This is a genomic window from Aeoliella straminimaris (genome assembly GCF_024054565.1).
Lineage (GTDB): Bacteria > Planctomycetota > Planctomycetia > Pirellulales > Lacipirellulaceae > Aeoliella > Aeoliella straminimaris.
Genome location: NZ_JAMXLR010000055.1, coordinates 115,118 through 172,788, shown reverse-complemented (window position 1 = coordinate 172,788; position 57,671 = coordinate 115,118). Strand labels below are relative to the sequence as shown.

Sequence of the window (57,671 nt, the reverse complement as noted above, 5' to 3'; positions counted from 1 at the left end):
CCTCCCCCACCGCCACCCAACGTGCCGGAACTCGACCCCGAAACCCCCGGCTTTCAGAACCTGACGCTCAAGGAGCAACTCGAGCTGCACCGCAGTAAGCCATCGTGCAAGGACTGCCACAGCAAGTTCGATCCGTTCGGAGTGGTGTTCGAAAACTACGACGCCGTGGGGCGGTTCCAGACCATGGCCAAGGGCCGGCCCGTCGATGCTCGTACCGAGCTGCCCGATGGAGAAACCATCGATGGCGTTGACCAGCTGAAGACGTACCTGCTTGGCAAACGCGGCGCGGACGTCACCCGGTCGGTGGTGAGCCATCTCTACGCGTACGCAACCGGCCGTGATGTGACGTTTGCCGATCAGCCCCAGATCGATTCCATTACATCCCAAGTTATAGAAGACGATTACCGCATTCAAACCGCGGTGCTCGGCGTGATTCGCAGCCCCGCGTTCTGGCAAGAGTCGCTCACCGGCGATCTCGCCCAATTATCCGAGGCGGTCCCCTCACCAAAGGAAAAACGATGAGTGGCAGATCTCAGAACTCCCGATCACTGAAACTCAGCCGCCGCACTTGGTTGCGCGGTGCGGGTGTGGCGTGCGCGCTGCCTTACCTCGAAGCGATGGGCGCCGCGCTGCCAGCCGCCAAGTCCGCGCCCAAGCGGTTGTGCTACGTCTACTTTCCCAATGGAGCCAGTTTGCCACCCGAGTCGAATCCGGCCCACAGCGAGTGGAGCTGGTTTCCGATGGGCGAAGGGACCGACTACCAGTTCACGAAGGTGCTCCAGCCGCTCGAAGGACTGCGCTCGAACCTTTCGGTGCTTGGCGGACTTAGCCACCCCAACAGCCGCCAGTTGCTGGGGCACCTGGCGGGCGATACCTGGCTCACGGCGGGCGACCTCCGTGGTTCGGCCTACAACAACCAGATCTCCGCCGACCAGGTCGCCGCCCGGCACCTGGGCCGCGGCACCCGCTATCCGTCGTTGGTGCTCTCGACCGACGGCGGCATAGGCTATAAGTCGCGCGTGGCGACCCTCTCCTTTGGCGACGGCGGCCGACCCATTCCGGCCGAGAACCGCCAACGCGAAATCTTCGAACGCTATTTCTCGGGCGGAGCCGGAGCGACCACCAACGAGCGTCGACAGAGTCTTGCGCGGAAGAAGAAGATCGTCGACCTGGTCATGGAAGACACCGCCAGTCTACAGCGGCAACTCGGCCAGCACGATCGCAGCCGGATGGACGAGTACCTCACATCGCTCAGTTCGGTGGAAGAACAGATCCAGCGAAACGAACAGTGGCTCGACGTGCCCCTGCCCGAGGTGGACTCGGGCAAGATCGACTTCGACTGCAATCCGGCGGTCGACCCGACCGCGTACCTGCGGACGATGTTCGATCTGATGGTTATCGCCATCCAGACCGACATGACACGCGTGCTCACTTACATGATGGCTCGCGAGGATGGCATGGGCTTTGGCGAGAATTTCCCCAAGCTGGCCCTGAATATCAAGAAAGGTCACCATGCCATCAGCCACGACCAGGCCGACGGGCACTGGTCGGAATGGGGCAGCTACGACCGTTGGCTGGCCGAGCAGTTCGCCTACTTCCTCACCCGGCTTGAATCCCTCTCCGACGATCACGGGTCGCTGCTCGACAACACCCTGGTGCTGTACGGCAGTGCGTGCAGCACGACGCACAACGCGGTGAACTACCCGCTGGTGCTGGCGGGTGGTTCGGCCATGGGCGTCCGCCACGGGCGTTACATCAAGCAGCACGAAGAAACGCCCATGGCCAACCTGTTGGTCAGCATGCTCAACACCGTGGGCGTGCCGACCGAGCAATTCGGCGACAGCACCGGGCCGTTCACGACGCCGGGCGAACCACTGTTCACGGTTCCAGGCTGATGCGGTTCGTTGGGATCGGTGGTGTTCTGCTACAATCCGCGTACGTCCGCGTCCGATTCCAGCGGTCGTCGGTTTTCAATCTGGCTCTGTAGCAATGGCTGGCCATGCGCGCTCTATTCACTTTTGTCTCGCTCGCCAGCTTGCTGGTGGGCATTTCTGCTCACGCCGCGGAGCTGCCCAACGCGACCGGCCAGCAGTTTACGCTCGAGAACAAAGCCGCCAAGTTGTTTGTGCCCGCTGGGTACCAGATGCCAGAGGACGGTGGTGTTGATCTGCTGATTCATTTTCATGGCGATCCACCGACCGTGTGGAAGAATGCCGAGTATGCCAAGCTGAACGTGGTGATTCTCACGGTCAACTACAACGGGCTGTCGCGGGCGTACTCGGTGCCGGCCTCCAATCCGAAGCTCTTCCCCGCCCTGCTGGATGAGTCGCTCGCGGTGCTCAAGCGCCAGGAGGGATTCCCTGCCGACACTCATTGGCGGCGGGTAGGTGTGTCGTCGTTCAGTGCCGGCTATGGCGCGGTCCGCGAAATCTTGCAGCAGCCCGGCGGCGCCGAACGCATCGATTGCCTGCTGGCGGCCGATTCGCTGTACGCCTCGACGGCCGAGGATAGCACGCCCGAGGATGCACAGATGGCGCCTTTCATCGCCTATGCCAAGCAAGCCGCAGCGGGCGACAAGACCTTTGTGTTCAGCTACTCCCGCGTACCAACCGACGGGTACGAGACCACCAAGGAATGCATCGATGAGATTCTGGCGAAGGTTGATCTGCAACTCGAGCCGACCGATCGCCAGGGACTCGGCGAGCTCGTGTTCAATGAAACGGCCAGCCGCGGCAAGCTGCACGTCTGGGGCACGCCCGGCGACGATGGCCAAGCCCACATGGCCCATCTCCGCTACGTCGGCGAGTTCTTCAAGCAACTGCCACTGGCGAAACGCGAAAAGGACGAGCGGTAGTAGCTACCGTCGCCAGACGGTGGAGGCCACCCTGCAACACTATTGGTCGTTTCGAAGTGGCTCGTGCGCCTGGGGCTTCCTGTTGGCCCTGCCGGTGAGTCGATGGAACACCCGCTCTGCGGCCTTGCTGCCGTACAAGGCGAAGACGAGAAACACCGTGGTGGACGCGGTGAGAAAGAACACCCCGGCAAAATCCATTGCGTCTTGGCTGGGCTGAAGTTCGATGGCAGCCCAAATCTGCACGAGTGCCACGATGCCGGCCAGGCAGCGGAGTATTGGCTGTTTCATGGCGTCTAGCCTCTTGGTCGGTTTTTGCGAAGTATAGACGCAGGTCGCTTGGACGTGAATCCGACTAAAACGAGCACCAGCAAGGGCTCCTCAAACGCTGCATGAGATACGTTCCCACACCCCAGAGTAAGCGAATCAGGCCAGCCGCGGCAATAACGACTGTGATGGCCGCAAGTCTTGCCCTGTCAGTAGCAGTGAGCAGACCTCAGACCAGTAGTTTGACTGTAGCGGAGTGCAAGGCGAACACCGTTGGCTGCACGCACGCAGAACGCGGCGCTTTGGCTCGTCTCTCGCGGATGCTTGCCCCAGGCTATCGTGTTTTGCCCTTGCGGGACTGGTATTTGGCCGGTTCGCCTGTTCCGGTTGATCGACGCAAATCGGTGTTAGCGGGGCGCCGTCGATTCGTGCTACCGGCCGCCACTTTTGGATGGTTGGGGAACGATTCGCTGCGCGTTTCTGGTGGCATGGCGGCCGGGTGACAGATATCTTGCGTGTAAGAAAGTTGCCGTAGATATCCCGCGGGGGTGTGATCAAATTGAGGTGCCGCGCGTACTGCGGGTTGGGATCGAAGGTCCGCGAACCAACGGAGCCGACGCCGCTAGTGGCGAGTGAGTGGGTGTCGTCGGATGGTCAGGGGGGTTTTGGTCCCATTGGGGAGTTTGGCTACACCTCGCTGAAAGGCTGGGGACTACTCTTGGGGGATTTCCCCCTCAGTGGTTGTTTGAGACTGTAAAACAAGGGGTTTCACCACTTGGGGGGGCCCAGAACCACACGAGTTTTGGGCCCATAAATGTCACTGGGGGAATGTTGTGGCAAAACTTGGTTGGGGAACAATCGCCCCCGCGTGAGAGGATGGGAGGTATGGGCAAGCATCGCTGCCGGGTTAGGGGTAGCGGTAATGAATTCGGTCTATGGAAATGGCGCGCACCGTCCTCAGTGGACCCCACTTGGGAGGGGGTAATCGCACTCGGCGTTGACCGGTTTCGCAGGTTCCCTATACTCCGCCCGCCGTGTGGCCGAAGGTGCGTTTCATGAGGAGACTGCGTTTCCAGAGGAGAGTTGCGCGATGTCCCAAGGATGGGTCGATATTCACTGCCACCTGGTGCCCGGCATCGACGACGGGGCCAAGGACCAGAACGATACGCTCGCCATGGCGCGGTTGGCCGTGGCCGAGGGTACCGAGACGGTAATCTGCACACCGCACCAACTGGGCGCTTTCCGCCACAACCGCGGCGACCAGATCCGCCGCCGGGTGCAAGCGGTGCAGGAGCTGCTGAATGCCCATCGCATTCCGCTAGTGGTGATGCCGGGGGCCGACGTACGAATCGAAGACGACATGCCGCAATTGCTGGCCTCGGGCGAGGTGCTGACGCTGGGCGACCTGCGGCGGCACGTGCTGTTGGAACTGCCGCACGAGCTTTACATGCCACTGGAGCCGGTGCTCGACGCGTTGCGCGCGCAGCACCTGGTGGGCATACTTTCGCACCCCGAGCGAAACCGCGGCATCATGCGCACGCCGGAGATCATCGAACCACTGGTCGAAGCCGGTTGCCTGATGCAAGTGACGTGCGGCAGCCTGGCCGGTTCGTTTGGCCCCCAGTGCCAGCAGATTGCCGAACGATTCGTCTCGCGGGGACTGGTGCATTTCCTGGCGACCGACGGTCACGGGCCGAAGTCGCGGCGGCCACTATTCGGTCAGGCAGTGCAGCGGTCCACGGAGCTGGTGGGCGAAGCGGCCACGATGAAAATGTGTCGAGACAATCCTTGCCTGGTGGCCGAAGGTCGCGACGTCGCGGCTGGGCCAATCGCCGTCGCGGCACCGCGGCGTGGCTGGCGGTTTTGGAAGAGGGCCAGTTGATGCAGCACATCTCGCGACGGACCTTTGGCAAGCGGGTACTGGCCGCCGGTGCTGTAGCGCTGGGATGCGGGAGTGGCGTGACGGCATCTGCCTCGGCGGTGCCGAACTGGATTGACCAACGGCAGGTGGGACCGTTCATCTGCCAGTCGGCGTTTCCATTGGTGGGCCACGAAAGTCTGTTGACCGAGCTGGCCCCACTAGAGCGGGAGCTGATCCGCATCTTCTCGTTGCGGCCTTGCAATACGCCGATTTACCTGCACTTGATGGCCAACAAGCGGCAGCACATGGCGTACATCCGCGAGCGGTTTCCCGAGGTGCCCTACCGGCAAGCGTTGTTCATCAAGCAGAACAATCGTGCCAGCGTATTTGCGTACAAGAACCCCGAACTCGACATCGACGTGCGGCACGAGTGCACCCATGCCTTGCTGCACGCCGACCTGCCGATGGTACCGCTGTGGTTGGACGAGGGACTAGCCGAGTATTTTGAACCGGCCAAAGAGATGCGGGCGCGGCACAACCCGCACCTGAGGAAGGTGAAGTGGGACATGCAGCGGAACAAGCTGAAGAGTATCGCCGAGTTGGAGAAGGAAGAGGAGTTGGAGGATATGACCGCGACCGACTATCGGTTCAGTTGGGCGTGGGTGCACTACATGCTGCATGGCCCCGTCGAGGCTCACCGAGAATTGTGGATGTACATGAATGAGATTCGCAGCCGGACGATGCCGCGGCCCTTGTCGCAGCGTTTGGCCGAAGCAATCCCCGACTTGCCGCGTCGATTCCAACAGCACTTCGAGCAATTGTGACCCAGTTGGAACAGCTTTACAGCGGTGCAAGCATGAATTGTTTCTACAATGCTCAAGCCTTAACATTTTCGCCGAACGGGCTGGAGATGCGAACGACAGCTAGTCGATAGCCTTGAACACTGAGTGGCCGCGGTACGCGGGGGCAGCCTGTTCATGCGCCGCCACTTGAGTCACGAACCAAGCCACAGGGAAGTGGTGTTCTAGGAATTTTACGACCCCTCCCCTCAATGACGGACTAGGTGAACGAAACATGCGAACTCGAAATCTTGGCCGTTTGGCCGCTGCTATCGCCTGCCTCGGAATGATCATGCCTACGGCCGCCATGTCGGCCGAACCGGCCGCCCCTCAGGTTCCCAGTCTAGACGTAGCGCTGGGCCAGGGCGGAGTGTTTCGCGGACAGGTTGTTAACGCCCAGGGCGTGGCCCAAGCCCACAAGCAGGTCGCGCTGATGTATCAAGGTCGCGAAGTGGTTCGCACCGTAACCGACGAGCGAGGCGTGTTTGCCGCCCAGGGCCTGCGTGGCGGACAGTATCAACTGGTCACCGAAGGCCAGGCCGCGCCGTTCCGTCTGTGGTCGGCGAACGCCGCTCCTCCAACGGCCCGCCCCTCGGCACTGATCATCGCCGACCAGGGCATCGTCAACGGCCAGTTCGGCACCCTGGGTTACGGCGGCGGCGTCCTGAATTGGATGCAGGCTCACCCGCTGATTGTCGCCGGTGCCGTGGTAACGGCCATCGCCGTGCCGGTTGCTATCACCGCCTCGGACGACGACTCGAGCAGCTAACCGCTCGTTGCCAGCAAGTAAAAACGGTTTCAACCCCACAGGATGCAAGCTCGCATCGTGTGGGGTTGGCCTTTTGGCGAAGTGCAAAAACCGCTAACATTCCGCCGCGCGCGACGATCGATGCGCGCTCGAACCACCACTCGTCGGGGGCTTGGGAGAAGTTAGCGATGCGTAATTCCCGTTTGAGAAACATGATTGTGCGAGTTGTCACCGCCGCCACGATGGTGGCTTCACAGGGTGCCCTGGCCCAAACTCCGGCGGATGAAAACACGCAAGCTCCCGCCGTACCATCGGTCGACGTGATCCTGTCCAGCGGCGGTGTGCTGCACGGCTACGTGGTCAATGGATCGGGCGTTCCTGTGGGCAATGTCGACGTGACGCTGACCTCGCCTGCCGGGGAGGTCGTCGCCGCCAAGTCGGACGAGAAAGGTCGGTTCGGATTCCGCGGCCTGCAGGGCGCTGGGTATCAGCTCGAAACCGAACACGGTGTCGTCGTGTGCCGGGCGTGGACCGCCAAGGCGGCGCCGCCGAAGTCGGCCGCCACACTGCTGCTGGTGCACGACGCCGAGCTGGCTCGCGGCCAGTGGTCGGCCCCTCCCGGAGTCAACAGCGGAGTCAGCCGACTGAAGCGGGCGATGACTAACCCGTTCTTCGTGGCCACCGTTGTGGGTGCCGCCGTGGCGATTCCGGTGGCGATCCACAATGCCAACAAGGACGACTCGAGCAGCTAGTCGGACTTCCTCGCCGTTCCGCTACAGCTTACCACGCATGGTGAAGTAACCCGCCGCTGGCGCGTGACACGACTCGACTTTCGTGGCATGGCTTGCCGATCGCTATAGTAGGCGCAATCTGAATATCGCGCCCAATGGCACGGCGACGCGAGGGACTCCGCGGCCGCCACGATCTGCGGAGGGAAACCGACATGGCGGCGATTGGTTGGTTGGGGTACGCGCGGCTGGCGCATTTCTCGAAACCCAAGCACGAGCGGCAACTGTACCGCGCAATTAAGCGGCACAAGATGCACCGCATCGTGGAGGTCGGCATTGGTTCGGCCGAGCGGGCGATCGGATTGATCACTACAGCCCAGCGCTTTGGTGGCGAAGGCGCGGTCTCCTATACGGGGCTCGACTGGTTCGAGGAGCGTGAGGCTCCCGCGGCGCCATTGCCGTTGATCCACGCCCACCGCCAGTTACAGCTGACTGGCGCTCGTATTCGGCTGGTTCCCGGCTATCCGCCAGCGACGCTGCCGCAGATTGCCAACACGCTGCAGCGGACCGATCTGATCCTCATATCGGCCGCCGTGGATGACGCTTCGCTCGATCGGGCGTGGTTCTACTTCCCACGGATGTGCCACTCGGAGACGCTCGTTCTGCGCGAAATTCGCGAGAACCAAGAACTGAGCCGCTACGAACCGATTGCCGTGGCGGAACTCGAACGGCGCGCGGCCCAGCGAGAATCGCGAAAGGCGGCTTAGTCGTCCAGCATCGCATCGCCGGTGGGCCGCGAGTCGTCGCGAATACGCCACCAGGCCGCCAGGGCGCTGCCGATCACGGAATGGGCCACGGCCGACAGGGCACAGGGTGCAGCGGCGATGGAGATGCCGGTCTCCGGATTGGTGAAATGCTGCTTGGCCAGCACCGCGCCGAGGCCCGAGTTTTGCATGCCGACTTCGATGGAGACGGTGCGGCAAATAGTGGGGTCGTACCGAAACAAGCGAGCGAGCCCGTAGCCCAGCGAAAAGCCGCCCAGGTGCAGCAGGCCCACCGCTGCACACAGCTCGAAAGCGTTGTTCAGCAGTAGCGACTTGTTGGCGCCGATAATATTGGCACAGATCAGGGCGATGGCCACCACGCTCACCAATGGCGAGAACGTGGTCACTTGCTCCACCGTGCGAGGCACCAGGTGATGCAGCGCAAGTCCGGCCAACACCGGCAGCAGCACCACTTGCACCGTGGATTTGAGCAATCCCATCACGTCGACTGGCAGCCGGTCACCCACGAGCCATTCGGTGAGTAGCGGTGTGAGCAGGATTGCGGCGAACGTTGAACAGGTGGTCATCAGCACCGATAGGGCCAAATTGCCTCGCGCCAGGTAGGTCACCACGTTCGAGGCGGTTCCACCAGGGCAGCAGGAAACCAGGATCAGCCCCACGGCCAATTCATCCGGCAGGTCCAAAAGCGTAGCGATCGACCATCCCAACAGTGGCATAATCGAGAACTGTGCCATCACCCCCAGCAGGATGGGGCGTGGCATGAGCAGCACGCGCGCAAAGTCGTCCGCGCTGAGGGTGACCCCCATGCCGAGCATGATGATGCCCAGGGCGGGGACATTGTACGGGGCGAACCAGGCAAACAGGGGGGGATGCCAAAGAGCGGCTACGGCAAAGGCCACCACCCAGACGGGAAATAGGTTGGTGAGCAGGTTGAGCAGGCGAACCAGTCCGGCCACAGGAGGTCTTTCAGTTGTTTTCCCCGGAGAAGAACCGCCAGGATAGCCAGAACCGGCGGGGCCGTCCACGCCATGCAAGCAGAAGTCGGGGCCGCGACAAAATCGCATCTGCACAATTTGAGGTTCCAAGCGTAAGATAGGTAGACTAAAGCTCCCAGGTCTCTCTTGGTGTCCCGCAGGAGTGGGGGATCGGAGTAGCCGCCCCCCCGCCGCGAAGATCATGGCCGATAGCCAAATCGACCCGAATCAAGAGACCATCGAAGCTCCCTCGCCGATTCTGCTGACTGGCAGCACCGATCGGCTGCGAGAAGCCGCGCGCAAGCTGGTGAACGTGGTGGAGGGGTCGACTCCCCACCTCAGCACCGAGACCCGCGATGTGTTGCGGGTACGTTTGTTCGCTGCGAGCGTGTTGTTCTTCATCGGTTTCTTCGCCTTCGAGATTCGCTGGTTCTTCGTGACCGAGAATCTCCTCTCGAACTGGCTGTTCTGGGTCCATGGCACCGTTACGCTGGTGATGGCGCTGATGGCCGTGTTGATGTGGAAGGCCAAGGGAATCTCGCTGGCCAAGCTGCGACTGGCGGAATTAATCATCTTCGCCGACCCTGCAATTTACTTCCTCGTGCTCTCGCAGCAGACACTGCACCGCTCGGCGAACCTGAACGACGGGGCTCACCTGCCGGTGATCGTCGCTCCATGGATGATGCTCATCTTCACCTACGCGCTGTTCATACCTAACACCTGGCAGCGGGCGACGGCCGTCCTGGTGCCGATGGGGCTGGCGCCCTTGAGTGTGCTTGTCTGGCAACGGATCTTCTGTCCCGGGTTCCGGGAATGCATGAACACCGAGGAGTATGACAGCTATCTCAGTGAGCAGGTGATCGTGATGACGGTCACCGTACTGATCGCCGCCGTCGGTGTGCACCTGATCAATCAACTCCGCCGCCAGGTGTTCGCCGCCAAGCAACTCGGGCAATACCGGTTGAAACAGAAACTCGGCAGCGGTGGCATGGGCGAGGTCTACCTGGCCGAGCACCAGATGATGAAGCGTCCTTGCGCCATCAAGCTGATTCGCCCCGAGAAGGCGGGCGACTCGCGCATCCTGGCACGCTTTGAACGCGAGGTTCGCATGACCGCCAAACTGTCGCATTGGAATTCCATCGACATCTTCGACTACGGCAATACATCCGATGGCACGTTCTACTACGTGATGGAGTACCTGCCTGGACACAATATTGGCGAACTGGTCGAAAAGGGAGACGGGCTGCCTTCGGCGCGGGTCGTGTACTTGATGAAGCAGGTCTGCGCCGCGCTGTCCGAGGCGCATGGTATTGGATTGGTGCATCGTGACATTAAGCCAGCGAACATCTTCTGCGCGTATCGTGGGGGGGAGTTCGACGTGGCCAAGCTGCTCGACTTTGGCTTGGCGAAGCCCACCGTGCAGACCGAGGACAGCAACCTGACGCAGGAAGGGGCCATCACCGGCTCGCCGCTGTTCATGTCGCCCGAGCAGGCTACCGGCGAAAGCGATGCCGATGCCCGCAGCGACATCTACTCGCTGGGTGCCGTTATGTTCTACATGCTCACGGGCCGGCCGCCGTTTGTGTACGAGCAAGCCATGCGGGTGATCGTGGCCCACGTGTCGGACGATCCGCCGCTGGTCCGAGAGTTTGCCCCCGCGGTGCCGATGGAGCTCGAGGAAGTGGTCATGCGCTGCCTGGAAAAAGACCCCGACGATCGATTTCAGAGCGTGGCATCGCTGCGGGCAGCGCTAGCCGAAGTGCCGCTGGTGGACGACTGGACCACGGACATGGCGGCCGACTGGTGGAACTGTAAGGCCTGCCCGCAACGCAAGGCCCTGGCGGCCGCGGCGGTCGAGGCGGCGGCCGTCTGACGCTGCTGCCGACCGAAAGCCGGAAGTGCCTAGCCCGGGGCGAACCCGCGGCCTAAACTAGTAGTCTTCCTGCGGTGAGCGTTCGCTCACTCCCCATGTTCCTCATTCCCCCCAACCCTCTGCCCCCCTACCTGCAATGCCTCGCACGCTGTTCGAAAAAATCTGGGACAATCACGTTGTACATGCCGAACCGGGGCGGCAGGCCATTCTATACATCGACCTTCAGTTGGTGCATGAAGTGACTAGCCCACAAGCGTTCGAGGGGCTCCGCCTGGCAGGCCGCCAGGTGCGGCGGCCCGAACGCACCGTGGCCACGGCCGACCATAATGTGCCCACCAGCGACCGGAGCCTGCCGATCGTCGACCAGGTGAGCAAGCAGCAGATCGACACGCTGCGGGCCAACTGTGCCGAGTTCGGCATCAAGTACTACGATCTGGGCGACATCCACCAGGGCATTGTTCACGTGATCGGCCCCGAACTCGGGTACACACAGCCCGGCATGACCATCGTCTGTGGCGACAGTCATACCTCGACCCATGGCGCGTTCGGCGCCCTGGCGTTCGGCATCGGCACCAGCGAAGTCGAGCACGTGCTGGCTACGCAAACGCTGCTGCAGTCGAAGCCCAAGACGCTCGAACTGCGTGTCGACGGCAAATTGGGCCCCGGGGTCACCGCCAAGGACATGATCCTCTACCTGATCGGTCAGATCTCCACGCACGGCGGTACCGGCTACTGCATCGAGTATACCGGCGACGTCGTTCGCAATCTGACGATGGAAAACCGCATGACCGTTTGCAATATGTCGATCGAAGCTGGTGCACGGGCCGGTATGATCGCTCCGGATGAGAAGACCTTCGAGTACCTGAAGGGCCGCCCCTTCTGTCCTCAAGGGGAAGCTTGGGATGCTGCGGTGGCCGAGTGGCGCCAACTGCCCACCGATGAGGGAGCTACCTACGACAAGAGCCTGGTGTACGACGGAGCCGACATCGCCCCGCAGGTCACCTGGGGCACCAACCCCGGCCAGGTGGCGAGCGTCACTTCTTCGATTCCCAACCCTAGCGACTTCAGCGATCCCACTGACCAGAAGACCACGGCCATGGCCCTGCACTACATGGGCATCGAGGCGGGCCAGGCGATAACCGACCTGAAGCTCGATCGGGTGTTCATCGGCAGCTGTACCAACGCCCGCATTGAGGACCTGCGTGCGGCGGCCGAAGTGGTGAAGGGTCGCAAGGTCTCGGGCCATGTCAGCGCAATGGTCGTACCCGGTAGCGGCCTGGTGAAGAAGCAAGCCGAGGAAGAGGGCCTCGACCAGGTCTTCCGCGAGGCGGGCTTCGACTGGCGCGAGGCAGGCTGCAGCATGTGCCTGGCAATGAACCCCGACAAGCTCTCGCCCGGCGAGCGTTGTGCCTCGACCTCCAACCGCAACTTCGAGGGGCGCCAGGGCCGTGGTGGCCGCACCCACCTGGTCTCCCCGGCGATGGCCGCCGCCGCCGCGATCGAAGGCCACTTCGTCGACGTTCGCGACTGGGGCTGATCTCCACCTGGCCCATTGCCCGAAACTATTCCGCAATCCAAACTCCGTTTACCCCAATTGCCATGAAACCTTTTACCGTTCACAAAGGCCGTGTCGTCGCGATGGACCGTGCCAACGTCGACACCGATCAAATCATCCCCAAGCAGTTTCTCAAGCGGATTGAGCGGACCGGCTTTGGAGAGTTCCTGTTCTGGGATTGGCGGAAAAAGGAGGACGGCTCGGACGATCCGGATTTCGAGCTCAACCATCCGCATGCCGAAGGATCCAGCGTATTGCTCGCCCGCCGGAATTTCGGTTCCGGCTCCAGTCGCGAGCACGCTCCGTGGGCGCTGGAGGACTACGGCTTTCGCGTGATCGTCGCCCCGAGCTTCGCCGACATCTTCTACAACAACTGCTTCAAAAACGGCATGCTGCCGATCGAGCTCACGGAAGAGGAAGTCGAGGAGTTGTTCAAGCGTCATGGGCAGCACGAGCACTACCATCTTACGGCCCACCTGGAAGACCTGAAGCTGACCGACGATCATGGATTTGAGGCCAAGATCGAAGTCGACTCATTCCGTCGCCACTGCTTGCTGAATGGGCTGGACGACATCGGGCTCACACTCGAGTACGAACACAAGATTGCCGCTTACGAAGCTGACAATGGTTAGATCCAGCACGCCACTGCGAATGTTAGTCGGCCTCACCTTGCCGCTGTGGATAGCAACCACAGCCACCGCACAAGAAGTTGCCGGCACGCCGGAGGTGCAGACCATAGCCGAAGGTCTGGCTCGTCCCTGCAATCTGGCATTGCGGCTTGGTGGCAGCCGTTCGGGGCCGAACCTGATGGTGGCTGAGGGAGACACCGGCCGGGTGTTGGGCCTATCGACCAGGAACCTCGATGGCGGGCTGGTGGAGGTCATTGAGCCAGCGGCTGAAAGTGACAAGTGGGGCGACGCTCATCTGGTGTTTCGCTCGCGCAACCGCGTGCTCATGGCGCAGGCTGCCAAGGATGGCTCGGCCATTCGGGTGGTCGAGTTCGACATCGACGACGACAGTCTACCCATGTCGCGGGACGAGCAATCGCTGCGGTTGGAATACCAACCCGACTCCGGCACGGCCGAGCTGACCGGTCTGACCCGCGAGTCCGACCTGCTGGTGTTGTCCACCGGCAAGCATCAATGGCTGCTGAAGGCCAAGATTCGCAGTGGTCCGCCTGCCGAACTCGAGCCTTTTATCCGTACGCAGGACGTGACCGAGATTGGCTCACCCCGCACTGTAACGTTCAGCCGCAAAGGATACCTGGTGGATGTAGAACAGGGCGAGGAGACGGCAGATGGTGCAACGCTGGTATTTTACCATCCGGTGAACATTGCAGAGGAGCCGCTACTGCAACTGCCGATCGAGCTCTCGGGCGTAGTTTCGCTGGCGTACAGCCCGGAAACTGGCAATTTGTATGCGGCGAGTCGGGCGGCGGATTCGTCCCAGTCCGGAGTGTACCGTCTGGACGCTCACTACGATGCTTCCAGCGGCGACCAGTCGTGCCAGGCAGTTCGCGTGGTCGAAGTCGAGGATCCCACTGCCCTGGTGTTCGACAACTCGGGCGCACTGTTCATTGCCACGGCAGGCGCCGAGGGCGAGTCCAATGGCAACCTGCTACGGGTCGCACCAGGACTGTAGTCGCCGTTTGCCTGTAGCCAAAAACTGAAGAGAACCGCCATGGCGTCCCGACGCGAGAAGATCGAAGCGATGCTGGCCGATGACCCCAGCGACCAATTTCTGCGTTATAGTCTGGCGATGGAGCTCGACAAAGAAGGCGACCATGATCGCAGCCTGGATCAGTTGACCGAACTGATCGAAGGCGACCCGCCTCATGTACCTTCGTTCTTCATGGCGGGCCAGCAGCTCACCCGGATTGGTCGCATCGATAAGGCCCGCGACGTGCTGCGCGTCGGCATTGAAGTCGCCCGCCAGCAAGGCGACGCCCACGCCGCCGGCGAGATGAGCGAGTTCCTGTCTTCGCTGGGGGCGCTCGGAGAGTAGAGGGCATCACCCAGAGTCTGCGAACAGGCAAAGAAACGCCCAGGCAGATTCACGACATGTTCGCCACTTCTTCTTTGATGCGTTCCCAAAGTCCCGGCGCGATATCGTGTGGCAGCTCGCGAAAGTGCTCCTTGAGCACGCGATCCGGATCCTCGCCAAAGTAAACCGCTGCGGCACCGCAACTGATCGACGGCGAACGACTCAGGCCGGCGCTACAGCAGACCAATGTGGGAACTCCCTCACGCAACAATGTCACCACGGTTTGCAGTGCAAGGCGGAATGCCGCGGCTCCGTTCTCCGCAGAATCGACGAGCGGAATACGAATGTAGGTGAAGTCTCGCGGCGGTTGTGCTGGCGGCTCATTCACGGCGAGGTCCACCACTGCCGCGACTTGGTTCGAGAGCTCGGCGCGCCATGGCCGAAGGTCGTGGGCGTTGCCAACCCATAGTTCGTTGGCGAGCACGTCACGCATCCTTGAGTCCTCGTAGGTAGCTACTTCTTGCACGCCTCGGCCACTGCGCAGCTTGCGCAGGAGCTACATCCCCCCTGCCCTTTTGCTTCCTCGGTCCCGCAGCCGGGACCGCAGCCTTCGAGCAGTGTGTTGGTGAACTTTCGGAACTGGACGGTCGCTTCGTAGGTTTCGGCCAGCTCGGCGGTCAGGGCGTCGACATCCGGGGTGACCTCTCCCAGAAAGTAGAAGTACAGCCCCTGCCCGTCCATTAGCAGTTCGACGTCCATCAGGGCCACTGGCAGTCGGCGATCTTCCAACAGCTTGTTGCACTCGGCGAATGCCTCGTCGCGGCGGCGTTCCATCCGCTCGGCTAGCATTTCGTCCTCGACCGTCATCAGCCGCAGGAGTTCTCCGTCTGCTCCAGCCGCATCCTGCCAACCGCTGGGCTCGGCAAGCACCTCGCCCGCCTCGACGCCGCGGACGGTCCGCACCACCACTCGGCGGCCACGGGGGTAGATGGCCCCGTCAGGCGAGCGAAATTGCCCCACGAGGCCCATGGCGCCAACACGAACTAAATGACTCGACATACGGTATCTCGACCCGACCATTGGGTGGTCGGCAGGGAATATAGTGGGTGAACTCTTCATTGTGACCCGCCCCGCACACTGTGGGCAAGGGCAAATGGCTGGCTCCCTTGCTTCGATGCGGCCGGGTGTCGATACTGGCAGGACGCTCTATTTCGCGAAAGGATGGACTGATTACGATGACCCGCACTGCCACCCCTGCCTTGTCCCCGGCCACTTCTCAGTGGCACGAATTTGCCGATCGCGTACTGGCCGGCGAGACACTCTCTGCCGCCGAGGCCGAGAGCATACTCACCGCACCCGATTCCGAGTTGCTCAGCGTGTTGGACGCGGCCTACCGCGTGCGACAGCACTACTTTGGCAACCAGGTGCAGTTGTACCTGCTGATGAATGCCAAAAGCGGCCTGTGCCCCGAGGATTGCCAGTACTGCTCGCAGTCGAAGGTCTCTGAAGCAGAGATTCCCAAGTACAACATCCTGAGTCGCGACAAGCTGATGGACGGTGCCAAGGTGGCTGCCGAGCGTCAGGCCAAAACCTACTGCATCGTCATCTCGGCCCGCGGTCCCAACGAGCGCGAAATGCAGGCGGTCGAGCAGATCGTGCCGGAGATCAAGAGCAAGTACGATCTGAAGATCTGTGCCAGCATGGGGCTGCTTACCTCGCAGCAGGCCGACCGACTCGCGGCCTGCGGCGTCGACCGGGTGAATCACAACCTGAACACCGGCGAGGACTACTACGCCGATATCTGCACCACGCACGGGTACTCCGACCGCGTCGATACTCTGAAGGCCGTTCGTTCGGCCGGCATGGAAATGTGCAGCGGTGGCATCATCGGCATGGGGGAAAAGCCCTCGGACCTGGTGCAAATGGCCATCGAGCTTCGCGAATTGGGCGTCCATTCGATTCCGGTGAACTTCCTCAATGCGATCGAGGGCACCCCGCTCGAGGGCAAGGACACCCTGACCCCGCAGCGGTGCCTGAAGGCCCTGGCGATGTTCCGCCTGGTTTGTCCCGATCGCGAGATCCGCATCGCGGGCGGCCGCGAGATCCATCTTCGCAGCTTGCAGCCGCTGGGGCTGTACGCTGCCAACTCGATCTTCGTCGGCGACTACCTGACCACCCAGGGGCAGACCCCCGACGCCGACTACCAGATGATTCGCGACCTGGGCTTCGAGGTTGTCGAAGCGGCCGAAGCACAGCGCTGCTAGCATCGCTCGCATTTTGCCTCGCTTAGCTATCCGGAAAATCCGTTGCGATTCTCTCAACTCGCATTCGCCTTGCTGCCGATACCCCTTCGATAGCAGGCGAACTGTTGCGGCACATGCTGTCAGATCGCCCGTGAGTTTGGCCCCCCGGCAAGCTACGCAAGGAAGCGATCATGCACCGCCCTACGCTGACGATTATCACTCTCATCGCCGCCCTCGCCGTCGGTCCGATGCAGGCCATGGCCGAGCAACCTTCGCTGAGCAGTCGGCTCTCCAAGCTGCGTCAAAGCTGGTCGGGTGAGGAAGATTCGCAGCAGCCGGTGCAGCAAACGGCCCATGCCGAACCCGCCAAGCGGGGCATCGCTGGCGACCTGTTCCACATGCTCGGCGGTAAACCCAGCGACGCCCAGGCGCCGCGTGTTGCCAGCCGGCCGACCGATGCTCTGCCGCCACCACCGACGCAGCGGGCTGGCAGTGTATTGAGCAAGCCGCAGGAATCTCCTGCTGGCTCCTACGACATCTTCACCGCTCTGGGGGGGAAGACCGGCTCGCAGCCCACGCCGACGCTCGCGCCGCAGCCCACCGAGGCACCTGCCAAGTTGGCTTCGCGCCCCACTGGCACTCCGCGCCGTCGTTCGACCGGCGACGTGGCGCTCGACCTGATTGGCACCACGGCCCCTTCGAGCGACACCTCGGGGGTCGGTCAGCGCCAAGAGCAAGCTCCTTTGGTCACAAAGTCCCTCGACGAGTTGGAGGAGACTCCGGTGACTGGACCCTCCTTCGGCGCGGAGGACAACCTGCTCGAACCTTCGACCAACGCTGGATTCTCCTCGGCCGCCGATGCCGCCGAGTTGGCCGCGTTGCCACAGACCACGCTGCCGGAACCCACGGCGCCGGTGAGCGACATGCCGCAGGCTGCCCCGATCGAGCCAACTCCCACTGCCGAAGTCGAGTCGCCTAGCTTCGAAAAGGCTACCGAGCAGAATGAAACTGCCGACGAAATGACGCTGGCTCCCGCCACCGATCGCTCCGACTCGATGATGCTCGACTGGAGTGCTGCCCCCGAAGCTTCGTTGAAGCAGGAAACCCCTAAGCCCGCTGCTACGAAACCAGTCGAGGCACAGCAGCCAGCCACCGAAGTGACCAGTTCGCCGACGGCCGAGCGCGCGTTCGGCGGCGAGGCCACGGCTACGGTGTCCGACCACGGTGAGCAGGATGTCTGGATTTCCACTCCCGCGAACAACGCATCTTCCTTCTCCGCTGGTTCTGCCAGCGAGAACTTGCTTGTCAGCGAGCAACTGCCGCAAATCATCTCCCGCGTCAGCGGTCCCAAGACCATCCTGATCGGCCGCGAAGCCAAGTATCAGGTCACCATCCAAAACCGCGGCAACGCGGCGGCCAATCAGCTCTCCACCGAGATCGTCGCTCCTGCCTGGGCCGACGTCGTGCACGTGACCGCTTCGGCGGGGGCCGTGCAGCGGCCCACCAATCAGGCGGGTGGAACCACGTTGCGATGGGACGTCAGCAGCCTGCAGGCCGGTCGTAGCCAGACGCTCGACGTGGTGCTGGTACCCAAGACCAGCCAGCCGCTCAGCCTGGGTGTCAGTTGGCACCATGCTCCGGTGGCCGCCACCACCATGGTAGAGGTGCAAGAGCCCAAACTCGCCATGTCCATCAGCGGTCCGAACGAAGTGTTCTTTGGTCGTCCGCAAACCTATCGCCTTTCGATTAACAATCCCGGCACCGGGCCGGCCGAGAACATTGTGGTTCAGTTGATGCCTCCGGGCGGAAGCCAGGCTGTCAGCAGCTACCGCATCGACCGCCTTGGTGCGGGCGAAGCGAAATCGGTGGACATCGAAATCACTGCTCGCGATCCTGGCGAACTCGCCATCAAGGCCGTGGCCGCGGCGGATGGCAACCTGCGAACCGAAACCGCGCAGCAGATCTTCTGTCGCCAGGCCGAATTGAACGTCGACTGGCGTGGTCCCGAGCGTAAGTACGCCGGCACTGAAGCTACGTACTACTTCCGTGTGCGTAACCCCGGCACCGCCTCGGCCGACCAGGTCGTGTTCGATGTAAACCTGCCCGCCGGATTCGAGTTCCGCGCGGCCAGCGATGGTCACCAGTTCGACGCCGCTTCGCAGCGTGTGATCTGGAAAATCGGCACGCTCCGTCCGGGCGACGACTGTTACCTCGAACTCCGCGGCATCGTGAATCAGGCCGGCCAGAACGAGTTCCGTTTCGCCGCGGTGAACAGTCAGGGCGACGTTCGTGACGCTTCGGCTGCTTCCACCAACGTGGTGGCCCTGGCCGACTTGAAGCTCGATGTTACCGATCCCAAGGGTCCTGTGCCCGTTGGATCAAATGTTGTGTACGACATCACCGTCACCAACCGTGGCCGCAGTACCGCCTCAGAGGTGAACATCGTGGGCCTGTTCTCCGAAGGTATCGAACCGGTTTCCGCCGACGGTGCCGAGGCCACCATCGCCGATGGCCGGGTTGGCTTCCACACCATCAGCTCGCTGCCGGCGGGCCAGCAGGTGAAGCTGAAGATTCGTGCCCGGGCCCAGTCGGCCGGCACGCATCTGTTCCGCGCCGAAGTGCTGTGCCGGGACCTCGATATCAAGCTGGCGGCCGAAGAGACCACTCGCTTCTTCGAGGACGAGTCGACCACCGCAGCGGATGGTGCACCGCTGAACTCGGCCTCGCGTGCGGCCCGGTTTGAGTAAACCGTAGTAGCCGGCGTCGCCGGAGTTTTGCCGCAGTAAGGCAGTAATGTCGCAGTGGTGCGGCCAAAACGATTCACTGCGACAAAACTCCTCGCATCACTACCTGCGACAAAACCGCAAGCCCTTTAGCGGCAGGCACTTACGGCGAGCGTCATGCCGGAAGTGCCGCAGGTTGTTGCCCGCAGGTGCGACAAAACCCCATCGGTGCGACAGAACTCTCGATCGCGGCCTGTGCAGTGCGAGGTCTATGAACCGAGCCCTCTGGTTCAAGCCTCTGGCCAAGGGCTTACGGCCCAGAGCCAACAGCCAACTCAAGTTGCCAAAGAGCCACGGCCGTTACAGCACGCCGCACTTCCATTGGACCAGACCGCCGCGCGATTTCAACGGCGATTTCCTTACACACGCGGTTTCGTGGTTTCGGTGCAGAACTACGATGTGGCGCGAAAGCAGGTAGCCGGATTCGCCAGAATTCGGACCGACGTTCACTTGCAGTCGCCGCGTTTTGGACACGAAGAGATGCAGAAAGCAGAGCAGGCAAGTCCACAGCCATCCATCGGGGGAGTGCTACCGTATTTGGCTGCCGGACTGTGTAGCGACTATACTTCAGCTGGAGTGTAAACGGAGCGCGGCGAGTAGTGGTACGGGAGCCAGGGCAAGCACTATGGTCGACCAACAAGTGAACGTCAGCAAGGCAGTGCAGTTCTTGCCTCGCACGGTCATCGTGTTGGGCGTCGTGCTATGGCTGCTGCTCTCTGTCGTGGCATGCTGGGGTGAAATCGCTCAAAATCAGTACCCGCCTGCGGTGCTTCTGTTTGGAATCGGATTAACATCCGCGGCAATGGCTATTGTCTCTGCATGGTGCATGTTTCTGGTCGCGTTAGTAGTAAACGCCATCATTCCAGTGCGCCGCCGCTTGTTCAAACTGGACATCATCTACGGGACGGTATCGCTGGCTGTCCTCACTGCAATCGGGCTATGGTCCGTGTGCTACATGGACTCCTAGGTCTTCGGTGACAACCACGGTTTTATGACCAATTGGCAACGACCCCAGTGGCGAAAACTACCCATCCCACTGCGGAACATCGACGCAGTTTATGGGCGTGACAGTTACGACAACGCCGGCGATGACCTGATCTATTTCTTGCGATCCGTGTCTGAGTATCCCAACAAGTACCGCTATCGCTTTGCTATCGACATCACGCATACCGATTCCTGGTACCACGTTATGGAATTCGAGATCGAGGGAATGTCGGATGGCGCCTACGAGCGACTTGTTGAGAAGGTTGTAGCGGCGGGGTTGTTCGATTCGGCAAAGACGTAAGTGCCGACAGCGCTAGACGACGTGGCCATCTGGTCGACCCGTCGGTGAAATGGATGCGACGTAGCGAAGCTGGGCGTGGCAGCCGTGAACCCTTATGATCGGGCGTGCAACTCGGCATTTGTCCGACTACCCTAGGCATGACAAGTATGAGATGCAGCGATCGTTATCTAAAAATCCAGTTGGTGTACTCCGCCTGCATTGCCATTGGTTGCTGCTGCGGTTCGGGCACGCTACTTGCCCAAGACTTCCCCCACGTCCCCGGCACGGTGATTCATCACTCGCCCGCCAGTTCGGGCCTTTACATCGGCTCGCCCAGTATTGCGCAGTTGCCGGATGGGGTGTTAGTGGCGTCGCATGACGAGTTTGGGCCGAAGTCCGCCGAGCACCTATCGGCGACGACGCGGGTTTACTCGTCTACCGACGGTGGTGAGCACTGGGAGCCGATCGCGAAGATCGAGGGGCAGTTCTGGTGGACCCTATTCGCACACTACGGTGCGCTCTACCTGATCGGCACCAACAGGCATCACGGAAATATCATCCTTCGCCGATCCGACGACGGCGGCGTAACTTGGACCACCCCGGACGATGCGTCGACCGGCTTGCTGGCCGAGGGCGAGTACCACTGTGCGCTGCAGCCTACGCCCAGGCCGCAGAAGAGCGAGTCGTGCCCGAGTAGCAGGCCTGTCGGATCGGCCCCGACGTTGCCCGGATCTGGCCGAGATCGGTAGAGACATTCAGCCAAATGCTAACGATGTATCTCAAAGCGTGTTTTGTGATCGCGTTGATTGCAGTCGTGGAGATGCTGCATGGCGTTTGGAGAGTACGGGTCCTGAATCCGCGTTTTGGCGACCGCAAGGCCCGCCAGTTGGGGCTGATCTCTGGCAGCGCCTTGATCCTCCTCATCGCCTGGTTGACGACACCTTGGATGGGGCTATCCAGTGCGGCCGACTGTTGGGTGGTTGGGCTGCTGTGGGTGGCTGTGATGTTGGCCTTCGATGTTGCCGTTGGCCGGTTGCTGTTCAAGATGAAGTGGCAGCGCATCTTACGCGACTTCGACCCGCGACAAGGTGGCTATATGGCCCTGGGCATGCTGTTCGTCTTGCTCGCCCCATTCTTAGCTGCCTGGCTGCACGGATTTCGTGGTTGGTGACGAGTCGCAGCCGGCAAAGTCCAGTCTGAATGCAGGTGCCGATAGACGGGGTAGAAAGAGCATCGGCTCCCAGGCCCCGATAGCCCAAACGCTGGGGGTTGGCCGCTCGTACGGCCTTCGAAGCGGCATGTCTCACCCTTGGTCGGTCTGCAGGGCATCCACGCCAGGGGGCGGCGCCGGATTGTCGCGTACGGTCACTTCTTCTTGTGTGCCACAGCCAAGGGGGATGGAAAGCACGAGCACCGCGAAAGCAAAGCGTAGAATGTTTATAGTCATTGTCTCCAGGGAGATAGCCGCAGGCGGATTGTGTGGCGAAGCGCGATTGCGCCTCGCACGAGTTGCTATTTGCCCACAATAGGGTCGTAGCCATTGATGGGCGCCGGTGCGTTTCCAGAGTTCCACGAAGTGGTAGCGTGACGATCCGACCCAGGTTGTACGGATCGCCGGGCAGGTATCCGCAGCCTACGAAAGTGCGTCCGTCGGCTGATATGGCGACAGTCCGATTGAAGTTGTAGTCGCAGCCGGCTGCGACGACCATCGCAGTTGCATCGCGTGCGCGACGAACTGCTGGCAGCCGCTCCTGCGACGACATCGAACAGTTCGGACGATTCGCTGGTACCTATCGGTCGCTGGTTGGCGAACCTCCGTCCGAAACCTTGCGGCGCGCCGAGTCTGCAAAATATCTTCGTCGACCTGATCGCCTGACGCGGGGCCGACTGGCCAAGACGCTTAGCGCGTGATGACCACCGTGCTCGACGGATACGGATACCATGCGAACGGACGGCCACCCGGCATCTGATAGCGGGGGCTCGGTACGCCCGAGAAGGGAACCGCGTTGGCCAGCGGGCGCGATGCACTCATGCCGTACCACTTCATCGACTCCATGCGGGCCATGCGTTGAAAGGCGCGCATCTGGGCTTTTTGCTGGATGATCATCCGCGGGGTCACGGGCTGCGGCGAAGTGTTCTCGCCGTACCAACTCGACGACTCTTCTACCATTTGACTCTCGGACGAAATCGCGTCGCCAAACTGCTGGGCGGCGGCGGGGACGGCGGCCAGGCTGACGAGCGACAGGGCCAGGGTGCGGGCAAGGATATTCATGCTGGTCAGTCTCGCAGTTGGGGGGACTCGGCGGAGGTGCTGCCGGTGGCCAGCGGGCCAACCCGACCGCACGCGCAGGGTAATTGAGAGCTTCGCGTATTCAATACTACGCTTCCATAGCACGCTCTACTGCCAGATTCGGCCAATTGATACTCAATTCCTCAGTTTCGTCCGCTGGCCGTTACGATCCGCATTTTGAGGGGCCGGACGTGCGGGTTAGGTAAGCTGCGAAGGCAAAAACCCTTGCCTCCGGGCGTTTCCCCGGCGCTTTGCGGCTGCTACCATAGAGCCTGTGTCGAACTGGACTCGCGCATCGTTTCGCCAGATCTTGCCCAGGCGGTTCAAGATTGAGGCTCGGCGAGCGAACACGATACTAGGTGAAGCCAGCACTTGACATTGCTGCCGGATCGGTCGGTGCCTGGCGCCTGACCGAACTTGACCAACTTGACCCCCGGTAAGGGGCCCCATATCGGGGACCGATCCTTCTGACAGGAGAATTGAACGATGAAGAAACTTGGAATGTTCTTGATGATGCTGACCGTCGTTGGTTACACCATCGGCTGCAGCAAACCCGAAACGACCCCGTCGACGGATGACACCACTCCTCCGGCCGCTGGCACGGGCGATTCGGACGCTGCTCCTCCCGCTGAGCCGGCTGAATAAAAAGGCAGAGCTACTCTCAGCGATGAGATTGAAACCAAAGCCCAGGCGGAGTTTGCTTCGCCTGGGCTTTTTTCGTAGGCGGAATGCTTGTTCGACTGCCGCCACGTATAAAGTAGCTTTACTCACGCACTGCACGGCGTAAGTACTTCACGAGCCGCAGAGGTGCGACACGCTAGGCCGCGCGTCGTGCAATGTACGCTGCTGGTTGTGTCATCAGTTCGCGGGTCAAGCGTAACGTGACATGTTCAATGGCATGTTGCACTACATGCTCCATGGTTTGCGAGGCGAGCAACTCCGTAGCAAAAGCCGAGTGCCGCGCTTGCACGGCCACCGCTTTACGTGCCCGAGCTCGTACGTAACCCCGCGCTTCGCTGAGCTGCATCGTATCGAGATGGTTGTCGAGTCGAGCACGCACCGTCGGCAAGCTGGCCTCGGCCAGCCAGCGAATCCGCTCCTCTAGTTCCACGGACGACAGCGAGGGGCGCCAGCCCATTCGACGTGCAAGATCCCAGATTCCGAGCATGACTAACGCCTTGGTTCAGGTAGCTTGGTGGAGAGCAAAACCGTTAGCCAAGATCGTGATAAGGCCCACGCCAGCTTGACCCATGCGGCGGCTGGGTGTCTTAAATTGCCAGACTGCGATACCACCTGCAGCCGGCCATTCGCCCACAATCGCCCCGGCCGAGTGCGAACCCGCGGGGCTAAGTCGTTGTCCTATAAGGCGTTTGCGAGAAATTGCGCCTACCTGCAGGGGTTGACCTCCACCGCAGGATTGCGTAATTTTTGTCAAAGGTGACGGTTGCAGCGACCGATACTTTTATTGTTGCCCGCCGCACATGGCAATTGGCGAGCGACCACAAAACTCAAGGCGTCGTAGCCAAGTGGCTAAGGCATCGGATTGCAAATCCGACATCCCCGGTTCGAATCCGGGCGACGCCTCTTTCTTGACCCTCGAGAAGCATCGGTTTTCTCGAGGGTCTTTTATTGCGCCGGCATCATCAAGATGCCGAGTGATCGTCGGTGCGCGGCCGCTATCAGTTCCGGCGGCAGTTCGCAGCCGATGGAGCGTTCCGACGGTTGGTGGCTGGAGGCCCAGCACGCGGTGAGGTTCACATCTGTGCTTTCCCATCCGCTGACATTCATTCGGGGGAGTCCGACCTACCGGCATGCCATCTTTCGGACTTTATTCCGTCCTGCCTGGAGGTCGACCCCAGGGAACAGGTTCGGTAGATTTCGCCCTTTTTCTGTGCTTGGGGAGCTGCTTTGGGCCCCAGGAGCGGGTGGTAGATTTCCTGCAATTTCCAGTGAATTGGGGCTCGCCGTCGCGGAGCCGGAGGATTTGGTCAAAAAGGCAATTTGGTCGACAGATAGCCGCACTCTGATTAGCATGGACTTTGATTCTAGGAACACCTGAATATGCCTTCCCCCCTGCCCTGCAGACGCTGTTTGACGTCTACGCAGCTTCCCTCCTGATGGCCCCCAGATCATCGATGAAGTACTACTTTTGCCTTGTTTTTGCGCTTTGCTGGTCATCGCCGGTGTCCGCCGCTTACCTGCTGGGGGTCGCCTCGCCTTACGACGCTATGTCGGGGGACTACGGGCCCAGCGAGTTGTTCCGCATGGAGGTGGATGGCTCGTCTTACCAATCGCTGGGCATGTTACAGGCGGACGGAGCTGACGGGGATTTTGACGCAATAGCCGCTTCGCCCGAGCACGGAATCCTCGCTTTTCTGAGGACGGACGCAGGATCTCGCCCTGTCCGCGTGAACCCACTGGATGCGACGGCTGATGTGCTGGGGCCTCCGCTTTTCGGGAGTGAGATTCGCGGAGCAACGTTTCGTAGCAATGGAACTCTGTGGGCTGTCGATGTTCAGGCGGACCAACTTGTGGAAGTACAACCCATGACGGGGGAAGAATTGCAGTTTATTGGCCTTTCGTTCGAAGGGAGCGGTTTCGACGCATCGCAAAACGTGGATCTTGTCGAGGATTTCTCGGGCCAGATGCTATTGGTAAGTGATTCTCAGATGTACGAAGTGGATCTCACCACAGGAGCGCTGACCGAGCGTTTTGCGGATACCCAAAACGAGCTATCGGGCACGACTCCTCCGCTCTTGGTAGGAGCGGCGATGGGATTTGTGGGATCGGAGTCGTTGATCGGGTTGGATGTCGCCGGTGGCGCGAGTGATGACTTTTACGCTTACGATCTAGAGAACACTTTTCAGCGTACTCTGCTGTTGGGAAGTCAGTCTGCCACCGATTTCGAGGTGGGAGACCTGACACTGGTGGAGGAGCCTGTGAGCAGTGGTGACTACAACGGTGACGGGGTGGTGGATCTCGCCGACTATACCGTATGGCGAAATACGCTGGGATCGACATCGAACCTAGCCGCCAACGGTAACGATTCCGGCACAAGCATGAATGTGATCGATGCGGCAGATTACCTCGTCTGGAAGAACAATTTTGGCTCTGAAGTCGAGCTGGGGACGATCACAGCCGGAACCCAGTCGGTGCCCGAACCTGGTACCTGCCTGGGCGCATTGAGTTGCTTGGGGCTGCTCGTTATGTGGCGGCCAGCACGGCGTTCGCTCGCTATCTAGACCGACTTCCTACCGCTGCATGAGTTAGTGGCACGCGTTGCTCTGTAAGCGATTTCAACGGCCTGCGGCGGCTGGTGTCGAAGTTATGCTTCTGACCCCGTGCTGCAAGCCAGCGCCGGGCCAGTATGCCAAATCCCGGAATGCTCCTAGTACTTTTGTGCAACCGAGACTCCCCAGTGGCGTTCGCCCATCGCCCTGGCTTTTGGGGTGAATTCTGAGACCGCGTTAGGAAGTTTCGTTTGGCAACAGGACCCGTCCCGTCAGCGGGGCCATTCGTACCACCGCTCGCGAGGGAGCCTCGGGCAAAGGCTCCTATCAAATTGCTTTGTGGCGACGTCGACCTGCGAGAAGCATGATGGGACGTTAATCGCTCATGAAGCACCATTCAGACTCATGCGCCCCGACCGATGGCCACGTCTAGAAAGGGCATTCTTTCGAACATCAGGTCTTTCAAACCACCATAGTTTCGACTCGTCTGCACGGCCACAATCGCCATGGACTCTAGCAATTCAGGCGCGGATTGTTTGCCCAAGAACTGACGCCACCCCTGGTTAATGCTCGTCTCGAAGCACATTGTCGCCTACGCTGATCAGCGTTCTCGTTTGGGGACTTCATCGAAGTAGCGGCGGCTCGGACGGGTTGAAGAGTCGCATGGAGTTGCAGGCAAGGTTGTTTCCTAATCTGGAAAGCCGGCCCTGGAGGATCTACAAACTCACCGAGCCGAGTTACAGCAATGCGGAAACAAGCGAAGTATCTGCACAAGAAGGACTCATCGAGTAAGCCGCCAGGCAGCTTGCTCCAATTCGTCGTGGCCCCGCGCCGCCGCCATCGGGGGTGGTGACTTGAGTCCAGCGAAGGCCAGATCGATCGGGCGGAAGTCGAGGCAGGAAGATGCAGGTACTCGAATCTGACTCTGATCGCACCTGTCGCTTCTCAGAGGCTCGCTCGTTAGTAGCAGGCGGAGTTGGCGAGACTGCCCGAGTGTTCGGGGTGAAGCGTCGGCATCTGCTGCAATCAGGCGTGGCCGGACTGGCTCGCGCAGATTTGCAGGCAATCGATGGCCAGCGGCCCGTGAGGCTGTTTGCTCTTCGTGAGCCGACAATGCCGCTTTTGTAGCGTGGCTGTAAGAGGCCTTAGCTACGGCTCCCTAGACGCAAAGCACCAGAGTCACGAGGGAGGGACGCCTCGGAGGACATCCCCCTGCACCATCGGCGAACATCAGGCGATGTGTGGCGGATAACGTTGCCTGGCCGGGCGAGCCTACAGCGGGGCCACGTTGGGCCAGCCAATTCAGCAACGTGACTCTCTTCTGTGGCCAGAATGGGCTCCAGACCGTCTATAAAGGGCCCATTTGCTGGAAGATGATCTGCGCCGAAGCAGGTCCTCGAGAGGCTCTTCCCAAGGTGTGGCAGCAGTCGCTCGGGCTGCTCCGCCCGCCCTGGCTTGGATAAGCACCGCGCCACGACAGGGGGCGACATCGGAGGGCTATTTGAGTGGCTACAAGGTGTTCAGGACTGGCCGTGCTCAGACAAAGCCTAAATGAGATAAGTGTGCTCGCCCCGATCTTTATCCAAAACCGGGGCCGCAGATTCAACCAACTGGCGAAGGGAGCTTGCGTGCCTTGCTTTCCAAAGCAAGGAAGCCAGGCACTCCACGGCGATCGAGCAGCATGCCATTGGGAGAACGCGCTGCTGCCCACTCATGAAGGGCCAAGTCGCTTAAGCGGCCTGGAGGCGAGCTGTATCACTCACCGAGCCGCAAGAGTCTGTTGCCGCAGCACCGCCATGGTGCCTGAGCCGCACTCGAGACACAGGGCTTAAGCAATGGTGCGGAGCAGCTGAGCACAGCCGTCCGCACCTGCAAAGATGTACTAGGACTTCCTGGAAGTCTGGAACGCCAGGGCAATGCAACCTCCGGCGACCGAGAGCCATACGAGCACGCTTCCAGCCTCGGGAACGGCTTGCATCGAGGGGTGACGGATCAACTGATCCTGAGCATCGATGGAGTATTCGCCGTTGCCATCTTTCGACAGCAGGTTCAGGACGTAGACGTCCCCCGTGCCACTCCAGACGCCGTTGGTAACATCGTTATTGAATTCGGTTTCCCAGCCAGCGACCTTACCGTCGTAGGTGTCGTACCAGCCGCCATTGACGCCACCAATCTCAGCGGGGGTGTACCCCATCGCTTCCCAGATGGCGAGCTGCAGTTCGTTGGCTTGAAAACTGGCCGCGCTGTAGTCGGACTGGCCGTAAGCATTCGAAAAGTCGAAGTTCGACAGCGCGGGGCCGGAGCCCTCGACGCCATTCAAGTAACGATCGTAAAGCCACGCTGCAAACGACGTCAGCGAACGGCTACCGCTGCCGAGTGTGGTCGTTGCGTAGGCGTCGGCCACTTTGTAATCGCTGTTGAAGTTGACAAACTCTTCCAGCTGGACACAGAACGTATCGGTGACTTTGTTACCGGACTCATCGTCCAAATAGAAAATGCCGCCAGGAGAGCCCGGAGCATTGTCGAGACCGACGATGTCTCCAGTCTGAATCGAAGCCGTGGCGTTGGCAGCAAAGAAAACGGCCAGCAGGCACGTAGTACCTACAAGTGCTAGCTGTGTATAGGCACGTTGGCCGAAGTGTTGTCTCATCATAGCTAAAGTTCCCCAATGTAGTGCCTTGGTCCCCAACATTCCGTCCCCATTATGCACGGTTGAGCTGCACTTTCATAGCGGTAATTCACAATATAACGGTGGAATTTTGGTACGGATTGCCCACGGGGATCTGCGGTTAGACGCACTCCCCCGTGGGAGGGGCACCGCAATTCAGAATCTTAGCCACTTTGTCCGGCTTCCCCCGCAAAGCCAGGGGGCCTATTTCTTGTTCCCGGGCACATCAGGCAGCGAGAGCTACCTCCCGGCCGCCTTACGTGTCGCCGCGTCTGCGGAGTCGGTGCATGGCCCACAGGCTGAAGGCAGCCCAGGTGAAGCTTACGGGGGATTCTGGGACGGCAGACGTAGCCGCGCCCGCCGATTCGCGGCGACCCAAGTGATTGCGCCAAATCGTGTAATCCGCAAGATCCACCACGCGATCGCCATTGCCATCGGCAGCAAGGTCAGTTGTCGAACCGAACGTGTGCTTCCAGATTTCGTAGTCGCTCAAATCGACCAGTCCATTGTCATCGTAGTCACCAGGCAGCACCGGGATGATGTAGTCGACCTTGTAACTGCGGCCACCGATGATTTGGGCCGGGGCCGAAAATGAAGCGAATCCACCGCCAGTGAACTCCACCGAGTAGAATCCATTCTCGTTGATGGGAATCGAATAGGCGCCCGAATCGGAGCTGATCGCATAGTAAGGGGATTCGTCGATATCCACCCGAACACCGGGCCGGCCCTCTCCTAGATCATAGAAGTTATTGCCATTGATGTCCTCGTAGACGACGCCGGTCACAAAGGCAACGTTGCCGGGGTCCCCAAAGTCTTGTGTCACGATCTGAGGTCCTACCGATGTTCCCCCGCTGAGCATATCCACTACGCCGACACCAATCTCTTTGAAACTGTCGTTGTGGATATTGGCACGATGGCCGGCGCCATTCTGCATGCCTTGCCCTGTGAAGTCGGGATTGTAGTAGCCAAAGTCGGGGTTCACCGTATCGCCCCAATCGACATCGAAAGCGGCGTGCCCATGAGCGACGGATTCTGCAAACGCGAAGACATTCTCCGCGGCACCGCCAACGTATCCCACTTTTGCCAAACGGGTGGCCAGGCCACCGCCGGGCTCCAGCGGCGATGGTGGGTTGGGAGAATTTTCGTGACCTTGAAAGCCGTTGAGATACATGTCCTCGGTGTGCAAGTCGGCGGCCAGCAGAAGCTTGGAATTGAACGAGAGTGGCTGGGCGAACTGCGGCAGGTAGCCGTCACTTACCGAAGTCTCGAACTGGTCGATGATATGCTGGGGATTGATCCCCCTCGTCGTGTATGCCGCAACGGTCGCGGCATCGGACTCGTTGGCCAGTCGGGATGCCTCGGTGATCGCGTCCGCACGAGAGCGATTGATGAACTCGAGATAGAGTTGCTCTTCGGCCGATGGGTTCCCCACGGAGTATTGGATCTTCTCAAACTCAGCCCCGACCTGAATGTCGTCGACGCGCCAGCCAACAGCCGTCTCGTTGTTCGTGTAGGCGCTTCCCCCCAGATAGTCGTAGACGAAGCGGAGCTTTATCTCTTGGTGGGCGTAGCTGCTCAGATCGACCTGGCGGAGAGCGAAGGAGCCTTCGCCCGCAGTCCAATCCCCCGCTTGAGAGTAGATGGTCGACGGCCAAGTCGACCCCCCCTCCGCGGATAACTGAACTCGGGCAACCTGACTGTCGGTAGCCCAGCTTAGCCTACTGAGAAAGAACAGTTGCGTGCCCGGTAGAACAGAAATCTCTTCGTCGATCTCGAACCAATTTGACTCGAAGCTGGGATTGGCGAGGTGAAACGCATTTTCACCGCTGGCAACCACGTCCGACTGAATTAAGCTGTACGACGCGCTGGTGCCATCACGCAGGTAGGCGGTCCCATTCTCTGCTCCCTCCATCCATAGTGTTTGTGCATGAACGGGGTAGGCAAACAACAGAAGCGTCGCTGCTCTTGCAAACAGAAAGCGAATACGTACGGGCGTGTTCAATGCGGGATGCCGATCTCAGAGTAGTATGCCTTACTTCGTGCGCAACCTAAAATGCTAAGATTGTGGGTTTTTTGTCAACCACCCGATGAAGGGGGGATGGGTTTGGTCCACGTGGTACTGCTTTCGGGGCAGTCTGCTGTCCGCTTGCAGACGCATGGAGGGACGCTCGGTCCGTTCGGACAACCGACGAGATCGCCCTCTGGTGAGCAAGGTTCGGCCAAGCGGTTGAGGAGAACCGAAGCCACTAGTGTGTTTTTATCGTTGGTACACCGGTTTGTCTTTTGGTGTGGACCCGTGTGGTGTCGGCCCGCCTTGGACGGGGAGCAAGTCCACCGCTTCGGCCTCTGCGAGCGTTTGGACATCGCTTGATGGGTGAGCTGGAGTGCTCAAACGTGATCGCTTACGAATCGACGGAGCGCTGTCGATTCTTGGCCAAGCAGTGACGTGTCGCTTCACGTTCTCTCCACAGCAAACCGGGCAGCGCAACGGCATCGCGGAAGTATCGCCCAGTGAGTCGGCGGGGATCTTGCAGTAAACGGAACATCCACTCCAGATGGCATTTCTGCATCCACCGCGGTGCTCGAATCTGCTCGCCTGCCAGGAAGTCGATGGTCGCGCCAGCAGCGATGGCTACCGGACACGCCAGCTGGAGGTGGTGTTCAGCAAGCCATAGCTCCTGTTTGGGGGCCCCCAGCCCCACGACCACGACGTCGGGCCCCGACTCTGCAACCAAATCGATGATCCGCTGGTTCTCTGCAGCGACATGCTCGAAGCCAAGGGGTGGGGCATGGCACCCGACTATCTCCACCTTGGGGTAGCGCTTATGCACTCGCTCGGTAGCTCTTTCAGCAACGCCTGGCATGCCGCCCAGAAGAAAGACGCGAAGCCCTCCCCATTCTTCGGCCGAACCCAAAATGGCAGGGATCAGGTCCGACCCGGCAACACGTTCGGGTAGTGGCTTGGCAAACAGCCGCGAGCCGACCACGAGTGGCCAGCCGTCTGCCAGTACGAGTGAGGCGTTGTGGTAGGCTGCCTGCAAGGATTGGTTTGCCCGCAACTGCACGACATGGTCGAGGTTGGGAGTGACGACGTAGCGGCACGTGTCAGAAGCTTGGACCCAGTCGCGTATGACGCCCAGGGTCTCGTCCAGGGAGACAGCATCAATCTGGATGCCAAACAGATCTATCCTGGCTGTTGGCATAGTGGCTGTTTCAACCCGACGCTTGCGGTGAAATAGTCGCGGCACTCGGCATTCGGCCTGCAGTGAATCGCGTCACTCAAGTGGTCAGTATAATTACGCGACTCGCCGATGTGATAGCCAGCGCCACTGGCCAACAAAAAGAGCCGGCGAGGAAAGGTTCCTCGCCGGCTCAAGATTTCATTGCTACTGCAGGCGGAAAACTAGGCCTGCAGCTTACGCAGGTAACTGCGACGGACAACCAAACCGACCGGGATCAGCATCGCGCCCCAGACCAGCAGGCTGGTGGCCTCGGGTACCGGAGTCAAAACCGCAGTGGTCGCGAAATTAACAGCCGCTCCAGGCTCGAGGTCGAGAGTTACTAGACCCGTGAACGAGAAAGGTGTGCCCGTGAGATCACCGTTCACCGAACCGTCTAACTGAGGCAAGGACCCGCCGTTACCAATACCGCTGGCATCAGCGGATAAGGGTCCAGACGTTATGCCGCCGTATCCATTTAGAGTATTACTCGCATCGATCCACGTCTGGTAGATCACCGAATTCACTCCGCTAAATGTCACCGAGCCGCCCAGGCCGCTCGTTAGCGTTACTAGGCCCGCGGCGGGGAAGTTAAAATCGGTAGCACTAACTTGGACTTGTACAGACTTCAACGAGTCACTGTTGTTGGTGATATCAAGCGAAGAAATGTTCAGCGTCGATTGAGGGGGCGCTCCTGGGCTATTCGACGACCCACTGATGAAAACAAATTGGACATCGTCTTGGGTGCCAGAGAAGGTGACAACGCCGCCGCTATTGGCGTTGGTATTCTGGGCCACAAGCGGACCGCCGGTACTAATACTTACTTGGAGTGAGGCTTGAGCCGTTGCGCTGAGGACGAGCCCCAAACCCAACGCGATGCAGGTTAGCCGGCCGATGTGAACTGCAAAATTAGCTTTTGTTAACATGATAAATCCTGTAGATGCTTGAACGCTAAGTAAGTTTACAATCAAATCCTTGAGCTCTCATGCAAACATCAGCCGAGGCGGCCTAAGCAGTTCGTTACCAGGAGGAGATGGCAGAAGCAAACGCTCCTCACCTTTCAGCCAGGCGGTCAGCGAGGGGAGGATGCGCAAGTTGATCGATGGAGGCCAAGCGACGTCAACAGCAACGCTACTACCGCCGGTCGCACCGGAGGTAGAACTCGAGGTTGTTGCGGAGCCATTCAGCGGAGATGAAGACGCAAAGCGGCTTTGATTCTTGCGGTCCTGGTCCTGGCCTCGAGGTCGCTTGGATTCCTGACTCGCGGTCTGCGTGGTCTGCATTGCGGCTTGAGCCGTGAAACTCTCGGCCGGCAACGAAGGCAACCCCGAAACGACCAGGCTCGCATCTGCACCCGATGCGGCGAAAGTCACCACCGAGAATACAACGACCGACCAAGTGGAAAGCCACTGGCGTTGGAGGTCAAGTTGTGGTGAGGTCTTAAGCACAGTTCAATTCGGGCGAAATAGCCAGTTCACGGGATACTGACAAATTAGCAGAAACCCGCCGTCATGCAAGCATAATTCCCCCCAATAACCCGCAATAAGCTTCAGGTCGACTTCGTGGGAGGCTTCGTGTGGCCAACTTTTTTCATATTGATAATAGGCGGCTGCTAAACTCGCCTCTAGCATTTCCAGGGAGCGGTGCCTTCACGCCACAGGCGATTCAAATCGTCGTAATCTCGTTGTGTATCCATGCAGTGCCAGAAGCCGTGGTGCCGGAACAGCGAGAGTTGGCCATCATCCGCCAGGCTGACTAGCGGAGTGCGTTCGAGTACGCAATCGGTTGCATCGCTGAGGTATTCCCGGAAGCCTCGTCGGAAGAACATGAAACCGCCATTGATCCACTTTTCGTGAAATTCGGGCTTTTCATCGAAGGCCACCACTTCATCGCCATTGAGCTGCAATTCACCAAACCGCGATGGAGGATTGACGCCGAGTACGGTACCCAGGCGTTCGTGTTGGAGATGGAAGGCGAACTCTTTGGCGAGATCTGCATCCGTGACTCCATCTCCGTAGGTCACCCCAAAATGTTCGGCATCGCCCAGGTATTTGGCCGTTGCGCGAGCGATCCGGGCTCCTGTCATGGTCTCCAGTCCGGTTTCGGCCAGGGTGACCGACCAATCGTCGGTGTGATCGATCGTATGGGTGGTCAGTTCGTTCGACGCCAGGCCAACGGTGAAGTCGCTGTTCATCGAGGCGTAATGCAAAAAGTACTCCCGTATTACCTTTCCGCGGTAACCCAAGCAAACGACAAACCGACAAAATCCATACTTGGCGTACGTCCGCATGATGTGCCACAGGATGGGCCGGCCCCCGATTTCAATCATTGGCTTCGGGCGGAACTCGGTCTGTTCGCGAAAGCGAGTTCCGAATCCACCACACAGGATAAATATGGGAACTTTTGCAGGGGAAACTTCACTACTCATCCAACTTCTCCAAATGGCATGGGGCGCGACGATCCGCTTCGGTCAGCCTCGCGAGTAGCCGAAGCTCGTACCTTATCATGTTTGGTGGCCAGCAGGAGGCAAGGCGTTGTTCCGGTTGGGTTGCATAACGCACCACCAACTGTTTTTCCGGCGTGTGACTCCGGAAAGACCGCCGTGGGAGGCTGTGGGAGCAAGTCACGGGATAACTGAGGATTGAACAATCTGGAATGGGATATGAGGGCTGGGGGCATTGTATGCAATCCGCCATGACCAGAGCGATTTTCACCTTGCCGCGCCGGTTTGGCTTGTCGGTCAGCTGCTTTGTCGGCCAGCATCTTTGGATGGCAATTCGCCTGCCTCGGCTCCCATACAGCGGACCTGCTCACCGGTGGCAAACCAGCACACCCACGGTGAAAACGCGCTAGCTCGGTTTGTGCCCCGTGGTATCTCGACCTGATTGTCAACTATTGTCTCTTCCCATCCCCTGACAGGCGAACGCAGGGCGGGCCAAGAGCTCTGATCAGCAGGTTTGTTAACCCGAGGCGTTTTATCAATCGGATAAAAAAATGCATTCTGCGATAATCCGCAGAAAATCTGTTGGAGATCCTGGATCGATCAGTTGGGATGTGTATAGTGGACCGTACGTACGACAGCGATTGGAATAGATGCTCGGATTCGGTCAATGATAGGGGCATCTGACCCGGCAGTGCGAACCAACCAACTTTGAGATTATCCCGCCTTGATTTCTATCTACGGATAGGATTCTCCACTCCGGTAGATTGCCATTTGGGGGACGATTTGATGCTAGTTCACGAGGATGCGGCTGCGCCCCGTGTGTATTCGCAGAATGCCACAGCGACAGCCGAGAGGTCAAGCCAAGCTCGGAAGTTGCGTGTCCATCGCACTTCAACGGTAAGCACCGACCAGTTTCCAGCGTTTGAGCTGGAGATGAATGGCACGTGCAGTCTGAATCCTCAGAGCTTGCCAGTTTCGACCGACAGAGAGTTCTACCTGTTCGCGAAGCGGGTAATGGACATTGTCGGTGCGCTCATCGCGCTGGTGATATTTTCCCCCGTCATGTTGGTGGCTGCAGTTCTCGTCAAGCTGACCGACGGCGGTTCGTTATTCTACTCGCAGACGCGAGTAGGTCTCAACGGTCGCGAGTTTAGGTGCCTGAAATTTCGCAGCATGGTGGTCGATGCGGACAAGTATCACGTGCACCTTTCGAGTCACAACTCGCACAGCGACTCACGCACGTTCAAGATTCCGAACGATCCTCGCGTAACCTGGATTGGTCGGATTCTCCGGCGAAGTAGCATTGATGAGATGCCGCAGTTGTTGAACGTGCTACGCGGCGAAATGAGCCTGGTTGGCCCGCGCCCTGCCCTGCCCCGAGAGGTTCAGGGGTATACATGGCAAGACCTCCGCCGCTTGGAGGTCAAGCCCGGATTGACTTGCACCTGGCAGGTCTCGGGACGCAGTCGGCTCTCGTTTCCAGAGCAACTCGCCTTGGATCTCGAGTACATCGAAAACCAAAGTCTGTGGATTGATCTCAAGTTAATCGCCAAGACGGTACCGGCGGTGCTATCCGCGGATGGGGCCTACTAGTTCTTGACTTGCCATTCAGGGATTCAATGCGTTCACTTTTCGCCACCATCGTCCGCCGGCTTCGTATAGCCGGACACCGCCAGCCGAGCATGAAGCAGGTCGAGGCCTACTGCTCCGAGTGTGGCGGCACGACACTGATCTGCGACACCGCAAGCGGGCGTCACTGGTGCCCGCAGTGCTCAGGGTGACTCATTGCTCTGGGTGACCTGGGCCGTTCATCTTCCGCTGTCGCGTTTCTCCGATGGTTTACGGCTGCGATTCTGTGCTTCTAAGGTCTTCCAGCCAATCGACTAACTGTTGGAGGGGCCTGCCGATGCATGCTTGGTCGCCGCAGACGACAATCGGGCGTTCTAGCAGAATGGGATATTCGCCAATCAGCCCAATCCACTCGTCCGGGTGCTCTGGAGGCTGAAGTCCGAGCCGGTCGAAATCTCGCGCCCTGACCAAACTGCTGGGGGCGACGCCAAGCATCTTCGTCAATCGGCGCAAATCTTGTTCGCAAGGTGGGGATTCCAAATACTCGACAATCTGCACTTCCAACGGCTGGGAGTGCAGATACTCTAGCGCTTCCCGACTCTTCGAGCACTTCGCATTGTGATAAATCGTGACCTGCATTTCGGTTGCTGCCTTTGTAGTGGCTGAGGTTGCGTGTCGACGACCCCATTGTAATCAATGGATTCGGCATGACCCGCTTGATCCAACTCTTGAAAAGTAGGTGCCTTCCACGCACGGCGGTCTATTGCGGGGCCAGCCAGCAGCACCGTCCCGCCGATAGTGATTCTGGCCAAACCGTCACTCAACGCCTCTTGGCTGGGGCCATTTTTCGCCAAAGCGGGCGATGTTCTTGATTGTTTTGAGAATTTCGCACTAGTTTATCTGAAAAATCGCTTGCGGCTGGGCGCTATCTAATTATCATGAAGTGAAGTTGATCAGACCTTTTGGGGGATATATCTAGCCAAAGTTAAGTGCACATTCTGGGAAAGTAAATCAGTTTACCGCCACTAGTCTGTTGAGAAGTAGCAAGCTGGTCGATGCCGATAGGCGTTAGCCTTCTGCGACGGGCGTTTTACTGACGAATTCCACGCTGCTATGCGGAACTCCGCTCCTACCTCGCAGCCCCAGATGTCAAGCAGTTCGTGAGTGTTTGGTGTTCGTTGGGGGATAATCGGAAGTTATGGACACGCAAGTAGCAGAGCGCGCTCTTCGAAACTCGAGCGACGCCCGACCGCAGGCAGTAGACGGTATCGGAGGATCGCACGTGGCTGCGATGCCGATATCCATGCCTGCCAACGGCGCTTCAGGTGCCGAACGAATGGTCGATTTGGACCAAGTCATCATCGGCCGTAGCTCGGCAATGCGGGAGATTCGCGCGACAATTGCGGAGGTCGCGGCGACCAAGGTTACGGTTATGGTGCACGGAGAGGGGGGCACCGAGAAAGAACTGATAGCCCATGCCATTCACTCCCTGAGCGGAATGTCGCAGGGTCCCTTCGTACCGGTCAACGTGGCAACCATTCCTGCAGAGATCGTGGAAGCCCAGTTGTTCGGCGACGAACGGGATTCCTTCGCCGCAAACGACAAACAGATCGGCTACTGCGAATTGGCGGATGGTGGCACACTCTTCCTGGATGAGATTTCGGAGTTGGGATTGCAGGCCCAGCCTCACCTGCTCCGCTTCTTGCAATCGGGAGTCATTCATCCGGTTGGTGCCCGAGGTACTCGCGTGGTCAACACTCGGATCATTGCGGCCACCAATTGCCATCCGGCCAGCCTGGTGAAGCAAGACAAGTTACGCGAAGACCTTTACTTCCGCTTGCATGTGATCCCAATCCATGTTCCTCCGTTGCGGGAGCGAGTGGAGGACATCGAAGAACTCGCGCAGTTCTATTTGGATCGCTTCACAATGCGGCACAATCGGACCGTCCATGGTTTTACGACCGAGGCGATTGATTGTCTCCGCCGCCATTCGTGGCCCGGGAATGTTCGCCAGCTTGAGAATGTTGTTGAGCGAGTCGTCATTTTTGCCAAGCAGCCACTGGTCAGTCCGCTCGACATATCTAACGGGATACTGGAGTCGCCGGATACTGTCAGCGAATCGGGTGTCCACTCGAACGGCGCCAGTCACTCATCCCAATCAGAGGAACTGGCGCTCCTCAAACCAATACAGCGAAAAGAGCGAGCAGCAATTATTGAGTCGCTTGAGCAGACCGATGGACATGTCGTCGATGCGGCCACTTTGCTGGGGCTGAGTCAGGCGACCATGTACCGCAAGATCAAGGAGTACCAGATCGTTCGCCAACGCAGACGCCGAAAGTCAAAGCCACGATAGTTTGGCTGCTGGGCGTTAATCACCGCTCCGATGCCTGCGTTCCTCGATTGTTCCATATACAGCGATCACCTTTTACAGCGACAGTAGGGTCTCCATTCATGACTCGCGATCCGCACTACTTAACGACTTCCCACTCGCAGTTCGAGGTAGGACGAGTCAACCGCTCCGCGCCGGCCCAAGATGTCGACGGACCGCAAGACTCCTTGATCCTGGAGGTACTCCGGAAGAGATGGTGGGTCTTCGCCATCTGCCTACTGGCTAGCGGAGCGGTAGCCTTCTATTTAGCAACCGAGTTTCATTCGAAGTCGGCCACCATTCATGGCAGCCTTATCTACCAAGGCCTGCCTTTGCCGCCTGGTCCGAATGTATACCAGCCACCGAGCCTGCAGACATACAAGGAGATTCTATTCTCCACAACGAACATGACAGATATCTGCGACAAGCACGGGCTAGGAATGCCGCCAACAAAGCTGGCCGACCGATTTAAGTGTCAGGTCACAAGGGGTTCCAGTATTATGGAACTTGAACTCACCTGGGCAGACGCCGAAGACGGCATCGAGCTGGTCAACGATACGATGGATAGTCTCATTAAGGAAGCCGCTGAACGCCGCCAGCAAACGCTGGATTCGCATTATAACTACGTGCACTCGGCTTTGGGGGCAGCCCAGACAGAACTGAATAGCGCGACCACTACCCTGCTAACGGCAATGCAAGATGCGCAAAGCGATCGGGCCGCGGCGTTGGGCAAGGGAGGCGGCGGGATAGAGGATGCTAAATCCTTGGCGGCCCAGTTGTCCTCGACAGAGTCGCGACTTGAGGAGCTTGATGTCACGCGTGCGAGCATTGAGCAGCAGTTGGCTCGTTTGGACCAACAGGTGCAGTCAAGTCTCGAGCAGGCCAAGCGAGTGGCTGCTGAACCTCGCTTGCAATACGTCGAGGAGTCGGCCAAGCGAATCCGCAAGGGACATCGTGAGTGGCAGGAGCTGCAGGAATTGTATGAACAGCTCTCCGAGCTACTTCGAGAAAATGTCGAATCGAAGGATGGCTACCTCGCCTGGAAGCAGAGACTGGTCAGCCTGGGGCCGACCCTGCTGCCGCCGGCTACCAGCTTTGAGACGGCAGAGACCCTTGCGGTGACGTCTCGACTCGATTCGCTCTTGAGTCGCCAAGAGCGCCTCCAGATCGAGCTGATACCGCTCGACAATCGAAAAGCCTTGTATAACAGTCGCCTAAAAGGGCTCAAAGCCGACATCGATTCTGTTGGCGCTACCGGCGCTGGTACTTCCCCACTGGGGGAGGATTTCGGTAGCCGATTCCTCAGGGAGGAGCGGGAACTCGAAGCGGCTGAGAGTAAGTTCGCTGCGCTCACCCGGCAGCTAGATAACATCAAACTGATTCGCGACTCCCAAGCCCAAGAGTTTGTCGTGGAGACGAAAGCGGGCACGGAAACCGTCGTGGAGGATTCAAATAAGAAGAAGCTGTTTGTACTCTTCTTCGCCGCGTCGATGGCCGTCTTGGCGATGCCTGTTTTCGGGCTCGAGTGGCTCGCGGCTCGCGAAAGCCCCGTGGCCCGCTTTGCCGGTCGCTGGGGCCTCCCTGTGATTGCAGAGCGTTTGCTGTCCAATTACAGCATCGGCAAAGGGGATGCTCCCGACTGGCGTTTTGACGAGGCCGTGCGGATGACCACGTTGCGAATCCAGCAGTGCGCCAACAAGTCGGGTTTTGTGGTTCTCATGAGTAACCTTGCCAAGGCGCCCCCGCCGGTTCGGCTCATGTCGGCCATTGCCGAATGCCTTGCCCACCGTGAGGAAAGGGTCTTGATCGTCGATGCCATGTGTCCATCACATTCTCGAATTCCAGCAAAAGCCAGAGGCCAACACAAGGAGCTTGAACGGACCAAAGGTCTAGTGAGGCCGGAGGGAACGTCGAACCCCAAGGCACCACCAGAGAATGGTAAAAGTGCCGCGGGAGCCTCCGTTCCTGCGGTCCGGCAATTTGGCCTATCAGACTTCCTCTCCCGAGAGTGTGATGAGGCCGCCGACCTGATCCAACCCACTTCCTGTCCGGGAGTCGATCAAATCTCGGCCGGTGACGTTGATTTTCCGCACGAGGCCATGGCCAGTAGTTGTATTACCGAGCTATTCGAACACTGTCGCAAGACGTACTCCATCATCCTGGTTGCCGGTCCGCCGGTCACCGCCCGGGCAGATTTTCAGTTGCTGGCAGCCCGGGCCGACGGCATCATGCTCGCCGCCAACCGTGCTGCGGTAAGTGATCCCGCCAATCGCGCCGCGGTCCAAGACCTGATTGAACTGCAAGCACCGATGTTGGGCGTGGTTGGCTAGGGATCTGCCCAGAGCGAATAAACAATTGCATCGCTTCGAACCGAACAGAGAAACTCAGTATCTATATGTCTAACTCTATGTCCACCACCGAGGAGGCCTTCGACTCGAATGAGAGCGTCGTGGGAGTGCTCGCTTCGCTCCAGAAAGGGCCTGCACTCGAAACGACCCCTTCCGTTGAGGAGGAGATCGCCGAGGTCACGGGCCATCTGGCCGAACAGCAAGAGGAACTCGTTATTGAGCCCAAGCGGGGGTGGATTCCGATCGACTTCCGTGAGCTCTGGCGCTATCGAGAACTGCTGTTTTTTCTCGTTTGGCGGGATGTGAAGGTCCGCTACAAGCAAACGGTGTTGGGCATCGCCTGGGCCGTACTCGTGCCGATTTTTAGCGTGACCGTGTTTACCGTCATCTTTGGCAACTTCGCCAATCTGAAGGAAACGCTGCCCGCTCACCTGGTGAATGCCTACCCGGTATATGTCTATGCCGGCTTGCTTCCGTGGCTATTTTTCTCGAATGCCATTTCGATGGGGGGAATGTCGCTAGTGAGTCAGCAGCAACTGCTCACGAAGATCTACTTCCCCCGCTTGTTTGTGCCCACGGCGACCGTCAGCGGCTCGCTCGTCGACATGGGGCTTTCCTTTGGGGTGTTCTGCGCCCTGATGGCGATTTACGGAGTGGTGCCAGCACCGACGATCCTGCTGCTTCCTCTGTTGGTTCTAATGGTGTGGTCCGCCTCCTTGGGAATCGCCTACACGCTCTCCGCCTTGACGGTCAGCTATCGCGACTTTCGCTTTGTCGTTCCGTTCATGGTGCAGGGGTGGCAGTTCCTCAGCCCGGTTGTCTACCCCACGACCATCGTTCCCGAACGCTATCGCCTGATCTATGCACTGAATCCCCTGGCCGGGATCATCGAGGGATTCCGGAGCTGTATCTTCGGCACCGAAGTTCCCTGGCAAATGATAGGCGTCTCCGCTGTTTCCACGGCCGCCCTGTTGGTGTTCGGCATGTTCTATTTTCGCAAGACGGAACGTCGTTTTGCGGATATTGCCTAGGCTCAGCTCACGACTCTTCTTACCAAAGCTAACTGGAACATGACTAAACCCATCATCACCGTCGAGAACCTCGGCAAGGCCTACCGCCTGGGGCTGCGCGAGGAAAAGTATCCCACTTTTCGCGATGCCCTGGTGGGCGCCGCCAAGGCTCCCTTTAAACGTTTCCAACACCTCAGTGGCGGTGGCAACCAGGACGACTTGTTCTGGGCCCTCAAGGATGTCTCGTTCGAGGTGCAGCCAGGCGAGGTGGTGGGCATCATCGGCCGCAACGGGGCCGGCAAGAGCACCCTGCTGAAGGTGCTAAGCCGCATTACCGATCCCACGGCGGGGCGGGCCGTACTCCGCGGGCGGGTGGCGTCGCTGCTGGAGGTGGGCACCGGCTTCCATCCGGAACTTAGCGGTCGGGAGAACATCTACCTCAATGGCTCGATCCTCGGCATGAAGAAGGTCGAAATCGATCGCAAATTTGACGAGATCGTGGCCTTTGCCGAGGTCGAAAAATTCCTCGATACCCCCGTCAAACGCTACTCCAGCGGGATGTACGTTCGGCTAGCGTTCGCCGTGGCGGCGCACCTGGAGCCGGAGATCCTGATCGTCGACGAGGTGCTGGCGGTGGGAGATGCCCAGTTTCAGAAGAAATGCCTCGGCAAGATGCAGGAAGTGGCCCAGGGCCAAGGCCGAACCGTGCTGTTCGTGAGCCACAACATGGCGGCCGTCCAGCGACTGTGCAAGTACGCCATTCTGCTAGCCGATGGTCAAGTGCGTCATATTGGTGAAACGGGCGTTGTGGTGGATGACTATCTGCACCTCCGCTCTGCAGGCGCCTTGCAATCGCTGGAATCACGTACCGACAGATATGGTAGCGGCAACGTCCGTTGCGTTGATGCATGGGTTGAATCGGGCCGCCGCGATAAAGCGACCAGCTTAATGGTGGGGCAACCAGCTTGTTTCTGCTTTGCTTTCGACGGTGACGTCTCACCACTGAATTTTCGCTTTACCATTTACAATGCTGGGCAAGAGCCATTGGCTGCCTTCTCGACCGATACGCCATGTGAATTGGACGATCTGCTGGAGAATACCAAACAGAAGATCCTCCAATGCAACATCGACTCGATGTGCCTATCTCCCGGACGCTACTCCTTGAACATCCAGTTGGACTCCCGGGGAAGTGTGGTGGATCGCGTCGAAGGTGCCTTCGAATTTGAAGTCGCCCCTGGCGTTGTCGGAGGCCGCGACGTGCAGCAGAACAGGTACTCAGCCGTGATTCTGCCGCATCGCTGGAGTAACACCACCAGCCGCGTAAGCGCACCTCTGAGTGTTGGGGCAAGCAACGAATGAGTACGATTCTCGTCGACAACGGAACTTACGACCTGCACAACGTGGGCGACATAGCGATGTTGCAGGTTGCCGTGCACCGCCTGAAGCAGCTTCAACCGCATGCGCGGATCAGAGTTGTCTGCGGCAATGCCCAACGACTTAGTGAGTTGATACCAGAAGCAGAGGCCGTACCTCGGGAGCAGTATGCCGCGATAAGCATGCCTTTTGGCCAGTTCGGAGCGTTGAGGCGACTGCTTCCATCCGGCATTCATCCGCCCGTTTTGGGGATTGAACGCAGTGCACGGTTAGTGGCGCCCGCTGCGGCGGCCCGCTGGACAGCCATCAGAACGCGGCGGCAAATACTGAAGGACCGTATGCGAGCCTGGAAAGAACTGATGGAGGAGACCGACGCGCTTGTGCTCTCGGGTGGCGGATACCTTTGCGACAGCTTTCGCAGCCAGACAAGAAAGAAGCTGGAACTGCTGGCGATCGCCGTGAGAATGGGTAAACGCCTCGCCCTCATGGGACAGGGCCTCGGACCTTTGGCGGATCGACAGTCAATGACCTTGGCCCGCTGTTTGCGTCGCGTGGATCTCATCACCCTCCGGGAACATACGCTGGGGCCAAGTATCCTCACTCAATTAAAAGTGCCACGCGATCGGTTTCGCGTGACTGGTGACGACGCTATCGAACCCGCCAGCGCAATGCCGCTCCCCGCGAATCGGCCGTACATCGGGATCAATCTCCGGGTAGCTGGCTATTCCGGGTTGGGCGACCATACAGCGAAGGAACGAGTGGTAAACGCCCTGCGGTCGCTATCAGACGAATTTCGCTGCGACTTGCTCCCTATTCCCATTTGCCTGTTTGGTACAGATTCCGACATTTGTACGTTTGGGGACCATTTTCCAGATCGATCCCCGCAACTATGGAGAGGCGTATCGTCACCGGGCGACGTGATGAAGTTGGTATCGCAGTGCAAGGTCGTCGTCACCGGTGCGTACCACGCGGCTGTGTTTGCCCTGGCCATGGGGATACCAGCCGTCATGTTGGCCAGTTCCGACTACTATGTTGCCAAACACCAGGGGCTGGCGGAGTGCTTTGACCATCAGCTTTGTGAGGTCATCGATGCCACCCAGCCTGACACGCCCCGGCGGATATCTGCCGCGGTGGGCCGACTGTTAAGCAAGGCGGAAGAAGGGATTGAATCCACCCAAGAATTGGCGGCAAAGCAAGTGGAAGCCCAAAAAGCGGCTTACTCCCACTTTGCGGGCTTAGTGGAAGGGAGCTACGTATAATGCCTCCTACTATTTCGGTCATCCTGCCTGTCTACAATGCCGAGCGGTACGTCGCCGAGGCGGTGGAGAGTATACTCGCGCAAACATATACCGACTTTGAGTTCCTGATCATCGATGATGGCTCGACCGATGGCAGCCTGAAGGTTCTGGAACACTATGCCCAAAGAGATGAACGAATCCGGCTCAAAAGTCGTCCGAATACCGGCTATGTCGTTGCACTGAACGAGATGCTGTCCGAGGCACGGGGCGAATTCATCGCCCGCATGGATGCCGACGATATTTCCTTACCGGACCGGTTGCAGAAACAAACTGATTTTCTCGTGCCTCGTCTAGACCATGTGTGCGTCGGCACAGCGGTGACGCATGTCGATAGTGAAAACGAAGTGCTTGCTAAACTTCCCATCAAGCGTACGCATGAAGAAATCGACCGTGCGCATATGGTGGAGAATGTCTGGGCAGTGATCGTGCACCCGACGGTCCTGATTCGACGCGCGGCACTGGACAAGGTTGGGGGGTATCGAGAAGAGATGCTCTACATCGAAGACTACGACTTATGGTTGCGGTTGGCGGAAATTGGACTGCTCGAGAACTTGATGGAACCACTGCTCCGCTACCGCGTCCACCTTGGGTCAGTATGCCACCAGAGAATCTGTGAACAGCAGGAACGCGGATTGCGTGCCCTTACTGACGCGTATCGCCGCCGTCAACTAGGTACACCTCCTGCAAACATTCGTCTCCCAACGTCAGTTCACACTCGCAGAGCCCGAGTTCGCTGGGCTTGGTGGGCACTGGCCGGTGGAAACGTCCCACTAGCTCGAAAGCATGCTTGGCGAGCCGTCAGGACGTCACCACTGAGCCCGGCAAGTTGGAAGGTGCTGGTCTGCGCGATGAGGGGATACTAGCAGCTAGGCATGTGACTCTCGTGGCGAAAAGTAGATTCACTGACAAGACACTACGAACAGCGATGTCTGTACCCAATCAAAAAAGTAAATCGCGTCTGCGTCGCACGCTCGGTTTTACAAAGTGGGCCGTTCTTGACGGAGGTTGGCGGCAACTAAAGACGAAATATTATTTGCGGCATCTCGATGCTCGTTTGCGTGGCAAGGTAAGTCGGATGCCGGAGATCGCATGCAGAGACGATTCAGACACAGGTCTGATTGTAATGTGTGGAGCGAGGCACTTTAGTATGGCCTGTTTGGCGGCCTGGACGCTGTTGCGCCATATCGCGGAACCACTCGCTGTTACTTTCGTTTCGGATGGTACATTGTCGAATGACAACGGCAGGTTCCTTTCTAGCCGGCTGCCCGGTTGTGAGATTATCCAGAGCAAACAAGTCGATCAACTAGTCGAGTCAGTGCTTCCGCGTAAACGTTTTCCGCTGCTCGATGAGTTGCGTCGACAGAATTTCGGTGGGCGCAAATTGGTTACAATGAACGTCGTGGGAACATCTCGGTACCGTATTCTTCTTGATGGAGATGTACTTTTCTACGATGTGCCAGGTGACATCGCGGAGGCAATCGAAGTGCTTCGTCAAGGTAGTTCCGAGATGTTCTTCATGCGAGATATCCTGTGCGGATATCCATGTTCTGCCGGAGCATTGGAGGCACGCTTAGGAAAGAAAGTGCCAGGCAACTTGAATGCTGGGCTGATGATTCACCGTACTTTTTGCAGGGAAGATTTCAATCAACTTGAGAATCATTTGGCGAGTTTCGATATCGCTTGGCGTAAACACTACTTCATAGAGCAAGCAGCTTACGCGGCATTGGCAGCCGGCCATGGCTGGTCTTATCTGCCGGCCAGCTATTCGATTCCGATTCCGGACGTGTCCTTTCACCCGAATGGAGCAGTATGTAGCCACTTCGCGGGACATGGCAACCGACATCTCTATTACCAAGAAGCTTTGCGTCTCGCCGTTCCATAAGTTTCACATGGCTCTTGCTAACTCCAAGTTGATATGAAAATCACCTTTCTTTCACCATTTCCAAATATTAGCGGCGGGCAACGCGTCGTGGGAATCTATGCTCAGAGGCTGGCCGCGCGCGGGCACAAAGTGGAGGTAGTTTGCTCGCGCCCAAGGGAGCCTTCGTACAGTCGCCGGATTAAAGACCTACTGAAGGGCCAAGGCTGGAAGCGGCCTCAAACCCACTACGATCATCTTGGCATCCATTTCCGTGTCGTTAATCATGGCGGACCGATACGAGAAGAGGATGTTGCCGACGCCGACGTGATTATTGCCACCTGGTGGGAGACGGCGGAGTGGCTGGCCAACTTCGATCAGAGCAAGGGAGCGAAGTTCTATCTTGTGCAACATCACGAGGTCCATGCCAGTCTACCGCAAGATCGAAGCAGGCGAACCTACCAGTTGCCGCTGCGAAAGATCTGCGTTTCGGAATGGCTTCGCCAGGTGATGGCAGATGAATATGACGACTTCCTAGCATTCACGGTTCCCAACGCCGTGGATTGCCGTCAGTTCACCACGGCGCCCAGGTCGAAAGGTGATTCGCCTACGATTGGCTTTATGTTTGGCGGGTATGGCTATAAAGGATCCGACATTGCCTTGGAGGCGATCCATTTGGCCAGAGAGGAATGCGACTTCAACGTGCATGCATTTGGGCGGGCGACTCTCCGCAACGAGTCTGATCGCAGAGTGATCGATCGTTACTGGCATCGACCTAAACAGTCCGAAATTCCGTCGATTTACTCCTCGTGCGATGCATGGCTCTTCTCGAGTCGTGTGGAGGGATTTGGACTGCCGATTCTGGAAGCGATGGCTTGCCGCACGCCGGTGATTGGCACACCTGCCGGGGCCGCCCCTGAGTTGATCGGCCAAGGAGGTGGCATTCTCGTCCCCCAAGAAAATTCACCAGCGATGGCCGACGCGATTTGCCGTACGGTTGCGATGCCAGCTGCCGAATGGGTACGCATGTCCGAGTTGGCATATTCCACTGCGAACTCCTACTCGTGGGAGGATGCCACGGATCGACTCGAGGCAGCACTCCAGGCCACGTCCAACGATCGCTGGGCGGAATTGTGCGACGGGCAACCGCTTCGAATGGCTAAACACTGATGCAGATATTAGCAGATGGTGCGCTGTTTCTCTGGCCGTTGGCGATATTGATGCTGTTCGCCGCGCTCCCGCCGCGCAGCGCGATGTTGACGGCGCTGATTGGAGGCTGGCTATTCCTGCCGGTGCACGAATTTCAATTGCCGCTCATCCCCGACTATTCGAAGATGACAGCCACCTGCTTTGGTGTGTTTGCTGCCACGCTGGCTTTCGATCCGACGCGATTCGTGGGGCTCCGGTTTCGTTGGATCGACGCCCCGGTGATCCTCATTTGCATCGCTCCCATGCTTTCGAGTCTGACCAACGACTTAGGGCTCTACGACGGCGTTTCGGGTGTTGTAAGTAAGGTGATTTCCGTTGGAATGCCCTACTTGCTCGGCAGGGGGTATTTCCGCAGCGTCGACGACCTTTCCGCACTTGCTGTGGCGATTGTGGTCGGGGGCCTGCTGTACTTACCGCTGTGCCTCTACGAGATGCGCATGAGCCCCCATCTTCATGTGGATATCTACGGCTACCGTCCTGGCAACCGGAGGAATCTGGTCCGATTTGGTGGCTGGCGCCCCGTCGTCTTCATGAAGGATGGCCTTCAGCTATCGATGTGGATGGTAACCTCGGCGCTCACGGCGTTCTGGCTGTGGTGGAACCAGCGACTGCCTCAATTGCTGGGGCTCAGGCCGATGTTCGCTGCAATAGGGCTCGTGGGGGTCGCGATACTAACGCGCTCGACGGGGGCCGTGTTATTGCTCTTGATGGGCATGACCGTACTCGTATTGACCAAATGGATGGGCTCCAAAATTGCCCTAATAGCTCTGCTGCTCATTCCTCCCGTGTACATTGGCGTGAGACTAACTGGCGAATACGGTTGGGAGCCAGCGGTGCAAGCTGCCAGTTGGATAAGTGAGGAGCGAGCGGGGTCGCTGCAATTCCGATTCGAAATGGAGGATATCCTGGCGGAAAGGGCCTTAGAGCGACCATTATTCGGTTGGGGTGGATGGGGAAGAAACCGAGTCCATGGCGAAAAAGGGGACGACAAGTCGGTGACAGACGGGTTGTGGATTATTGAATTTGGGACCCGTGGACTGTTTGGTCTGTGCTCGTATTTCGCACTTTTGCTGCTACCGCTCGGACTAATGGTATGGAAACAGCCTGCCAGGGTTTTGAGTCTTCCGCGAACAGCGCCTGCGCTCGTATTGGCGACCACTGTGTTGCTGTACGCGATCGACTGCTTGCCTAACGCAATGCCCAACCCTGTGTACTTTGTGATGGCGGGCGGGATACTCGGGACGGTCGTAAACAAGTCGTTCGCTCACCCGCCCAAAACCGACGGTGAACCGAGTGTTCATTTCGGACGAGGCAACCATACTCAAAGTGAACTTCTCGAACGCAAACTCACGCCTGGACACTCGAAATGAATTCAGCAACCGATCCAGACTGGAGTCGAGAGCAGCCGCAAAATTTCTGGGATCCGGCACGAAGACTACTGCTGCATGTGCGTCGCTACCAAAGCATCTCCGGGAATGGTCTTTGGGCACGCTGGCGACGGAAGTTTCACGTAGCTGGACACATTTTCTGGAGTGCCGTGTCGGGTGCGGATATACCTCTCAATTCGCACATAGAGGGCGGCCTTCGCTTACCCCACCCCAATGGTGTCGTCATCCACCCTGCAGCCAAGATCGGCCCCAATTGTCTCATTTTTCAACAGGTTACCATCGGCAAATCGAGTTCTTCCATTGGTGCACCTCAGATCGGTGGGCACGTAGACATTGGCGCCGGAGCAAAAATCCTTGGCGGTATCACCATCGGAGATCACGTCAAGATCGGGGCCAACGCCGTGGTCCTATGTGATGTTCCCGCCGGTGCTACTGCCGTTGGTGTTCCAGCTCGAGTCTTGCTGACGCCCCGGGATTGTCGGGGGGCAGACATTAATCACAACTTGGAGACGACGAAGCCTACCTAGCGGTCCTGCATTATCACCGCCGCAAATGCACTTTTTTCACGCCGAACTCACCAAGCCGAGGGAGTCTAGTTGCGTGTTGGTCAAATTCGACGGCGCCACATGCTATCGGAATTGGATTCACCGTGGACCAAATCATTGTTGCACCCGGGTATGGATCCGAGACTGGTTGACACGCCCCGGGCGTCGATATCTCCTATAACTTGCCAGCTAGGGGACACCGACCGATATACTGCTTGCACATTGTGTTGACAGCAGACGCGACATAACCAAGCGCTGCAGCTGAGTGTAGGTGACGGGTAGTTTTTTGTTCGACTTGAACTTCTCGTGAGGGAAGGTGGTAGATGGCTAGCCACGTGATGAAGGACCTGCTTCACCTACTGGTGAACGTGAGAATGGTCTGGTGGTGCTTAGATAAGACCTTTGGCAATGTCAGCAGGTTTTTTGTGAAGCTACGCTAGGCGAGGGATTATAGTGATTGTGCGGCAGAAGAATATGACCAGTTTGAAAAGAAGTGTAGTGAGGTAATCTCGGAGCTCGAAGTACTCAATGGGGTAGATGTCGAGACGGGTGGCTTTTGCAATAAGGCGACGTTGCTCAATCTTGATCTGGGAGATAGAGCTCTCATCTTCTGTGATTGCGAAGGTTATGAGATCTAGCTCGTCGATAGTCAAATTGCAGAACGCCTAAAACAACATGATTTCTTGATAGAGTGTCACGACTTCGTCAGAATTGACACGACAAGGAAGCTCTTGAGTGCATTGTCATCCACTCCCGAATGTAAAGTGTACGAGAGTGTCGACGATATCCTGAAAGCTTAACGGTATGAGTTCCCAGAGTTGGAGCACTTCGACCTGGATGAGCGACGGCAGCTACTTCGCGACGCCCGCCCGACCATCATGCGTCGGATCTTTGCCAAGTCCCAAGTGTAGTGGCGTGCTACAGGAGACGCGTAAACTCGGTAGTTTTTAACTGATCAATGCCTCTCTCCTGCAGGATGTTCTGGTGAGCAATAGTCGAAAGTCGTGTTTTTTGATGAGTGAAAAGGGATCGCATTCTGCCGATGTGCATCACCACGTCAGCGGCTTAACGCTGTCACAAGGAATACGTTATGTCCAAGCTTAAGGCAGGTTGACGCGAGTTGCTCCCCGGCCTGCAATTGCCTCGAGAAGGATCGCGAGGTGCTGATGTCGTTCCACGACTTCCCGGCCGAAGACTGGGGGCACCTGCGGAAGACCAGCCCCATTGAGTCAACGTTCGCCACAATCCGACTACGACACCGTCGAACGAGAGGCAGTGGTACACGACGCGCCAGCTTGACGATGATGTTCAAGCTGGCCCATCGGCAGCGAAGCGATGGAGGCGACTGAACTGCCACGAAAAGCTATCCCTCGTTTTCGAAGGGCGGTCCTTCCAAGGCGGAACCCTGCAGGAACAAATCGCCGCCTAGCTCATGCTTCAGAACACAACAATTGACAATAGCTCCTTCTTTACACCTTGGACCGTCATGTGTCGGGACACGCCCAGTTGCCAACTCCTCGGCTTGGTCAGGCCAATTCGCTTCGCGGCCACAGGTCCAAGGCAAACAGCACGCTAAACCAGCCACTAATCTCTACTGACGGCTCGCACGATCTCTAGACGGAGATTGTCGGTCTCGAGGTCATCGCAGGCCAACGGTTTCAAGCGATCCAAGGCTGCGGACAGCTCTACAGAATCGATTCCATAACCGCGCTGAAAAGGTCAAAAACAACCCGAACTTCTTTTAAAAGCGCAAATTTCTGATTAAGATTGGGTTAATTGCTAAGCCTTCGTTAAGTGCTGCGAAGTGGCCCACTCAGGTAATTGAACCTGCATTCTCCCCGTGTTTCCAGATTGCGTTCGTCGATCGATGGTGTCCCTCAAAGAACTAATCAAACGGGCGATTCGGAGGAATGGGCTAGAGGTGCGGGCTCACTACACACTTCAGACCCTGCAAGAATACCCTGCCACATCGACTAAAGGTTGGGCGATTGAAATGATTGGCACCAAGGGCGCAGGCAAGAGCACTCTCTTCAGTCTTTCGCTGGCGAAGTTGAAGAGCCGTTGGTTTTTTCAGTATCACTTAAGGGATCTAGTGTTAACTAGTGTGCAGTCCGACGAGATTGAGGGCTTACATCGCGACATTCTATTCAATAGGCTCGATACGGTCATCCACTCGCAGCAGGAACCATGGCAGAGTATTACTGCCGTTTCCCAAAGTGTGACTGCTGTCTACGCCAGTATGTATATGTCGTGTCATACCTTCCCAAGGGGCTTTGCGCTCGAAGAAGGTCTTTTTAAGAACTTTCCTCGGGAAGTACTGCAATTGAACAAACAAACAAGTTTACCCCTCTGGAATGGCAAGTGCTTTATATACCTCCGTGCGAGTAACCCAAACATAGTGTTAGAACGGTTTCACAATCGCAGGTCGCAACGCCTTGCTAAGGGAGTGTTCCAACATGAAGAATCCAATGACGAACTTTCCCAACGAGTCCATTCAGACACTTTCGCTTACGATCGCATTGTGGAGAGAGCAGACGAACTGGGAATCCCCACACTAGTGATCGATGCCAATGACGACATGGACTCGCTAGTTGGGCAAGTGCTCCGATTCGAGGAGTCGCTATTCACAAACGGTGCCGGTGCGAGTTCTGCTAATGGCGTTAATGCGACAGCACCAGTATCAACTGCCGGGGGCACTGGAACTTCTGCCAAAGTACCGTTGCCAACAACGACTATCAGGGATTAGCAGCCATGGCTCGTATCCGCCGCTATCTGGCTGGACTCGTACCCAGACGAATTCATCCTATTGGTCGTCGAATTACACGCCGCTACGATCAGATGTTGGGTCATGCCAATTCACGCAATCGACGTGGCGTAGTGCTGATGCTGCATATTGGTCGGTGTGGGAGCACGGTTCTGGCAAACATGCTGCACCAGAATCCAGAGGTGTATTGGGATGGCAAGATCCATCGAATCGCTCAACAGCTGTACGGCAAAAGGGTTGCCGACCTAGACTACGCGCGATGGACGAAGGAGCAGTTTGTGATCTCTGGATCGCGATATTACGGGTTTGAGTACAAGTTTCTAGAGGATCAGTATTCGGCTGTGCTGGGAACGACCACGGAGAGGTTTCTGGCCGCTTGCGAAAAGATCGGTGTTACTCACTACATCGTGCTCAAGAGACGCAATACACTTCGTCACTTGATTTCGCACTACGCGAGCAAGAACCGGGGAAACTGGCATATTTCGCCAGACGGCGAGTCACGTGCCCAGCAATTCGCGATCGACTGCGGTTGCGTCACCACCGGTTCAGCACCCGGTCGTACACTCATGGCGTATTTGCAGGAAGTCGATCATGCCTATGCGAAAATATCGACGCTGCTTGCCGAGCAAAACGTCTTGCAAATTGACTATGAAGAAGATATTGAGTCCTGCAATGCGAATGCCGCCTACCAGAAAGTGTGCGAGTTTCTGGACATTACTTGTTGTGAAGTTGCCGTGAAAAACCGGAAGACCAATCCGTTCTCGCCAGCGCAATCCCTCACCAACTATAGCGAAGTTGTTGGGTGCTTGAATGGGACCGCTTATGAGTGGATGCTAGAGGTGCACATTGAATAGTGCGCAATCCCGCGGTATTGTTGCAGCTGCGCTGACACGAAATTTGGAGCGGCTAGTCCGGCAGCGAAGGTCTCCAGAATGATCATCTGCACCCGACGGGCGCTACTACTGGACTGCGCGTGTGCGCTGCCGAAATGCCGTAAAGAGCCTTGACTGAGAGGCTCAATTTAATCCTCTCTGCTAAGCGTCGCGAAATAGACGCGGTTCAGTCTCACATACAGAAGGGTTAGGATTGCAAAGAAGCCTGTCAAAGGAATGGCTAACGCAACGATACTCGGCATCCCCAATTCACTGATGATATCCTTTATAGGAATCACGGATTCGTGAAGCACGAAGGCAGGAAGAGCAAGCATTCCGATGATTACCAACAGTTCGCAGACGCGTCTTGGGATGCTTCCCATCCGAACCCCTGAAAACGTACATTGAAAAACGCTGCACAATATCATCACTACGCCGGTGTAGGTGATGAGTGCCCAAGGAGCCTTTCCACTGGTGCTCATCCACGCCGCCATGCCGTCCGTTGCATGGCAGGTCAACAGCCCGAAACCAGTCGTTGCCAGGCCAAGGCGAAAGAATGGCAACCCAGTTGAACCCTCGGTTTCTGTCGTCCGGCGGTAGGCTGCTCCAATGGCTGTCCCTAGCATTACAATGCCTGTCATATCGAAGATGTTGTATTTTGCGATTAGCATCAGTCGCACAACTTCCACCACGCCCGTCGTGGGATCGTTGGTAACTACGCTTTTGGCGAACGCACCGAGCGCGAAGCAAATCATCGAAAAGAGTAAGCAGGTCGCAACCACAGCACTCGAATTGACAATTGGACGAAGTAGGGCCGGAGTTGCGACGATAGCAAACAGGTAATAAATCAAAACCGAGTAGAAGGAAGAAACGATGCTGGGTTCAGTGTTCGGCAGCGGCGACAACCCATTTGCACCGGCTTTGGCCACAGCAAGCAAAGTGATTCCACCGGCGAGAATCAGCGCGTTTCGCTTGACCACGGTTCGAAGCCGTCTGGGATGATTGCGCAATAGTGGTAGCTGGAAGAAGCCTAGACCCAGACCAAAAACCAGTGCGAAGCCCGGTGTACCCATTCTGTAGACTGGACGAAGGTAGCTGTCCATGTCAGCAAATGCGTCGGGCAACCGACTCCACACTCCCGGCAGCCAATGAACGGCAATCACTAGCAGAACGAGTACTCCGCGCGTGGCGTTAATCACATTGCTCTTCACCGCGATCGGTTCGAGGCTGACGCTTGCACCTATATCAACGCCGTCGATTTCGTCAAATAGTTGCTGAAGAGTCTTTCCCTCAAAGACCCTTCGCGTGATCGAAGCCGGCAATCGCATCTTCTCCATCTGTAGCATAGCGGCAACAGCCGTGAGCGAATCGCCGCCAAGTTCGTAGAAACTCCGGTCTCGCGGTACCTCCGACATGCCGAGGACTTGCTGCCAGACTGTCACAAGCTGATTCTTGGAATTAACCGCTTCCTCGTCCGGCGGTCCGATCGATGTGCCTGGGCGATGGCCATCTGCTGGGGCCAGGCGAGTATCGTTGGTCACCGCCTGCTCCAGCTGATTTCGTTTGATCTTTCCGCTCGCAGTTCGGGGAAGCTCGTCGCAAGGGTCGATGCGGATCGTCGCTGCTGCATTGAGGCCGAATCGTTCGCCGAGTTTCGCAGCTGCCCGCCGGATTTGGTCGCTCTTACTGGCCAAGCTGGGCTCCAGCGCGATCAGAATCACTTGTCCACGCAGCGGATCGGCCGCCGGCCCGACGGCTAAGCCTCCATCAATCTGAAGCAGTGACAGGAGCTCGGATTCAAATAGTTCCGCGGCAATCTTGGTGCCGCCACAGTTGATCAGGTCGTCTGCACGACCTGTGAAGAACAGGTTGCCGTCTACCAGGTTCCCCAGGTCGTTTGTCGTGAGCCAGCCACTCTCGTCCGTCAACGGAACCAATTCGCCGTCCCGTACTTCTCCTAATGCTACATGAGGTCCACGAATCTGGATTCGACCCTCCTCGGAAAGTCGAACCTCCGTGCGGCCGACTGGTTTCCCCACACTTTCGAGTTCGTGCCCCGCGACACGATGGATCTCTAGAAATGTGGTCCGCGACGCTTCGGTCAGACCATAATGCTGCACAATGTTGGCATTAGGAAACAAGTCGCGGACCTGCTCCTTCTCTTGCCGACTCATGTATTGGCTGCCGATTTCAATCCAGCGGATTCTGGCGCCCCGTCCTTTCAGAATACTGGGATTCTGCAATAGGATTCGCCATTGAGTCGGGACGGCAGAAATGGCGTTAATCTCACCCCGCTCGATCATTTCGCTGACTTCGAGGGGGTTGAAGCCATGTTCTGGCAGAAAGCACTTCCCGGCGACCGCCGCTACCGCGCGGCACCGACCGAACCCAAAGCTCAGATGAACCGGGACACCCACGTATTCGCGGATGCTCGAGTCGATTTGCATGGTAGCATTCAGTCGCTGCACGACATCGGCGAGTGCTAGATGCGATAGCACAATCGCCTTGGGGCTACCAGTGGTTCCCGAGGTGAAGGCAACATGGGCGGCCTCTGTACTTTCAGAGGGTTCATATTCAAAGGCATGCCAGCCGTGGTCGTGATTTGGAGTGACGATGTTTGTCGTCTTGATACCGAGCAAGGAGGGTTTCGATCCGTGGGGAACCACACTGACAAGGACGCCCCGGATGTAGGCGTCCAATAGACAGCGGACAAACTCGGCGCTATTCACGCCTTGCACGAGGAGCATCTCACCAGGCAACTGCTGCGTTCGAGGTTTGTGGTTCGAGCCGCCTACTGCTTCACTTGCCATACTGTGATTGCTCTCGAAATTTGCAAAGGATGCTAAGCGGCGCCGTTGTCGGGTCGCTCTGATTTATTGGCGCAAGATTAATCCCATTATGGACAGAAAGTAGCTTCGTGAAACCTTACGAAGTCTACTTCTCATTTTGGGGGAAGGAGGAACTCCGCTGGGCAAAGCACCAGTTGTCGAATCTAGGGAGACCACCAGACCGCACGCTGCAGCGTGGTGACGCCTGCCCCGGGGATTTCGTATTCGCTTCACTCACGGGGGCCAGCGCGAATGCAGCGATAGCGTGGAGTTGGAATGGGGAAGAATGTCAAGTAGAAATCCTGGAGAATTGACGATAGAGGTACAAGTTACTCCGCCTAGGTAAGGAGCCCCCACCCCTCCTGGGGGGCATTGGCGGGATGACGGAGCCCGATCGGTGGTCGGCAATCCGCGACTGGTCGGATTTTAGGCTCTACAGCGTTTGTTGGGGGTGGACAGTCAGGCTATAAATACTACCTTGCTATCAATCCAACGTTTAACGAGGAGCTATTGAACTATGTTTTCTATAGCCATTTACGCGGTTTTTTGGGTAGTTACCGCTCTCGCTTGTCCGCTCGTCAACAATACGACTCCTACTCCTTTGACACAGGTTTGGTGGAAGCCGGCTTCCGCCTATGCGTCCGACCTTCCACACTCTAATCGGTACCGAGATATGTTCTTCAACGATATTCTAGAATCCGTGGTAAATAAGCTAACATCGCAGTGCTGTTTGGACGGACAAGGCTCATCTATTGCTCGGGGATGCCGGAAGCTGAGTTTTCAGCACTTGGAATGCCGCACTCTCATGGCGGTTACCATGACTGCGGATGGTTGGACAGTGGTAACGCCGTCAGACGACTCACGAATCGTTTATGTTAGTAGTTCGCAGGGAAACGATGCCAACTCTGGGCTCAGCGCGCAGACCCCTGTCGCAAGTATCGAAGCAGGCAAAGCGCTGCTCCGATCCGGCTACGCAGATCACCTATTGTTCAAGCGGGGTGACACGTGGACTGATCAGAACTTTGGCGCTCCCGTCGACGGCAGGAATGCGGATGAGCCAACCCTCATTGGAACCTACGGGACGGGAGACCGACCTGTGTTTCTCACCGACCCGTCGAGCAACTTCATCAGTACGGGAGCCGGGGCGTCTTACTTTTACGTCATTGGTTTAGATCTTTCGCCCAATAATCGTGCGGCTGATGGTTCTGACGGTGGCCAGGGAGTCAAGATTACGGGCACCGGATCTGACATTCTGATAGAGGATTGCCGCCTTGAAGGTTACTTCGGAAGCATCACGGTTCAGGGGTATGGTGGTGAGGGAAATGAAGTCGTGAATGTTTACCTTCGCAGAAACGCCATTCTAAACTCCTGGGGCAATAGCCCTATTACTGGATTCTTCTCAAATTACTCGACTGACGTTGTGATTGAGGAGAACTTCTTCGATCATAACGGCTGGCATCCAACTAAAGACAACCCTGATATATTCAGCCACAACATTTATCTTTCGAATGAAGTACACAGCTCCACGGTCGTGGGAAATATCTTTTCTCGTGGCTCATCGATGGGCACCAAGTTCAAGGTAGACTCCGGCACTCATATTGTTAAGGACAATCTGTATGTTCGAAATCCCGCGCAAG

49 protein-coding genes, 1 tRNA gene and 1 pseudogene (2 of these 51 running past the window's edge) are annotated in these 57,671 nt (G+C 58.2%); 37 read left to right on the top strand and 14 right to left on the bottom strand.

All coding sequences use genetic code 11. The features are described from left to right. The 3 genes from NG895_RS15960 to NG895_RS15950 all read left to right on the top strand — a co-directional run. Positions 1-522, top strand: partial view of a DUF1592 domain-containing protein gene (locus tag NG895_RS15960; protein WP_252853520.1) — the final stretch only. It extends 2,649 nt beyond the left edge of the window; only the last 522 of its 3,171 coding nucleotides appear in the window; the start codon falls outside the window, past its left edge; it ends in the stop codon at positions 520-522. After that, positions 519-1,895, top strand: a complete 1,377-nt coding sequence (locus tag NG895_RS15955) for a DUF1552 domain-containing protein (RefSeq protein WP_252853519.1) — start codon at positions 519-521, stop codon at positions 1,893-1,895. Before NG895_RS15960 ends, NG895_RS15955 begins: the two co-directional genes overlap by 4 nt. A gap of 104 nt (positions 1,896-1,999) precedes the next feature. After that, positions 2,000-2,854: a hypothetical protein gene (locus NG895_RS15950; RefSeq protein WP_252853518.1), complete on the top strand. Its 855-nt coding sequence runs from the start codon at positions 2,000-2,002 to the stop codon at positions 2,852-2,854. Between the two features lie 39 nt (positions 2,855-2,893). Here the strand turns inward: NG895_RS15950 and NG895_RS15945 are convergent, their stop codons facing one another. Further along, positions 2,894-3,142 carry a hypothetical protein gene (locus NG895_RS15945; protein WP_252853517.1) on the bottom strand — a complete coding sequence of 83 codons (249 nt, stop codon included), beginning with the start codon at positions 3,140-3,142 and terminating at the stop codon, positions 2,894-2,896. 1,066 nt (positions 3,143-4,208) lie between these two features. On the opposite strand from NG895_RS15945, the gene NG895_RS15940 reads away from it, so the two are divergent. From NG895_RS15940 to NG895_RS15920, 5 genes are all read left to right on the top strand, one after another. Next, positions 4,209-5,000: a tyrosine-protein phosphatase gene (locus tag NG895_RS15940; RefSeq protein WP_252853516.1), complete on the top strand. Its 792-nt coding sequence runs from the start codon at positions 4,209-4,211 to the stop codon at positions 4,998-5,000. Beyond that, entirely contained in the window at positions 5,000-5,803 is an 804-nt protein-coding gene (locus NG895_RS15935; protein ID WP_252853515.1) for a DUF1570 domain-containing protein, read from the top strand. Before NG895_RS15940 ends, NG895_RS15935 begins: the two co-directional genes overlap by 1 nt. A gap of 250 nt (positions 5,804-6,053) precedes the next feature. Further along, on the top strand, positions 6,054-6,587 hold the full coding sequence (locus NG895_RS15930) for a hypothetical protein (protein ID WP_252853514.1): 534 nt from the start codon (positions 6,054-6,056) through the stop codon (positions 6,585-6,587). Positions 6,588-6,754: 167 nt separating this feature from the next. Then, complete coding sequence (locus tag NG895_RS15925; RefSeq protein ID WP_252853513.1) at positions 6,755-7,318, top strand: carboxypeptidase-like regulatory domain-containing protein; 564 nt, start codon at positions 6,755-6,757, stop codon at positions 7,316-7,318. Between the two features lie 134 nt (positions 7,319-7,452). Further along, on the top strand, positions 7,453-8,061 hold the full coding sequence (locus NG895_RS15920; RefSeq protein ID WP_252853512.1) for a hypothetical protein: 609 nt from the start codon (positions 7,453-7,455) through the stop codon (positions 8,059-8,061). On the opposite strand, the gene NG895_RS15915 is transcribed toward NG895_RS15920, so the two are convergent. Further along, entirely contained in the window at positions 8,058-9,035 is a 978-nt protein-coding gene (locus NG895_RS15915; RefSeq protein WP_252853511.1) for a bile acid:sodium symporter family protein, read from the bottom strand. The two genes, NG895_RS15920 and NG895_RS15915, sit on opposite strands and share 4 nt — an antisense overlap. 220 nt (positions 9,036-9,255) lie before the next feature. Here NG895_RS15915 and NG895_RS15910 point away from each other — a divergent pair, with 220 nt between their 5' ends. From NG895_RS15910 to NG895_RS15890, 5 genes are all read left to right on the top strand, one after another. Further along, the gene (locus tag NG895_RS15910; protein WP_252853510.1) at positions 9,256-10,926 is read left to right on the top strand and encodes a serine/threonine protein kinase; all 1,671 of its coding nucleotides are present in this window, start codon (positions 9,256-9,258) and stop codon (positions 10,924-10,926) included. Positions 10,927-11,062: 136 nt separating this feature from the next. Continuing rightward, the gene (gene leuC, locus NG895_RS15905; protein WP_252853509.1) at positions 11,063-12,463 is read left to right on the top strand and encodes a 3-isopropylmalate dehydratase large subunit; all 1,401 of its coding nucleotides are present in this window, start codon (positions 11,063-11,065) and stop codon (positions 12,461-12,463) included. A 62-nt stretch (positions 12,464-12,525) separates the two neighbouring features. After that, positions 12,526-13,113, top strand: coding sequence for a 3-isopropylmalate dehydratase small subunit (leuD, locus tag NG895_RS15900; RefSeq protein WP_252853508.1), 588 nt, complete (start codon positions 12,526-12,528; stop codon positions 13,111-13,113). Continuing rightward, entirely contained in the window at positions 13,106-14,122 is a 1,017-nt protein-coding gene (locus NG895_RS15895; RefSeq protein WP_252853507.1) for a hypothetical protein, read from the top strand. Before leuD ends, NG895_RS15895 begins: the two co-directional genes overlap by 8 nt. 39 nt (positions 14,123-14,161) lie before the next feature. Further along, positions 14,162-14,485, top strand: a complete 324-nt coding sequence (locus tag NG895_RS15890; protein WP_252853506.1) for a tetratricopeptide repeat protein — start codon at positions 14,162-14,164, stop codon at positions 14,483-14,485. Positions 14,486-14,534: 49 nt separating this feature from the next. Here the strand turns inward: NG895_RS15890 and NG895_RS15885 are convergent, their stop codons facing one another. Both NG895_RS15885 and NG895_RS15880 read right to left on the bottom strand, forming a co-directional pair. Then, positions 14,535-14,957: a dual specificity protein phosphatase family protein gene (locus NG895_RS15885; RefSeq protein WP_252853505.1), complete on the bottom strand. Its 423-nt coding sequence runs from the start codon at positions 14,955-14,957 to the stop codon at positions 14,535-14,537. A gap of 20 nt (positions 14,958-14,977) precedes the next feature. Then, positions 14,978-15,523 carry a PSP1 family protein gene (locus NG895_RS15880; protein ID WP_252853504.1) on the bottom strand — a complete coding sequence of 182 codons (546 nt, stop codon included), beginning with the start codon at positions 15,521-15,523 and terminating at the stop codon, positions 14,978-14,980. 176 nt (positions 15,524-15,699) lie between these two features. On the opposite strand from NG895_RS15880, the gene bioB reads away from it, so the two are divergent. The 6 genes from bioB to NG895_RS15850 all read left to right on the top strand — a co-directional run bounded on the left by bioB (position 15,700) and on the right by NG895_RS15850 (position 21,925). Beyond that, positions 15,700-16,728: a biotin synthase BioB gene (gene bioB / locus NG895_RS15875; RefSeq protein ID WP_252853503.1), complete on the top strand. Its 1,029-nt coding sequence runs from the start codon at positions 15,700-15,702 to the stop codon at positions 16,726-16,728. Between the two features lie 170 nt (positions 16,729-16,898). Further along, complete coding sequence (locus NG895_RS15870) at positions 16,899-19,454, top strand: CARDB domain-containing protein (RefSeq protein ID WP_252853502.1); 2,556 nt, start codon at positions 16,899-16,901, stop codon at positions 19,452-19,454. A gap of 661 nt (positions 19,455-20,115) precedes the next feature. Beyond that, positions 20,116-20,457, top strand: a complete 342-nt coding sequence (locus NG895_RS15865) for a hypothetical protein (protein ID WP_252853501.1) — start codon at positions 20,116-20,118, stop codon at positions 20,455-20,457. A gap of 24 nt (positions 20,458-20,481) precedes the next feature. Continuing rightward, a complete protein-coding gene (locus NG895_RS15860; RefSeq protein ID WP_252853500.1) occupies positions 20,482-20,775 on the top strand; it encodes a hypothetical protein in 294 nt (97 codons plus the stop codon). A gap of 146 nt (positions 20,776-20,921) precedes the next feature. After that, positions 20,922-21,503, top strand: a complete 582-nt coding sequence (locus NG895_RS15855) for a sialidase family protein (RefSeq protein ID WP_252853499.1) — start codon at positions 20,922-20,924, stop codon at positions 21,501-21,503. 23 nt (positions 21,504-21,526) lie between these two features. Further along, the gene (locus tag NG895_RS15850) at positions 21,527-21,925 is read left to right on the top strand and encodes a hypothetical protein (protein WP_252853498.1); all 399 of its coding nucleotides are present in this window, start codon (positions 21,527-21,529) and stop codon (positions 21,923-21,925) included. Positions 21,926-22,057: 132 nt separating this feature from the next. On the opposite strand, the gene NG895_RS15845 is transcribed toward NG895_RS15850, so the two are convergent. Then, on the bottom strand, positions 22,058-22,201 hold the full coding sequence (locus tag NG895_RS15845) for a hypothetical protein (RefSeq protein WP_252853497.1): 144 nt from the start codon (positions 22,199-22,201) through the stop codon (positions 22,058-22,060). 453 nt (positions 22,202-22,654) lie between these two features. Further along, the gene (locus NG895_RS15840) at positions 22,655-23,026 is read right to left on the bottom strand and encodes a hypothetical protein (protein WP_252853496.1); all 372 of its coding nucleotides are present in this window, start codon (positions 23,024-23,026) and stop codon (positions 22,655-22,657) included. Positions 23,027-23,530: 504 nt separating this feature from the next. Between NG895_RS15840 and NG895_RS15835 the strand changes: the two genes are divergently transcribed. After that, positions 23,531-23,689 (top strand): hypothetical protein, encoded by a 159-nt coding sequence (locus NG895_RS15835; RefSeq protein WP_252853495.1) that lies wholly within the window; start codon positions 23,531-23,533, stop codon positions 23,687-23,689. 172 nt (positions 23,690-23,861) lie between these two features. Here the strand turns inward: NG895_RS15835 and NG895_RS15830 are convergent, their stop codons facing one another. Continuing rightward, on the bottom strand, positions 23,862-24,212 hold the full coding sequence (locus NG895_RS15830) for a hypothetical protein (protein WP_252853494.1): 351 nt from the start codon (positions 24,210-24,212) through the stop codon (positions 23,862-23,864). A 344-nt stretch (positions 24,213-24,556) separates the two neighbouring features. Here NG895_RS15830 and NG895_RS15825 point away from each other — a divergent pair. Together NG895_RS15825 and NG895_RS15820 are read left to right on the top strand one after the other, a co-directional pair. Continuing rightward, positions 24,557-24,628: transfer RNA gene (locus tag NG895_RS15825), tRNA-Cys, on the top strand. Positions 24,629-25,179: 551 nt separating this feature from the next. Next, positions 25,180-26,286: a hypothetical protein gene (locus tag NG895_RS15820; protein ID WP_252853493.1), complete on the top strand. Its 1,107-nt coding sequence runs from the start codon at positions 25,180-25,182 to the stop codon at positions 26,284-26,286. 1,870 nt (positions 26,287-28,156) lie between these two features. On the opposite strand, the gene NG895_RS15815 is transcribed toward NG895_RS15820, so the two are convergent. From NG895_RS15815 to NG895_RS15795, 5 genes are all read right to left on the bottom strand, one after another. Next, the gene (locus NG895_RS15815) at positions 28,157-28,927 is read right to left on the bottom strand and encodes a hypothetical protein (protein ID WP_252853492.1); all 771 of its coding nucleotides are present in this window, start codon (positions 28,925-28,927) and stop codon (positions 28,157-28,159) included. 271 nt (positions 28,928-29,198) lie between these two features. Continuing rightward, the gene (locus NG895_RS15810) at positions 29,199-30,890 is read right to left on the bottom strand and encodes a CAP domain-containing protein (protein WP_252853491.1); all 1,692 of its coding nucleotides are present in this window, start codon (positions 30,888-30,890) and stop codon (positions 29,199-29,201) included. 454 nt (positions 30,891-31,344) lie between these two features. Beyond that, on the bottom strand, positions 31,345-32,145 hold the full coding sequence (locus tag NG895_RS15805) for a WecB/TagA/CpsF family glycosyltransferase (protein WP_252853490.1): 801 nt from the start codon (positions 32,143-32,145) through the stop codon (positions 31,345-31,347). Between the two features lie 200 nt (positions 32,146-32,345). Further along, positions 32,346-33,086 carry a hypothetical protein gene (locus tag NG895_RS15800; RefSeq protein ID WP_252853489.1) on the bottom strand — a complete coding sequence of 247 codons (741 nt, stop codon included), beginning with the start codon at positions 33,084-33,086 and terminating at the stop codon, positions 32,346-32,348. 698 nt (positions 33,087-33,784) lie between these two features. Then, complete coding sequence (locus tag NG895_RS15795) at positions 33,785-34,588, bottom strand: glucose-1-phosphate cytidylyltransferase (protein ID WP_252853488.1); 804 nt, start codon at positions 34,586-34,588, stop codon at positions 33,785-33,787. 801 nt (positions 34,589-35,389) lie between these two features. Here NG895_RS15795 and NG895_RS15790 point away from each other — a divergent pair. Then, positions 35,390-36,196, top strand: a complete 807-nt coding sequence (locus NG895_RS15790; protein ID WP_252853487.1) for a sugar transferase — start codon at positions 35,390-35,392, stop codon at positions 36,194-36,196. A gap of 246 nt (positions 36,197-36,442) precedes the next feature. Here the strand turns inward: NG895_RS15790 and NG895_RS30915 are convergent, their stop codons facing one another. Further along, positions 36,443-36,811, bottom strand: coding sequence for an ArsC/Spx/MgsR family protein (locus NG895_RS30915; RefSeq protein ID WP_425267235.1), 369 nt, complete (start codon positions 36,809-36,811; stop codon positions 36,443-36,445). Between the two features lie 652 nt (positions 36,812-37,463). Here NG895_RS30915 and NG895_RS15785 point away from each other — a divergent pair. From NG895_RS15785 to NG895_RS15725, 13 genes and pseudogenes are all read left to right on the top strand, one after another. Further along, on the top strand, positions 37,464-38,525 hold the full coding sequence (locus NG895_RS15785) for a sigma-54 interaction domain-containing protein (protein ID WP_252853486.1): 1,062 nt from the start codon (positions 37,464-37,466) through the stop codon (positions 38,523-38,525). Between the two features lie 515 nt (positions 38,526-39,040). After that, positions 39,041-40,870, top strand: a complete 1,830-nt coding sequence (locus NG895_RS15780; RefSeq protein WP_252853485.1) for a hypothetical protein — start codon at positions 39,041-39,043, stop codon at positions 40,868-40,870. Positions 40,871-40,947: 77 nt separating this feature from the next. Then, entirely contained in the window at positions 40,948-41,919 is a 972-nt protein-coding gene (locus NG895_RS15775; protein ID WP_252853484.1) for an ABC transporter permease, read from the top strand. Positions 41,920-41,958: 39 nt separating this feature from the next. After that, the gene (locus NG895_RS15770) at positions 41,959-43,257 is read left to right on the top strand and encodes an ABC transporter ATP-binding protein (RefSeq protein WP_252853483.1); all 1,299 of its coding nucleotides are present in this window, start codon (positions 41,959-41,961) and stop codon (positions 43,255-43,257) included. Then, positions 43,254-44,531, top strand: coding sequence for a polysaccharide pyruvyl transferase family protein (locus NG895_RS15765; protein WP_252853482.1), 1,278 nt, complete (start codon positions 43,254-43,256; stop codon positions 44,529-44,531). Before NG895_RS15770 ends, NG895_RS15765 begins: the two co-directional genes overlap by 4 nt. Continuing rightward, complete coding sequence (locus tag NG895_RS15760; protein ID WP_252853481.1) at positions 44,531-45,433, top strand: glycosyltransferase family 2 protein; 903 nt, start codon at positions 44,531-44,533, stop codon at positions 45,431-45,433. Before NG895_RS15765 ends, NG895_RS15760 begins: the two co-directional genes overlap by 1 nt. 62 nt (positions 45,434-45,495) lie before the next feature. Next, positions 45,496-46,452: a hypothetical protein gene (locus tag NG895_RS15755; protein ID WP_252853480.1), complete on the top strand. Its 957-nt coding sequence runs from the start codon at positions 45,496-45,498 to the stop codon at positions 46,450-46,452. 33 nt (positions 46,453-46,485) lie between these two features. Continuing rightward, positions 46,486-47,598: a glycosyltransferase family 4 protein gene (locus tag NG895_RS15750; RefSeq protein ID WP_252853479.1), complete on the top strand. Its 1,113-nt coding sequence runs from the start codon at positions 46,486-46,488 to the stop codon at positions 47,596-47,598. Continuing rightward, positions 47,598-49,007 (top strand): O-antigen ligase family protein, encoded by a 1,410-nt coding sequence (locus tag NG895_RS15745; protein ID WP_252853478.1) that lies wholly within the window; start codon positions 47,598-47,600, stop codon positions 49,005-49,007. Before NG895_RS15750 ends, NG895_RS15745 begins: the two co-directional genes overlap by 1 nt. Then, positions 49,004-49,552, top strand: a complete 549-nt coding sequence (locus NG895_RS30910; RefSeq protein WP_425267234.1) for a serine O-acetyltransferase — start codon at positions 49,004-49,006, stop codon at positions 49,550-49,552. Before NG895_RS15745 ends, NG895_RS30910 begins: the two co-directional genes overlap by 4 nt. A gap of 1,118 nt (positions 49,553-50,670) precedes the next feature. Beyond that, positions 50,671-50,999, top strand: a pseudogene (locus NG895_RS15735) (IS256 family transposase); the annotation flags it as partial. A 438-nt stretch (positions 51,000-51,437) separates the two neighbouring features. Further along, positions 51,438-52,316 (top strand): hypothetical protein, encoded by an 879-nt coding sequence (locus NG895_RS15730; RefSeq protein ID WP_252853477.1) that lies wholly within the window; start codon positions 51,438-51,440, stop codon positions 52,314-52,316. 5 nt (positions 52,317-52,321) lie between these two features. Next, the gene (locus tag NG895_RS15725) at positions 52,322-53,188 is read left to right on the top strand and encodes a hypothetical protein (RefSeq protein ID WP_252853476.1); all 867 of its coding nucleotides are present in this window, start codon (positions 52,322-52,324) and stop codon (positions 53,186-53,188) included. A gap of 167 nt (positions 53,189-53,355) precedes the next feature. On the opposite strand, the gene NG895_RS15720 is transcribed toward NG895_RS15725, so the two are convergent. Next, positions 53,356-56,016, bottom strand: a complete 2,661-nt coding sequence (locus NG895_RS15720) for an AMP-binding protein (RefSeq protein ID WP_252853475.1) — start codon at positions 56,014-56,016, stop codon at positions 53,356-53,358. Between the two features lie 1,114 nt (positions 56,017-57,130). On the opposite strand from NG895_RS15720, the gene NG895_RS15715 reads away from it, so the two are divergent. Next, positions 57,131-57,671: the start of a right-handed parallel beta-helix repeat-containing protein gene (locus NG895_RS15715; RefSeq protein WP_252853474.1), read on the top strand. Its footprint extends 1,076 nt past the window's final position; the window shows 541 of its 1,617 coding nt (coding positions 1-541); its start codon is at positions 57,131-57,133; the stop codon falls past the right edge of the window.

Bases quoted from the DNA above. Each gene is read 5' to 3' on its own strand.
- NG895_RS15910 (WP_252853510.1), top strand. From the start codon at position 9,256: ATGGCCGATAGCCAAATCGACCCGAATCAAGAGACCATCGAAGCTCCC.
- NG895_RS15815 (WP_252853492.1), bottom strand. From the start codon at position 28,927: ATGATGAGACAACACTTCGGCCAACGTGCCTATACACAGCTAGCACTT.
- NG895_RS15820 (WP_252853493.1), top strand. From the start codon at position 25,180: ATGAAGTACTACTTTTGCCTTGTTTTTGCGCTTTGCTGGTCATCGCCG.
- NG895_RS15745 (WP_252853478.1), top strand. From the start codon at position 47,598: ATGCAGATATTAGCAGATGGTGCGCTGTTTCTCTGGCCGTTGGCGATA.
- NG895_RS15795 (WP_252853488.1), bottom strand. From the start codon at position 34,588: ATGAGTAGTGAAGTTTCCCCTGCAAAAGTTCCCATATTTATCCTGTGT.
- NG895_RS30910 (WP_425267234.1), top strand. From the start codon at position 49,004: ATGAATTCAGCAACCGATCCAGACTGGAGTCGAGAGCAGCCGCAAAAT.
- NG895_RS15850 (WP_252853498.1), top strand. From the start codon at position 21,527: ATGTATCTCAAAGCGTGTTTTGTGATCGCGTTGATTGCAGTCGTGGAG.
- NG895_RS15830 (WP_252853494.1), bottom strand. From the start codon at position 24,212: ATGCTCGGAATCTGGGATCTTGCACGTCGAATGGGCTGGCGCCCCTCG.
- NG895_RS15840 (WP_252853496.1), bottom strand. From the start codon at position 23,026: ATGAATATCCTTGCCCGCACCCTGGCCCTGTCGCTCGTCAGCCTGGCC.
- NG895_RS15955 (WP_252853519.1), top strand. From the start codon at position 519: ATGAGTGGCAGATCTCAGAACTCCCGATCACTGAAACTCAGCCGCCGC.
- NG895_RS15775 (WP_252853484.1), top strand. From the start codon at position 40,948: ATGTCCACCACCGAGGAGGCCTTCGACTCGAATGAGAGCGTCGTGGGA.
- NG895_RS15790 (WP_252853487.1), top strand. From the start codon at position 35,390: ATGCTAGTTCACGAGGATGCGGCTGCGCCCCGTGTGTATTCGCAGAAT.
- NG895_RS15865 (WP_252853501.1), top strand. From the start codon at position 20,116: ATGGTCGACCAACAAGTGAACGTCAGCAAGGCAGTGCAGTTCTTGCCT.
- NG895_RS15760 (WP_252853481.1), top strand. From the start codon at position 44,531: ATGCCTCCTACTATTTCGGTCATCCTGCCTGTCTACAATGCCGAGCGG.
- NG895_RS15755 (WP_252853480.1), top strand. From the start codon at position 45,496: ATGTCTGTACCCAATCAAAAAAGTAAATCGCGTCTGCGTCGCACGCTC.
- NG895_RS15730 (WP_252853477.1), top strand. From the start codon at position 51,438: ATGGTGTCCCTCAAAGAACTAATCAAACGGGCGATTCGGAGGAATGGG.
- NG895_RS15805 (WP_252853490.1), bottom strand. From the start codon at position 32,145: ATGCCAACAGCCAGGATAGATCTGTTTGGCATCCAGATTGATGCTGTC.
- NG895_RS15925 (WP_252853513.1), top strand. From the start codon at position 6,755: ATGCGTAATTCCCGTTTGAGAAACATGATTGTGCGAGTTGTCACCGCC.
- NG895_RS15800 (WP_252853489.1), bottom strand. From the start codon at position 33,086: ATGTTAACAAAAGCTAATTTTGCAGTTCACATCGGCCGGCTAACCTGC.
- NG895_RS15940 (WP_252853516.1), top strand. From the start codon at position 4,209: ATGTCCCAAGGATGGGTCGATATTCACTGCCACCTGGTGCCCGGCATC.
- NG895_RS15780 (WP_252853485.1), top strand. From the start codon at position 39,041: ATGGAACTTGAACTCACCTGGGCAGACGCCGAAGACGGCATCGAGCTG.
- leuD (WP_252853508.1), top strand. From the start codon at position 12,526: ATGAAACCTTTTACCGTTCACAAAGGCCGTGTCGTCGCGATGGACCGT.
- NG895_RS15935 (WP_252853515.1), top strand. From the start codon at position 5,000: ATGCAGCACATCTCGCGACGGACCTTTGGCAAGCGGGTACTGGCCGCC.
- NG895_RS15720 (WP_252853475.1), bottom strand. From the start codon at position 56,016: ATGGCAAGTGAAGCAGTAGGCGGCTCGAACCACAAACCTCGAACGCAG.
- NG895_RS15835 (WP_252853495.1), top strand. From the start codon at position 23,531: ATGAAGAAACTTGGAATGTTCTTGATGATGCTGACCGTCGTTGGTTAC.
- NG895_RS15845 (WP_252853497.1), bottom strand. From the start codon at position 22,201: ATGACTATAAACATTCTACGCTTTGCTTTCGCGGTGCTCGTGCTTTCC.
- NG895_RS15930 (WP_252853514.1), top strand. From the start codon at position 6,054: ATGCGAACTCGAAATCTTGGCCGTTTGGCCGCTGCTATCGCCTGCCTC.
- NG895_RS15920 (WP_252853512.1), top strand. From the start codon at position 7,453: ATGGCACGGCGACGCGAGGGACTCCGCGGCCGCCACGATCTGCGGAGG.
- NG895_RS15785 (WP_252853486.1), top strand. From the start codon at position 37,464: ATGCCGATATCCATGCCTGCCAACGGCGCTTCAGGTGCCGAACGAATG.
- bioB (WP_252853503.1), top strand. From the start codon at position 15,700: ATGACCCGCACTGCCACCCCTGCCTTGTCCCCGGCCACTTCTCAGTGG.
- NG895_RS15770 (WP_252853483.1), top strand. From the start codon at position 41,959: ATGACTAAACCCATCATCACCGTCGAGAACCTCGGCAAGGCCTACCGC.
- NG895_RS15890 (WP_252853506.1), top strand. From the start codon at position 14,162: ATGGCGTCCCGACGCGAGAAGATCGAAGCGATGCTGGCCGATGACCCC.
- NG895_RS15860 (WP_252853500.1), top strand. From the start codon at position 20,482: ATGACCAATTGGCAACGACCCCAGTGGCGAAAACTACCCATCCCACTG.
- NG895_RS15880 (WP_252853504.1), bottom strand. From the start codon at position 15,523: ATGTCGAGTCATTTAGTTCGTGTTGGCGCCATGGGCCTCGTGGGGCAA.
- NG895_RS15885 (WP_252853505.1), bottom strand. From the start codon at position 14,957: ATGCGTGACGTGCTCGCCAACGAACTATGGGTTGGCAACGCCCACGAC.
- NG895_RS15725 (WP_252853476.1), top strand. From the start codon at position 52,322: ATGGCTCGTATCCGCCGCTATCTGGCTGGACTCGTACCCAGACGAATT.
- NG895_RS30915 (WP_425267235.1), bottom strand. From the start codon at position 36,811: ATGCAGGTCACGATTTATCACAATGCGAAGTGCTCGAAGAGTCGGGAA.
- NG895_RS15945 (WP_252853517.1), bottom strand. From the start codon at position 3,142: ATGAAACAGCCAATACTCCGCTGCCTGGCCGGCATCGTGGCACTCGTG.
- NG895_RS15870 (WP_252853502.1), top strand. From the start codon at position 16,899: ATGCACCGCCCTACGCTGACGATTATCACTCTCATCGCCGCCCTCGCC.
- NG895_RS15765 (WP_252853482.1), top strand. From the start codon at position 43,254: ATGAGTACGATTCTCGTCGACAACGGAACTTACGACCTGCACAACGTG.
- leuC (WP_252853509.1), top strand. From the start codon at position 11,063: ATGCCTCGCACGCTGTTCGAAAAAATCTGGGACAATCACGTTGTACAT.
- NG895_RS15895 (WP_252853507.1), top strand. From the start codon at position 13,106: ATGGTTAGATCCAGCACGCCACTGCGAATGTTAGTCGGCCTCACCTTG.
- NG895_RS15950 (WP_252853518.1), top strand. From the start codon at position 2,000: ATGCGCGCTCTATTCACTTTTGTCTCGCTCGCCAGCTTGCTGGTGGGC.
- NG895_RS15855 (WP_252853499.1), top strand. From the start codon at position 20,922: ATGAGATGCAGCGATCGTTATCTAAAAATCCAGTTGGTGTACTCCGCC.
- NG895_RS15750 (WP_252853479.1), top strand. From the start codon at position 46,486: ATGAAAATCACCTTTCTTTCACCATTTCCAAATATTAGCGGCGGGCAA.